This is a genomic window from Halomonas sp. JB37, assembly GCF_002332255.1.
Lineage (GTDB): Bacteria > Pseudomonadota > Gammaproteobacteria > Pseudomonadales > Halomonadaceae > Vreelandella > Vreelandella casei.
In genome coordinates, this window is the sequence record NZ_NRGW01000001.1 from 115,344 (window position 1) to 173,014 (window position 57,671).

Here is a 57,671-nt window from a genome sequence, read left to right on the forward strand (position 1 = left end):
CGCTGGTCTACCTACAAGAAGGTAATGACGTTAGCCACACCAGCAACATTATTCCAGTGCAGTTAGCCTAAGTAGAAGGCGCTAGACAGATTAAGCAGCGGGCCCTGACGTGGCCCGCTTTTATTTGCTTATAAATGCGTATTGCCGCAACGCATACCCTTCCTCTATCCTGAAAGGACGGCTGAGAGTGTCGGCTGACAGAGTACGCCTACCGGGCATCTGGCATCAGCCTGTCTGTTATTTACTCCAGGAGTCATTTTATGCAAGACGTAGTCATTGTTGCGGCACGCCGCACCGCCGTGGGCGCATTCGAAGGCTCTCTCGCGGGCATTCCAGCCAGCGACCTTGGTGCGCTGGTGATCAAAGATATCCTTGCATCTACCGGCGTTGCCCCTGATCAAGTTGACGAAGTGCTGCTAGGCCAAGTGCTCACCGCTGGCGTAGGCCAGAATCCGGCTCGCCAAGCGGCGATTAAAGGAGGCCTGCCAGACTCGGTACCGGCCATGACCATCAATAAAGTCTGCGGCTCAGGTCTTAAAGCGCTTCATCTGGCGGCTCAGGCCATTCGCTGTGGCGACGCTGACATCATTCTGGCAGGTGGCCAGGAGAACATGTCCGCATCACCTCACGTGCTACCCAACTCACGCACCGGACAACGCATGGGTGACTGGAAAGCCATTGATTCCATGGTCCACGATGGCCTGTGGGATGCATTCAATGACTATCACATGGGTATTACCGCCGAGAATTTAGCTGAGAAATACAGCATCACCCGCGAAGCGATGGATGAATTCGCGGCGTCTTCCCAGCAGAAAGCCGCAGCAGCGATCAAAGAAGGTAAGTTTAAGGGCCAGATCGTGCCGGTGGAAATTCCCCAGCGTAAAGGCGATCCGCTGGTCTTTGATACCGATGAAAATCCGCGAGAAGTCACGGCCGATAAACTCAGCGGCATGCGCCCTGCGTTTAAGAAAGACGGTACGATCACCGCCGGTAACGCGTCGGGGCTGAACGACGGCGCGGCGGTGGTTATGCTCTGCTCCGCTGAAAAAGCCAAGCAGTTAGGCCTTGAGCCGCTGGCGCGCATTGCAGGCTATGCCAACGCTGGGGTAGACCCTGCGATTATGGGCATCGGCCCGGCACCGGCCACCCGCCGCTGTTTAGAAAAAGCTGGCTGGAGCCTAGATGACCTTGATCTTATCGAGGCCAACGAAGCCTTCGCTGCCCAAGCCCTGTCTGTTAATAAAGAGCTAGGCTGGGATGTCAGCAAGGTAAACGTTAACGGTGGCGCCATTGCTATCGGGCACCCTATCGGTGCCTCAGGCTGTCGCGTATTGGTCACACTGCTACACGAAATGATCGCCCGAGACGCCAAGAAAGGCCTAGCGACGCTATGTATCGGCGGCGGTCAGGGTGTAGCGCTTGCCATTGAGCGTCCTTAACGGCCTCGCCTGCGTTATTTAGCTAGCCTCAAGCCCTCATCAGTAGATGAGGGCTTTTTTAATGCCATGCCTTCAGCGAGTCTTTACACCCACCACCCTAGGTGGCGTCCTCAACACCAGCAACGCGCCCATCAGAAAGAATATCGATGCAGCCCACATGGCAATGGGCAAGCTAGTGCCATCGACGATTCGCCCGCCCAGCATCGCTCCCAGGCCGATCGACATATTAAACGCAAAGGCCATCAACGCCGTGGCGGCTTCCGTATTCGGCGCGGTGCGTAGAATCCAGGTCTGAATACTCACCGATACACTGCCGAAAACCGCCCCCCAAATCATCAGCAAGATAACGCCGCTTTGCGGTTGAATGCCCAGCAATGGGAAGGCCGCGACAACCAGTAGTAGCAAACTAGGAATGGCCAGCACGGCACGGTACGGGTGGCGCCCGGCAAATACGCCTGCCGCTATATTGCCCAAAATACCCGCTGCGCCGTAAAGCAGCAGCAGGCTGCCCACATGGCGCTGAGAAATACCGCTTATTTCCTGCAGAATAGGGCTAATAAAGGTATAGGCCGCGAAGTGCCCCACCACCACAAACCCCGTTGTGAGCACGGCCACCCGCACGCCACGATTACTTAGCTGCTGCGCTAGCACGCGTAAACGCACCGGCTCTCTCGGCGGCAAAGGGGGTAGCCAGCACCATAGCGCGATGGCCGTTAGCAGGCTGAACCCGCCTAGCGCACCAAAGGCGACTCGCCAGTTGCTAAGATCTCCCAGCAGCGTGCCAAGCGGTACACCCAGTACTGACGCTGCCGCTACGCCACCAAAAATAAGCGTCATCGCTTTCGGCACCTTAGCTTCTGGCACTAGGCGTGGCGCAATACTCCCGGCGACTGCCCAGAACCCACCAATACTCAGCCCGACCAGCACGCGCGCGGCAAGCAGCAGTGCAAAGCTGCTTGCCAGCGCCGTCAACACACTGCCTAGCACCATCACCATCATCAGCAGCGTGAGCATAATGCGCCGATCCAAGCGCCCCACGGCTACCGGCAAAAGCGGGGCTGAAAAAGCCGCAATGACGCCGGGCACGGTCACCATTAACCCCGCCATGCCTGGCGTCACGCCCATCGCCGAGGCCACTTGAGACAATAGCCCAATAGGCAACTGCTCAGCGGTCACCAATAAAAATATGCCGATCATCACGGCCACCACCGCTCTCCACCGCGGCGCTTGTTCCTGCTCCATAGCGACTCTCTCTTACGGCTGCTGACAATATAACCATGCCTATCAAACAACACCGCCCTCGTAACCAGAGGCTACGAGGGCGGTATCAGAAACCGAATTACGATTTAACGACCTGCATGTTAAATCGCGGTGTCAGTTTCCGCTTCTTGCGCTGCGAAAGCAGTCTTCTCTTCTTCGGTGATCTCTTTCATCGACAGCTTCACGCGATTGCGGTTGTCAATATCAAGCACTTTCACGATCACATCATCGCCTTCGTTCAAGAAGTCGCGCACGTTATTAACACGCTCGGCAACGATCTGCGAGATGTGCACCAGACCATCGGTACCCGGCATGATGTTAACAAAGGCACCAAAGTCAGCAATACGTACGACCTTACCGTTGTACAGCTTGCCAATTTCCGCTTCAGCGGTAATCGCCAATACGGTATCAATGGCTCGCTTCGCAGCGGCTTTGTCTTCCGCGTAAATACGTACGGTGCCATCATCGTCAAGATCGATCGAGGCGCCGGTGTCTTCGCAAATTTTGCGAATCGTCGCACCGCCTTTACCAATGACATCACGGATTTTGTCAGGATCGATTTTGATCGTCGCCATGGACGGCGCGTTGTCAGAGACATCGGTACGGCTCTGGCTGATCACGACATTCATTTGCTCAAGAATGCTTAAACGAGCGGTCAGAGCTTGCTGAAGCGCAAGCTCCATAATCTCTTCGTTGATGCCTTCGATCTTAATGTCCATCTGCAGGGCAGTAATACCCTCTTCAGAACCAGCGACTTTAAAATCCATGTCGCCGAGGTGATCTTCGTCACCCAGGATATCGGTCAATACCGCAAAGCCGTCAGCATCTTTCACCAGGCCCATGGCGATACCGGCTACCGGCGCTTTCAGCGGTACGCCTGCATCCATCAGAGCCAATGAAGAGCCACAGACTGAAGCCATTGAGCTTGAGCCGTTAGACTCGGTGATTTCAGATACTACGCGAATGGTATACGGGAAAACGTCAGCGGAAGGCAGCATTGCCTGAACGCCGCGGCGCGCTAAGCGGCCGTGACCGATTTCGCGACGCTTCGGACCACCCATGAAGCCAGCTTCACCAACTGAATAAGGAGGGAAGTTGTAGTGCAGCATAAAGCGGTCTTTACGCTCGCCTTCTAAAGACTCAATCAGCTGAGAGTCACGCAGCGTGCCCAGCGTGGCAATGGCAATGGCCTGCGTTTCACCGCGAGTAAACACGGCCGACCCATGAGTCTTCGGCAGCACACCCACTTCAATGGCCAGCGGGCGTACCGTTTGGTTATCACGGCCGTCAATACGCGGCTCGCCCTTGACCACACGTGAACGCACGACGCGTTTTTCAAGACCCGCGAAAGCACCTTTCACTTCATCTTTAGTAAACTTATCGTTAACGGGCTCGCCTTCAACGGCGACTAGTTGCTCAACCGCCTGATCTTTCAGCGCCGCCAGCGCATCCTGACGCTGCATTTTATCGGTAATGCGGTAAGCATCGCCTACCTTGGCTTCAAAAGCATCGCTCATGGCAGCTTTTAATTCCGCATTTTCTTCAGCGGCCTTCCACTCCCAGCGTGGCTTGCCTGCTTCGGCGACCAGTTCATTGATCGCCGTAATCGCGACCTGCATTTCCTGATGGCCAAACAACACCGCGCCGAGCATTTCATCTTCAAGCAGTTCTTTGGCTTCAGACTCAACCATCAATACGGCTTTTTCAGTACCGGCAACGACCATGTCGAGCTCAGAGGTCGCCAGCTCTTCAACCGTCGGGTTGAGGAAGTAGCCCTGCTCTTCATTAAAGCCAACGCGCGCAGCACCTATCGGGCCTTTAAAAGGCACGCCAGAGATGCTCAGCGCCGCAGAGGTACCCAGCAGTGCGGCAATATCCGGATCGTGGTTGCGATCGGTAGAAAGAACGGTACAGACAACCTGCACTTCGTTCATAAAGCCTTTAGGGAACAACGGGCGAATAGGGCGATCAATCAGACGCGAGGTCAACGTCTCTTTTTCAGTGGGGCGCCCTTCACGCTTGAAGAAGCCGCCAGGAATTTTACCCACCGCGTAGGTCTTCTCTTGGTAATGTACCGAGAGGGGGAAAAAGGGCTGGCTCGGGTTAGCTTCTTTTCTGGCGACCACGGTACACAGCACGACAGTGTCGTCCATGGTAACCATGACAGCGCCGCTAGCCTGGCGAGCAATACGCCCGGTTTCGAGCGTGACGGTGCTACGACCGTACTGGAACGTTTTCTTTACCGGATTCACAGCGACTTCCTTCAGCATTATCAATATCTACTTGTCTATTCGTTTAGGTCGTTTTGACTCGATACCATTCTAGGCGCTGGAACGCGATAGGGCTACCAGTTCCCTCTTTGAGCAAGCCAAAACATAAAAAAACGGGCAGCTCGCAAGGAGCTGCCCGTTGCCACACGGATAAAACTGAGTGCCAGACACTGCCCTTTACAACATCTAAAGCGATTTTATTAGAACACTAACTGCAATCGAGCAGAGAGCGTATCACCATCATCTGGCCCCCTGAAGGAGACAGAACGATTATGGGTATCCCAGAGCGTGTAATTCAGCATCACCCGCGCCCAATCGTTCGGATACCAGTTCAGACCAAGTGTCGTTGCGTTCCCCTCACCACCGAGATAATTGGGCTCATCGAAAAAATCCAACTCCTGATAGCGGACGGCAAACTGAAACGCCCCCATTCCCCCCGACTCAACCGGGCTCTTGATATTCGGGCTCTGCCAGAGGCCTGATTTACGAGAGTAGCCATGCTGCTCACCGGTTAAAAAATAGCTGGCCTGAACAGCCCAAGCGTCATAGTTCAGGCTCTGGCCACCTGAAGCGTCACGCTGATCCACGGTACGCTGCCCATATTCTGCGGCCGCCGCAAATGAACCCAGCGATGTGGCCAATTCGAGCCCATAAGCAGTGCTCGACTCAGGATCGGTGACAGCACGACTACGAATAGTAACGTTGTCATTGAAATTATCGGCGGCATTGATGTTGTTGGTCACATTACCTGAACTACTATCAAAATCTTCATAGAATCCCCAGCCGCCTAAGTGGACCATATCACCACCGCTATGCCAGGGATTCCAGTGGGCTCGGCTCATGTAGGTGGTCGTATCAGAGCGATCGGTGTCACCGCCGAGCCTGCCATTGGTCACTGCTAAGGATGCATGCCAGTCACGGTTGTTGCCGAACACTTTGCCTTTCACCCCCAGTCCGTATGAGCCACGGTCTGGAGCAACTGCTTCATTAACGAAGTTTCGCTCCATGAACCAAGTATTGTTGGATGAAGTAGCACCATCCATCGTGCGGTCGTCATATTTATTGCCGACATACAGCTCTGCATCTCTTCCGCCCCAGTTAAATAGGCTAGATATATAAGCATCACGCATGCTGACAGAGTTGTTTGACAGGTCGTAGCCCAGCTTGTAACCAACGCGTTCAGATAGCTGACCAGCAAGATCCAATTGCAGGCGCCTTGCCGTTGAGCCGCTGATATTACGATCTTCAAAATCAGAGCCTCGCGTGGCCGAGGTGTCAAACTGTAGCCGCCCACCTATCTCCAGACGACGACTGCCGTCGGCGCTGATAAATTCTGGCCCACCACCCGACCAGTCAATACGCGACTGGTCAACCTGGGACGCCTCTAGCAATGCGACCTGGCTTTGTAGCTCTGCAATGGCCGCACTATCTCCCGACGCTGTCGCCTCAGCGCTGGATTGTGTAAACGCCGTGGTTGGGTTCTGCGCTGACGGTACGGGAACTGTATCCCGAGAAGACTCCAGCTGTCCTAAACGGGCCTGCATAGCCTCTAATTGCTGCGCCTGACGAGCCAGCAGCTCAGACTGGCGCGCGATCAGTTCAGCAAGTTCGGCAGGTGTCGCCTCACTGGCCAATGCACTACCACTAAAAAAAGGTAAAACAAATAACCCGAGGGTGGCCGCAGATAGCAGGACACTGCTACCTGAATTAGTTTTATTTAGCATAATTGTCCCATGATCCCTGAGGATCGGATTCTGATTGTTGTTGTGCAAACCGCTAGACTAGCGTGCTCGCGATGCAATATAGCGAGCCGCAAAGGGCGTCATCTGACTGGGGCTGTGTGTCACTCCGGGTAAAACCCAATGCCGCCAATTGAATGTGGTGTTCAAAGACCGGGCTTGGCGTTCACCAAATTCAAAATAGTGGCGAGTTCGGTCCACGCGAGTCGCGCCCTGTGCATTGGTTTCAGGCGTTTGGCGCATAACAGTGTGAAGTGTGGCCGTATCCGCTCCACCTGCCAGCAACAGCATCGGCTGAGAAAAAAAAGCTTCTCTCGCGGTGGCATTCAGCATCGGTACACCACCGGTTCCATACGGCCACGCAATCGTCTCATCAGGCATCGTGTACCAGCCTGCTGCACCGACGATAATTTCCTCTACATTAGACTCGGGCATGAACATGGCGAAGCGATGGGCTACCTGTGCACCGGCACCGTGGCCATACAGATAATAGGTTTCACGATTACTATGGCTGCGGTGCGTTCTGAAGTCAGCAAACACTCTCTCAACAAGAGTGAAGACCCACTGATCTGGTGGGTTCATCTCCTCTAGCTGAGTAAAACCACGCGCTTGCTCTGCTGACCCGGCCTTGAATACGTTACCCAAGTTGAAACCATTTCCGCCTGGATAGGCCTGCGCGCTAAACCGAGGCACCAAGACCATCAGCCCCTCACGCTCAGCAAGTTCGGCCCAGTTGTCACGATACTCCTTCGCGTTGCGTCGCAGCCCGTGCAGGATGAGAACTATCGGCGTATCCGACGTATAGTTGCTCGGCTGATAGTAATAGACCCCCACCTCCTGGCGTGTAGCAAGGTCTTCAAATACATAGCGCCCAGCACCAGCCTCCAGACTTGCCACGCGCTCATTAGCGGCGACCGTCGACAATGGCAGGCACAGCACCATTAATGCGAACCATAGGATTCTCATTTTTGCTCTCTTATTTTATTTATTCAGATTTGGATAGCCTTGCTCAGAAGCTTCTACCTGGCGTGTACGTATCACGGTTAAACGCGCGTCTAGCAGCGCAGACCGACCGTCGAACTGCGCTAGCAGTAGACAATTCACTAAACAAGGCTTGGATATTATCTCGTTAGCGGCGGTTGTACTCAGCTACCGTGTCTTCGGCGACCTGCTGCAAAAAGGCCGCCGTATCTTCATCGATACGGCCGTAATAGGTGTACGGATTACCCACGACCGATGTGTCGTAGAGTGTGGCAAACACGGTGGCAGCGGCTAGATAGCTGCCTTCTGGGGAGGGGTGGCTGCCGTCGTAATCAACATGCAAGGCCAATTCAGGACGTTGCTCGTAGGCATTTTGAAAAGCAAGACCGACGGGAATCACCGGGGCGCCGATCTCATTACCCACAGAGGTATACAGCTCTTCGATCTTATCGGTCATGCCGGCATCGTAACTATCATGATCTTCGCTGTAGGCAGGCGTCATGTAGAGCACTGTCTCTGCCCCCGTCGCCTCAATGGCATTATGATGCCGCAGAACAGCATCACGAAACTCCTGCTGCTTCTCGTCACTCAATGCAGCCGCGCTGTGCCCCTGCAGGACAACAACATCAAACGGGTTAGGAAACCCCAAGGCCCCTGGGAACAGATAGTTTTTGACTTCGTGCTGCGATAAATAAGCGCCTGAAATGGTCACAGACTTGCTCTTGAGCTGATCGGCAGTGTCGGGATAGGCAGCTTCCGCCATGCGCTTAACGTAGTTGTGCAGGCTATTGTTGTAGTACTGATAACTATTGCCTACATAGAGGATTTGCTGCGGGTTTGGTGAGCCGAGGGCATTGGACTGAGTTTCGGTTTCGGCTTCGGCCATGACTGAAGCTGGGAATAGCGCGGTTATGGCGAGAATGCCAATGCTGGCGAGGGATGTTTTCATTGGTGTTAGTTCCATCCACGGAGTCGTTTGTAAAATCTAAGGTGTATTACGTCCAGACACCTCAGTACCTCACAAATACTTTTGCAAACTACATTCCGTTCACTTCTTTGCTTCTTTATTTCAAACAGTTGAAAATTTCACACGCGACAAACGTCGAAAGACCCAAACCTAACGATGGATGGAAATCCGCACGATTAAAATCGGCGTTTGTGCAGATTTCCGCGCACTAACACTTGCACTCCCCATGGTCTATCCACCAACGCAAAACGGGCAGCTCACAAGGAGCTGCCCGTTTCTCAATCTTTGCCAGTAATACTTAGCGGCGAAGACCTAAACGCTGAATCAGAGACTGATAGCGTTCGAAATCTTTACGCTTTAGGTAGTCCAGCAGCTTACGACGCTGGTTAACCATGCGGATCAGACCACGACGTGAGTGGTGATCCTGCTTGTTGGTCTTGAAGTGATCCTGCAGGCCATTGATGTTGGCGCTCAGCAGTGCAACCTGCACTTCAGGGGAACCCGTATCGTTATCGCCGCGGCCGTATTCGGTGACGATCTCGGCCTTCTTCTCAGCGGTTAAAGCCATCTGTATCTCCAGTAAGCAATATGCCTAAAAATGAATGGTTGAGACCACGCATATTTGCAGTCTCAGGCTACTATTTTCGCGTAGATGGTCACTTCCTTGCAACGCATCTCACGAGATAGCGACGGTACTTAACAGTCGCTTAGGCGCCACTTCCTGGGCACCTTTCACTACACCAAGACCGATAAACGTCTCGGCATAATAAAGTCTGGCTACGTCGTCCGGCCCTAAGGCGCCGGTTTCGAGCGTAACGGGCTGGCCATAGGCCAAACGCGAATGCGCGATGTCATCTACCGTTAATGACGGTAAGTGATTGACCAACACATCCACCGGCATTAGCTCAGCTTCCAAAGCGGCCTGATCGGCCAATGCTTCTAGCGCCTCTAGTGTCCACATCGCGTCGGCTAAAAAAGGCCCTGTTTTAAGCCTTCTTAACTGGCTGATGTGCGCACCACAGCCCAACGCTTGGCCAATATCTTCAGCTAACGTGCGGATGTAAGTGCCTTTACTGCAGCTTACTTCCAGCTCAAAAGCAGTGCCGTCAAACGATAATAGGCGCGCATCATACACGCTTACACGCCGCGCTGCACGCTCTACGTGCTTGCCTTCGCGGGCCAGCTCATAAAGCTTTTTGCCCTGATGCTTGAGAGCAGAATACATGGGCGGCACTTGGTCAATCTCACCACGAAAGCGTGTCAGCACTGCTTCCACGTCATCAATGGTTAAATTGGGTACGTCATGCTGCGCAATAATCCTGCCTTCTGCATCGCCGGTATCGGTCATCACGCCCAGCTCTACACGCGTGCGATATACCTTATCGGCTTCCAGCAAGTGCGATGAAAACTTGGTGGCTTCGCCTAAGCAAATCGGCAATAAGCCGGTTGCCATCGGATCTAACGTGCCCGTATGACCGGCTTTTTGGGCCTGAAACAAACGGCGAACACGCTGCAGCGCATGATTGCTGGAAAGCCCTTTGGGCTTATCCAGCAGCAGTACGCCGTTAACCGGCAAGCCGCGACGTTGACGTGCCACTAGCGAGTTTCCTCACTTTGCTCGGCGTCTTGGTCACTGTCTTGATAATCGCCATCGCTATCGTCCTGATAGCGCGCGCGGTCAGTCGTCACCGCCTCATCAATTAATGAGGAGAGATGCTGACCACGAACCACGCTTTCATCGAAATGAAAGCGTAACTCCGGTACATGACGCAGCTTGATGCGCTTAGCAATTTGGCTTCTTAGAAAACCAGCGGCACGTTTAAGCACCTGGAGGTTCTCTTTAATACGCTCAGGCTCCTGCTCACCCAACAGGGTGACATACACATCGGAGTAGCCAAGGTCGCGGCTAACGGTGACACCGCTGACCGTGACCATGCCTAAGCGCGGGTCTTTCACTTCTCGTTGGATCAACACCGCCAGCTCCTTTTGGAGCTGGTCGGCTACCCGGTCGGTACGCTTAAATTCGCGCATGGTTAGCTCCTCGTAACCTTACAGGCTACGCTCGACCTTCACTTGGTCGAAGACTTCAATCTTGTCACCGACTTGAACATCGTTGTAGTTCTTCACGCCGATGCCACACTCCATACCGTTGCGCACTTCTTGTACATCATCTTTGAAGCGACGCAGCGATTCGAGTTCACCTTCGTAAATAACGACGTCATCACGCAGTACGCGAATCTTCTTATTACGATGTACGCTGCCTTCAATAACCATACAGCCAGCAATCGCGCCAATCTTCGGTGCACGGAATACATCGCGCACTTCAGCAATACCCACGATTTCTTCTTTCCACTCAGGCGCGAGCATACCGCTCATCGCCTGTTTGACCTCATCGATCAAGTGGTAGATGACGCTGTAGTAGCGTAGATCCAAGCCTTCACGCTCGATAATTTCGCGGGCAGCAGCGTCAGCACGGACGTTAAAGCCAACAACGATGGCTTCAGACGCTAGCGCCAAGTTGGCATCGGTACCGGTGATACCACCAACACCCGAGGACACCACGGCCACTTCAACTTCTTCCGTCGAGAGCTCTTCCAAGGCACCTTTGATCGCTTCCAGTGAACCTTGAACGTCGGCTTTGAGGACGATGTTGACCTTGGCCACTTCGTCTTGGCCCATCTGGCTGAACATGTTCTCCAGCTTGGCCTTCTGCTGACGCGCTAGGCGCACTTCGCGGTATTTGCCTTGACGGAAGTTAGCGACTTCACGCGCTTTCTTCTCGTCCGCGACAACCATAAAGTCGTCACCGGCATCCGGCGTACCGCCCAAGCCCTGAATTTCTACGGGCATGGCCGGGCCAACCGAATCAACTTGCTGGGCAAGTTCGTTAGTCAGCGCACGGACACGACCATAGTGCAGGCCTGCCAGGACGATATCACCCTTCTTGAGCGTTCCGTTTTGAACCAGCACGGTAGCGACCGGACCACGACCTTTATCAAGGCGTGACTCAACTACCACACCTTTACCGGGCGCAGAAGGCACGGCTTTTAACTCAAGCACTTCGGAGGCCAGCTGGATCGCTTCCAGCAGCTCTTCCATGCCTTCGCCTGTCTTAGCAGACACGTGAACAAACTGGGTATCACCGCCCCACTCTTCTGAGATCACGCCGTGCTGGGAAAGCTCGTTCTTGATGCGGTCCAGATCGATGCCTTGCTTATCAATCTTATTGACCGCGACGACCATCGGTACGCCAGCAGCTTTGGAGTGCTCGATAGCCTCAACGGTTTGCGGCATAACGCCGTCATCCGCTGCGACCACGAGAATCACCACGTCTGTCGCCTTGGCACCACGGGCACGCATAGCAGTAAACGCCGCGTGACCAGGAGTATCCAGGAAGGTCACACCACCGTGGTTATCTTCCACGTGGTAGGCACCGATGTGCTGGGTAATACCACCCGCTTCACCGGTTGCTACCTTCGCTTTACGGATGTAATCCAGCAGCGAGGTTTTACCGTGGTCAACGTGACCCATTACGGTAACGACGGGCGAACGCGTAATCTCGTCGCCTTCATAGGAGATGCCTTCCAGCATTTCCGTTTCCAGCGCATCATCTTTGACTAGCTTCGGCGTATGGCCCATCTCTTCTACCACGATCGCTGCTGTATCTTGATCAATGGTTTGGTTGATGGTGACCGCCGCGCCCATGTTAAACATGGCCTTGATGACTTCGTTGGCCTTGATCGACATTTTGTCGGCCAATTCCGCCACGCTGATAGACTCAGGGATCGATACTTCACGCACGATCGGCTGGGTCGGCTTTTGGAAAGCGTGCTTGCCATTGCCGGTCTGGTTGCCACCACGGCGACCACCGCGACGCTGCTCGGCACGTTTTACTTTCTTGCCCGCGCCACCGCGTTTACGCTCTTCTCGATCACCACGATCTTCATCGTCACGACGACCTTTCTTAGCTGCCGCTTTCTTAGGCGGAGCAGTACGACGGTCAGTGCGGCCTTCTTTCGGCGGCGCTGGCGGCATATCTTCACCCGACGGTGCATCGTCGATTTCAAGATTAGGCACTTCGATATCAGGCGTCGCCGGCGCTTTCGCTGCAGCAGGTGCTTTCGGCTTAGCGTCAGCAGCCTTCTTACTAGCAGCTTCTTCAGTGGCTTTAGCTGCCTGGGCTTTCTGCGCAGCGGCTTTCTCTTCAGCTTGGCGAGCGTCCAACACTTTACGCTCAGCTTCGGCTTCAGCCATATCGCCTACCAGCTGGCGCGGGCCCGTGTAGCTTGGCTCGGCAGCTTTCGGCTTTTCATTTTCAGCGCTTTTTACGTAAGTTTTCTTTTTACGTACCTGCACTTCGATGGTTTTACCGCGCTCGCCGGTATTGATGCGGCTGCGTGTTTTACGCGTCAGCGTGATGCGGTTTTTACCTGCCTCGGCCGTATCGCTACCGCCATGGCTTTTCTGCAAAAAACTCAACAGCTTTTGCTTATCTTCTTCAGATACAGCATCGCTTTCAGAAGCGTGCTTCAAACCCGCTTCTTTCATTTGCTCTAATAGGCGGGGCGCATCACGGCCCACCTTTACTGCGAAATCTTTAACTGTCATATCTGACATAGTGACCCTCCTCAGCCCGAGACCTGTTTACTGTGTGTTCGAATCCGATGCGTCATCGACTTCAAACCAGGGCGCACGGGCAGTCATGATCAATGCCGCTGCGCGCGCTTCGTCCAACTCCTCGATATCGACCAGATCGTCGACAGACTGCTCGGCGAGATCTTCCATGGTAACAATGCCGCGACTGGCCAGAATGAAGGCCAGATGGCGCTCCATGCCATCCATTTCCAGCAGATCGGCCGCTGGTTGGGCACCGTCTAGCGCTTCTTCCGAGGCAATCGCCATCGTCAGCAGCTCGTCTTTCGCACGTGCACGAAGTTCCTCGACCAAATCCTCATCAAACTCTTCGATTTCGAGCATTTCTTCCAGCGGCACGTAGGCGACTTCTTCTAGGGTTGTGAACCCTTCTTCCACCAACAGGCGGGCAACGTCTTCATCCACTTCAAGGTGCTGGACAAAAGAGTCGACCAGGCTATCAATTTCTTGATCGCGCTTGGTCTCAGCTTCTTCTTCGGTCATGACATTGATACGCCAGCCGGTTAGCTCTGAGGCCAAACGCACGTTCTGACCACTACGGCCAATGGCCTGGGCAAGATTATCTTGCGCCACCGCCACATCCATCGCGTGGGCGTCTTCATCCACCAGGATCGACCCAACGTCAGCCGGCGCCATGGCGTTGATCACCAATTGAGCGGGGTTGTCGTCCCAAAGCACGATATCGACACGCTCATTTTGCAGTTCAGATGAAACGGCTTGAACGCGTGAACCGCGCATGCCGACACAGGCACCCACGGGATCAATACGGCGATCATTCGTTTTTACCGCAATTTTAGCGCGTGAACCGGGATCGCGCGCAGCCCCTTTGATCTCAATTAGCTGCTCAGCGATCTCAGGCACTTCAATTTTGAACAGTTCAATAATGAACTCAGGACATGTGCGTGACAGCTGAAGCTGTGCACCGCGAGCCTCAGGATCCACTTTAACTAACAGCGCACGCACCCGCTCGTTCATGCGGTAGCGTTCGCCGTGAATCATTTCATTGCGCGGTAAAAATGCTTCAGCATTTTCGCCCAAATCAATGATTAGGCCATCACGAGTGGTCTTTTTAACAATACCGGCAACCAGCTCGCCCTCACGATCAGCGTACTGACGCACCACTTCTGCACGCTCAGCCTCGCGCACTTTTTGCACGATCACTTGCTTGGCGGTTTGCGCAGCAATACGGCCAAAAGACGCGCTTTCAATGCTTTTCTCAACCACGTCGCCTAGCTTAAGCGGCGGGTCACGCTGCTCGGCGATGGTCTCTTTGATTTCGTAATCAGGCGTTTCGAATTCGTCATCTTCCACGACTGTCCAGAAACGGAAGGTTTCGTATTCGCCGGTGCGGCGGTCAATATGCACGCGCACATTGGCTTCTTCTTTATCAAAACGCTTGCGTGACGCGCTCGCAAGAGCGGCTTCTACCGCTGCGAAGATGACATCACGCGGGACGCCCTTCTCATTGGAGATCGCGTCAACGACCATTAAAATTTCTTTACTCATGCGTATGCCTCGCCAGAAAACCTATCCTTATGTGCATCACCCCGGCAGCCTGCCGGCAGCGCCGCCACTCGGTCAATTGTCGAACTGCGGTACAATGTGAGCAGAATCAATACTTTCAATTGGAAAGCAGTACTCTTCGCTATCCAGCTGTAGCAGCACCTCATCTCCCTCAACACCCACCAGCAGCCCTTGATACTTGCGCCGCCCATCAAAGGCAGTGCGCAGTTTCAGCGCGACGTGGTGACCTTGAAAGCGGGTAAACTGATCCAGGGAATACAAGGGACGTGCCATGCCTGGCGAGGAAACTTCCAGCCGATACTCACCGGCAATGGGGTCTTCTACATCCATGACGGCACTGACCTGGCGGCTAATATCTGCGCAATTTTCCACGCTGACGCCATTCTCGCTTTCGATATAAATCACCAGCCGCGAGTTTTTGCCCTGGGAAAGATGGTCAATACCCCATAGCTCAAAGCCCATGGCGGCAACGACAGGTTCGATCAGCGCATGAAGCGCAGCGTGTTTAGTGGCCACAGACAAAGCTCCTATAGCCGTTGAGTCAGACACCTGGCCAGGAGTTATAAGAAAAGCGAGGTGACTGATTGGCGTTACTCGGAAATGTGCCTCCGGCAACCCGGGCGGCATCCGCTTTAAAGCACTCTTGTTCACAAAAGCGCCGGCTAACCAAAAGCTACTAACAAAAAGCCCCTTCACTGGAAGGGGCTTTTTAAAAGAAACCTTGGGTACCATCTTAACAACATGCGGCGGGTTAAACCTGCCAAGTCTGACTGCATTCAAATAACAACATGAGAAAACAATCTATCCTATTTACATGCTACTAGAAAATGGTAGCGGGGACCGGATTTGAACCGATGACCTTCGGGTTATGAGCCCGACGAGCTACCAGACTGCTCCACCCCGCATCAATCTAGGTCGACGATAATAGACACTTAATCTACTTACGTCAAGAACTACTTGTTTCAAGAACTACTTACTTGAAACTGCCTTTTCCGACTCAGGTAACAAACTGGGCACTCTGAGAACAAAACAGACATTCTGGGAAGCTGATAAATCAGCCTAACAGATGGTGCCGAAGGCGGGACTTGAACCCGCACGACCATACGGTCACTACCCCCTCAAGATAGCGTGTCTACCAATTCCACCACTTCGGCATCAGGGGAGGCTAAAGAAACGTTTGCTGCTAAGTCATCAACCACTTAGTCGCTGCTTTCCTCTAGCACTGGCGCGGTATTATCCACACCTGCAGGCCTATCGTCAAGCGTTGGCACGCTTTGCTGCTGCTCGATCAAACGCGAGTCTGGGATGCCTGCTTCCGGTGCTTGGCCAGCCTGGGTAGCAAAGTAAGCTAACGCCATTGAGGTGACGAAAAACCCGGCAGCAAGCAGCCCCGTCGTACGCGACAAAAAGTTGCCGCTACCGCGCGAGCCGAAGACCGTTTGCGACGCACCGCCTCCGAAGGCAGCACCGGCTTCGGCACCTTTACCCTGCTGAAGCAGAATGAGTACCACTAGGGCGATAGCAATCACCACATGGATCATAAGTATTGCAACTTGCATGGCGTTATCCTGCTGACTGACAAATGGCATAAAAATCATCGATCTTAAGTGAGGCTCCGCCCACTAGACCGCCGTCTATATCCGGCTGAGCAAGCAGCTCCGCCGCATTACTTGCATTCATACTGCCGCCGTATAACAGCCGCAGCTGCTCGGCGAGCGCTTTATCAAAACCGGCCTGGTAGGCGCGAATGCCCGCCATCACCTCTTGTGCCTGCTCAGGCGACGCCGTGCGCCCCGTACCAATTGCCCAAACGGGTTCGTAGGCAATGACTACCTGCTGGCGCTGATCGGGCTCTAAACGCGACATCACATGCCCGACCTGACGAAGCACGACATCCATCGTACGCCCTGCATCGCGCTCTTCAAGAGACTCACCCACGCAGAGAATCGGCGTAAGCTCGACACTTAAGGCTGCCAGCAGGCGGGCAAAAATCTGCTCGTCGCTTTCTTTATAGAGCTGGCGGCGCTCCGAATGTCCTACCAACACATAGGACACCGCAAACTCTTTGAGCATACGACCACTGACTTCACCGGTATGTGCCCCTGAGTGAAGAGGGTTCAATGTTTGCGCGCCCAGTGCCAGCACTGTCCCTTCGAACGCATGACGCGCCGCATCCAAATAAGGAAACGGCGGAATAATAACGACATCTACATTCGCTGGCGACACGGCGGCGGAGAAGGCTTGACCGAACTCATTGATCAACGCCACGGAACCGTTCATTTTCCAGTTACCGGCAATTAAAGGCGTACGCATCGACTGTCCTCACTCAAGGTGGAGCGAAATGGTATAGGAGCGGCCTTATCAAGACAACCGCTGTTACAAGCACAGACTCAGTTTACGGCATCATTAATCCAGCAAAGCCTTCACCTGAGCGGCCAGGTCGTTCGCCAATCGATCCACATCCAGATGGGCACGACCCTCTACCATCACGCGAATTAAAGGCTCTGTACCGGAAGGCCGGAGCAATACGCGACCCTCATCACCCAACGCCTGCTCCAATGCAGCAACCGCTTGCTGAAGCGGCGCCGATGCCATCACTTCTTTGGCATTGGTATCAGCGGGCAGGCGCACGTTGACGAGCGCTTGCGGGACTTTTTCTAGCTCTCTTAACAGCGTTGGCAGGCTCTTTTGCTCTCGCATCATCAGCGCCAACACTTGCAGCGCCGATACGATACCGTCGCCGGTCGTTTGCACATGGCCGCAGACAATATGCCCCGAAGACTCGCCGCCCAGCTCCCAGCCGTTCGTGGCCATGCGCTCCATCACAAAGCGATCACCGACGTTAGCACGCTCAAAGGGTATGCCTAGCTTATCTAGCGCCATGGCTAATCCAAAATTGGACATCAGAGTGCCAACAACACCCCCTTCGAGCAAACCGCGCTCGTGGCGGTCTCGGGCAATAAGATAAAGAATATCATCGCCATCAATTTCACGACCGTCAGCGTCGACCAACAGCAAGCGGTCGCCGTCGCCATCAAACGCAATGCCCAAATCAGCACTCTGCTGAATGACCGCCGCACGCAGCGCAGCAGGATGCGTTGAACCCACCAGCTGATTAATGTTTAGCCCGTTAGGCGAGGCGCCAATTGTCGAGACGTCAGCTCCTAACTCACGGAAAACATTGGGTGCGATATGATAAGTAGCGCCGTGAGCACAGTCCAACACGACTTTCAGGCCATGCAGGCTCAGCCGGTCGGGAAGCGTCGATTTGCAAAATTCAATATAGCGGCCCGCCGCGTCATCAATACGCGTTGCCTTACCCAGCTGAGCGGCCTCCGCAGTGGTTAATGGCGCCTCTAGCATCGCCTCAATACGATCTTCCGTTTCATCAGGCAGCTTTTTGCCTTCTGCTGAGAAGAACTTGATGCCGTTGTCATCAAAAGGATTATGCGATGCTGAAATAACAATTCCCGCATCCGCACGAAACGTGCGGGTTAGGTAGGCAATACCCGGCGTTGGCATGGGCCCCAGCAGAGACACATCGACTCCCGCGGCAGAAAGCCCTGCCTCAAGCGCGGACTCAAACATATAGCCAGAGATGCGCGTATCTTTACCGATGAGCACGCGCGTTCGGCCCTTATCACGACGCAGCACCTGACCGGCGGCCCACCCCAGCTTGAGCATAAAATCAGCGGTAATGGGGGCTTTTCCCACGGTGCCGCGAATACCATCCGTACCAAAATAGCGCCTTGTCATGCACCAAACTCCTTAATCATCGACAGCTCAAACGGCGGCTCGCAGCCTTCTTGCAGTACCGCCCAGGTCATATTGACCGCATCAACCGTTGCAGCGACATCATGCACGCGAAGAATATTCGCACCCCGCTCCACCGCCATCGCCGCCAGCGCCACGCCACCAAACAGGCGCTCTTCTACCGGGCGGCCCAATACCTTGCCAATCATGCTTTTGCGTGACATACCCACCAACAGCGGAAGCCCCAGTGCCTGAAGAGACGCCATGCACTTCAGCAAGCGCAAGTTGTGCTCAACGGTCTTTCCAAAACCAAAGCCCGGGTCGATTAACAGCCTATTCCGACGCAGACCGGCCGCTTCACACTCGGCCACTCGCCGCGCCAAATACTCGGCCACTTCGACCTCAACAGGCTGCTGATAATTCGGCGCCTGCTGCATATCCTGAGGCTCGCCCTGGCGATGCATCAAACACACCGGCAAGCCACTGCCCACCGCCGCCAACAGCGCTCCTTCGCGCTCTAACGCACGTACGTCGTTAATCATTCCGGCGCCCAGCCCACTTGCCTCCCGCATCACGGCCGGGCAGCTGGTATCCACAGAGACCAGCGCATCCAGCTCGCGCACCAAGCGCTCTACCACTGGAGCCACTCGATCCAACTCCTCTTGGGAGCCAATCGCTAGAGCGCCGGGGCGTGTCGATTCGCCACCGACATCAATGATCGCCGCCCCTTCTGCCAGCATCTGCTCGGCATGCCGTAACGCGTCATCTAGCGCCACGTGCTGCCCGCCATCGGAAAAAGAGTCCGGCGTCACATTTAGTATACCCATCACACGCGGGAAGGATAAATCCAGCAGATGACGCCCACAGCGCAGCTGTAAATCACTGCCAGCGACGCGCTGAGGATATGTGTCCAAAGTTGATTTCATGCTGCAGCCTAGTCAAGAAGAAAAACGTGGCAGTCGTATGTGAAAAGCATAACAAAAAAGGCGCCCCTTGACGGGGCGCCTTTTGGCTCATTCAACGCTGTCACTATGGCCCTGCCGGACCGCCCAGCGGGTCTGAGGGGCGACGGCGCGGCGTATCGTCGTCATCCTCTTCAGCATCGCTGTCAGGCGGGCCAGAAGCAACGTTATCTCCGGCCTGAACGTTAGACTTTTCACCACCGGCAGGCGTGCCGCCGCCCGGCGAGTCGCCATCATTCCAACCTTCCGGCGGACGCGGATCGCGGCCTTCCATGATGTCCTTCAACTGAGAGGCATCAATAGTTTCATACTTCATCAGCGCCTCAGCCATCGCATCAAGCTTATCGCGATTATCGGCCAAGATTTGACGTGCCTGCTCATAGCAGTCATCAATAATTTTACGCACTTCTTTATCAAGACGCGTGGTGGTATCGCCAGACTTCATCTTGCCACCACCCTGACCTGGGCCACCAAGGAACTGATGCGACTCGTCCTCGTCATACATGATCGGCCCCATGGCGTCCGACAAACCCCACTTAGCGACCATATTATGCGCCAGCTCGGTAGCACGCTTGATGTCGTTAGAGGCACCGGTAGTCACACCGTTCGGGCCTAGCGTCATCTCTTCAGCAATACGACCACCAAACAGCGAGCAAATCTGGCCCAAAATTTGTTGGCGTGAAAGGCTATAGCGATCTTCCTCAGGCAAGAACATCGTCACGCCCAGCGCTCGGCCACGGGGGATAATCGTCACCTTGTAAACCGGGTCATGAGACGGCACGACCAAACCAATAATGGCGTGACCGGCTTCATGGTAAGCCGTATTGAGCTTTTCTTTATCGGTCATAACCATCGATTTGCGCTCAGCGCCCATCATGATCTTGTCCTTGGCCAGCTCAAGCTCTTCCATGCTGACAACACGCTTGTTACGGCGCGCAGCAAACAGTGCAGACTCGTTGACTAGGTTAGCTAAATCGGCCCCGGAGAAACCCGGCGTACCGCGAGCAATCAGCTGTGGCTTAACATCATCGGCAAGCGGCACTTTGCGCAGGTGAACACCCAAAATATGCTCACGACCACGAATATCTGGCAAGCCCACGGTTACCTGACGGTCAAAGCGGCCTGGACGCATCAGTGCGGGGTCAAGCACGTCTGGACGGTTGGTGGCCGCAATCACGATGATGCCTTCGTTAGCTTCAAAGCCATCCATCTCGACCAGCAGCTGGTTCAACGTCTGCTCACGCTCGTCGTTACCACCGCCCATACCGGTACCACGCGAGCGGCCCACGGCATCGATTTCATCGATAAAGATAATGCACGGCGCCTGCTTCTTAGCCTGCTCGAACATGTCGCGTACTCGAGACGCACCCACGCCGACGAACATTTCAACAAAGTCAGAGCCTGAGATAGAGAAGAAAGGCACTTTGGCTTCGCCTGCAATCGACTTTGCCAGCAGCGTTTTACCGGTACCCGGCGGCCCCACCATCAGCACGCCGCGCGGAATCATACCGCCTAGGCGCTGAAACTTAGTCGGATCACGCAGAAAGTCGACCAGCTCTTCCACTTCTTCTTTGGCTTCATCACAACCCGCCACATCGGCAAAGGTCGTTTTAATCTGATCCTGAGAGAGCAGCTTAGCCTTTGATTTACCAAAGCTCATTGGGCCGCCTTTACCACCGCCGGCCCCACCCTGCATTTGGCGCATAAAGAACATGAAGATGCCCAAAATCAGCAGAATCGGGAAGCTAGCGATCAGCAGGCGCGTCCAGATGCTTTGCTGCTCTGGCGCCTTACCCACAACCGTGACGTTATTGCTTAGCAGGTCGTCCATCAGCTTAGGGTCTTCCGCCGAAGGGCGAATCGTCTGAAACTCAGAGCCGTCCGTACGCTCACCGCTGATGGTGTAACCATCAATCGTCACGCTACGCACCTGCTGGTTTTGCACCTGCTGCACAAATTGGGAATAATTTGTGCTTTGCGGTGCGCTTTCCGTACTGAAATTATTGAACACTGTCAGTAAGACGGCCGCGATGACCAACCACAGAATCAGGTTCTTCGCCATATCATTCAAGGGGCTACCCTCATTACAAGAATCCGTCAGTTAAACCCTGATGCCAAATAAACGCTGCCGTTAAGACCGCACATCAGCATCAAGTACTCAACCATTGCCAAAGCGTGTTCTGCCTCGGGCCATCTGTGTCACGCGCATTGGCTGCGTCTAATGTGACACGCATTGCATTTGCCTGTCTGGCAATTGCGCTAATAAATCTTGGCTATGAACCACGCGGTTATTTGCCCCTGTCATAAGAACGCTCACAAGGTCAGCTACCCGCGAAAACCTTCTGCCAGGAAATACACCTCACGAGAGCGCGCCCGCGACGCATCTGGCTTTCTAGTCACCACTTTGCTGAAGCTACCGCGCAGCTCCTTCAAGTAGGCGTCAAACCCCTCACCTTGGAATACCTTCGCTAAAAACCGACCACCGGGTGACAGCGTTTCGCGCGCCAGCTCTAATGCCAGCTCCACTAAATATATCCCCTGGGGCTGATCTATCGCAGCCATCCCACTCATATTGGGGGCCATGTCTGACATCACAAGGTCTACACGACGATTATCGAGGCGTTTTAGTATCGCTTCAAGCACCGCCTCTTCTGTGAAATCGCCCTGGATAAAGTCTACACCGGCCAAGGCGTCCATCTCCAGAATATCGGAGGCGATAACAATACCCTCAGGCCCTACTTTCTCCGCAGCAATCTGGCTCCAGCCTCCGGGCGCAGCGCCCAGATCGATCACCGTCATACCGGGACGCAGTAGCTTATCCTTTTCATCCAACTCAAGCAGCTTGTAGCTAGCGCGAGAACGATACCCATCCTGCCAGCTCTGCTTGACGTACTGGTCGTCAAAATGCTCCTTCTTCCAGTTATTACTAGTCTTGCTTACTGAATGCTTACGACTTGGGGGCTTTTGCTGCATGTGAAAATCTAACACTAGAATAAGAGAGGGGCGCGTTTACGCGATCGCTTTCACTCGATGGCGTTTCACCGTAAGATGGTGCGTTAAGCGCTAACCGGGATACCGCAAGATACCATGAGCTTGTCACAGGCACAAAAGAAAGCATTTCGTAGCATTGGCCACCACCTTAACCCTGTGGTCACCGTTTCTGAGAACGGCGTCTCCGAAAATTTGCTAGCAGAACTTAACCGCGCGCTCACCGATCACGAACTGATCAAAGTGAAGCTCGCCCTTCCTGAACGTGATGAACGTGCTGCCATGGTAGCCGAACTGATCACCAACAGCCGTGCTGACCTTGTGCAAACCATTGGTAAAATGGCCCTGCTTTATCGCAGGAATCCACAGGTAAATCCGAAGCTGTCTAATGTCACCCGCTTTGAGAACCACCACGGTCGCTATTAATCACGAAACGGGCAGCGCGTTAAATTGACGCGCCGCTGGCTATGTTTGAAAAAATATAGTTCGTAAAGACACATCAAACGCCCCTCAGCGCACTCGTTCGCTGAGGGGCGTTTTTTTATTAAATATATACGACGCTACCTATTTCGTACTCGACATCGCCGCCCGGTGTTTTCACCACCACAATATCACCCTCTTCCTTGCCGATCAGGGCGCGAGCAATAGGGGATGTCACCGAAATGCGCCCAGACTTAATGTCGGCCTCGTCTTCGCCAACGATCCGGTAAGTGACTTCGGCATCGGTGTCTAGATTCTGCATCGACACGGTGACGCCAAAAATCACTTTGCCCGTGTTTGGCAATTTAGCGACATCAATCACTTGGGCGACGGAGAGCTTGCCCTCAATCTCTTGGATTCGCCCTTCGATAAATCCTTGCTGCTCGCGAGCGGCATGGTACTCGGCGTTCTCTTTCAGATCACCGTGTTCACGCGCTTCAGCGATGGCCGCGATCACCTGAGGGCGAGCTTCGCTTTTCAGATGATCAAGCTCTTCACGAAGGCTTCTTTCCCCCGCAACTGTCATCGGGACCTTGTTCATTTATTTGCTCCTGCATGCAGATCCTGAAGGCGCCGCACCGTAATTTCCCTACCGTACTCAAGCGCCATGCAAACAGCATTAGCGCCCGCCAAGGTGGTCGCATAAGGCACCTTGCGCGAGAGAGCAGTACGGCGAATGACCGAAGAGTCGTTAATCGCCTGACGACCTTCAGTAGTGTTCACAATGTAGGCAATTTCGTCGTTCTTGAGCAGATCGACGATATGGGGACGACCTTCGTAGACTTTGTTGACGTGCTCCACGGCAAGCCCAGCAGCTTCCAAAGCAGCCGCTGTTCCTCGTGTTGCGCATAGCGTAAAACCTAATGCTAACAGAGAACGCCCTACTTCGATAATCCCCGCCTTGTCCGGTTCACGCACGGAAAGGAATGCTTTACGCGAACCATCAAGCGTAGGAATCGCCTCACCCGCCCCTAACTGCGCTTTAAAGAAAGCCTCAGCAAAGGTATCGCCAGAGCCCATGACCTCACCGGTTGATTTCATTTCCGGCGATAAAATCGGATCCACGCCCTGAAACTTATTGAACGGGAAGACGGCCTCTTTCACGCTATGAAAATGCGGGATAATTTCGTGTTCAAAGCCCTGCTCCGCTAGCGTTTTACCCGCCATACAACGAGCGGCAATTTGGGCCAGCGAAATACCGATGCACTTAGACACAAAAGGCACGGTACGTGAGGCGCGCGGATTCACTTCAATTACATAAATCTCGCCATCCTGCCAAGCCAGCTGCACGTTCATTAAGCCCTTAACGCCCAGCTCGACGGCCATTTGCTTCACCTGCTCGCGCATTTTGTCCTGCACATCGGCAGGTAGCGAGTAAGGCGGCAGAGCACAGGCCGAATCGCCGGAGTGAACGCCCGCTTGCTCGACGTGCTGCATAATGCCGCCAATCACAACCTGCTGGCCATCTGACACCGCATCGATATCGATCTCGATCGCCGCGCTCAGAAAGTGATCCAGCAATACCGGAGAGTCGTTGGAGACTTTCACCGCGTGAGTCATGTAGTTTTCAAGCTCAGAGGCGTCGTAAACGATTTCCATAGCGCGGCCGCCAAGTACGTAGCTTGGGCGCACCACTAGCGGATAACCAATCACCTCGGCTTTATCAAACGCTTCTGCAAAGCTACGCGCTGTCGCATTAGGCGGCTGCTTCAGGCCAAGCTTATCGATCATCACCTGGAAGCGCTCGCGGTCTTCTGCACGGTCAATAGCATCCGGCGTGGTACCGATGATCGGTACGCCAGCGGCTTCCAGCTCACGCGCGAGCTTCAGCGGCGTCTGGCCGCCAAACTGCACGATAACGCCGACTGGCTTCTCTTTATCAGCAATTTCGAGCACGTCTTCCAGCGTCACCGGCTCAAAATAGAGACGATCAGAGGTGTCGTAATCGGTAGACACTGTTTCTGGGTTGCAGTTGACCATGATGGTTTCATAACCGTCGTCACGCATCGCGATAGCGGCATGTACACAGCAGTAATCAAACTCAATGCCTTGGCCGATACGGTTGGGGCCACCGCCCAGCACCATAATTTTCTGACGATCAGATACATCTGCCTCGCACTCCTCTTCGTACGTGGAGTACATATAGGCGGTGTCCGACGCGAACTCAGCGGCACAGGTGTCAACGCGCTTGTAGACAGGGCGAATACCGGCGGCCTGACGCGTTTGACGGAAGTCTTTTTCGCTCACGCTCAGCAGCGTTGCCAGACGCGCATCGCCAAAGCCTTTGCGCTTAAGCTGGTAAAGCTCACGGGCAGAAAGATCGGGCAGCGAGCGCTTCGCAACAGCGGCCTCGGTCAGCACCAAATCTTCAAGTTGAACCAAGAACCAAGGGTCGATATTGGTCAATGCAAAGACCTCATCAACGCTCATGCCAGCGCGCATAGCGTCTGCCACGTAGAAAATACGCTCGGCGCCGGCGGCCTGAAGCTCGCCCTGAATAATCGCCATGTTTTCCGGCGTGAAATCGGTGATGATCGGGTCTAGGCCATCGTTACCGGTTTCCAGGCCGCGCAATGCTTTTTGCAGCGACTCCTGGAAGGTGCGGCCAATCGCCATTACCTCACCCACTGACTTCATCTGCGTGGTTAAACGGTCATTGGCCTGTGGGAATTTTTCAAAGGTGAAGCGCGGAATTTTAGTAACCACGTAGTCGATCGACGGCTCAAACGACGCCGGCGTACGACCACCGGTAATATCGTTTTGCAGCTCGTCCAGCGTGTAGCCAATCGCCAACTTAGCGGCGATTTTCGCGATCGGGAATCCGGTCGCCTTAGAGGCCAACGCCGAGGAACGCGAGACCCGTGGGTTCATCTCGATAACGACCAGGCGACCAGTCTTCGGGTCCATGCCGAACTGCACGTTGGAGCCACCGGTTTCCACACCAATCTCGCGCAGTACGGCCAGGCTGGCGTCACGCATGATCTGATATTCTTTATCGGTCAGCGTTTGCGCTGGTGCTACAGTGATGGAATCTCCGGTGTGCACGCCCATCGGGTCGAAGTTTTCAATCGCGCAGACGATGATGCAGTTGTCGTTTTTATCGCGCACCACTTCCATTTCATACTCTTTCCAACCCAGCAGCGACTCATCAATGAGCAGCTCATGGTTGTTAGAAAGCTCAAAGCCGCGCGTACAAATCTCTTCAAACTCTTCTTTATTGTACGCCACACCGCCGCCGGAGCCACCCATGGTATAGGAGGGGCGAATAATACTTGGAAAGCCCAGCTCAGCCTGAATCTCCCAGGCCTCACTCATGCTGTGCGCGACTTTGGCCTTGGGGCACTCTAGACCGATGCGCTTCATGGCCTGATCAAACAGATCGCGATCCTCGGCCATATTGATCGCATCGGCGTTGGCACCGATCATCTCAACGCCGTATTTTGCGAGCACGCCATGGTGGTCCAATTCCAGCGCGCAGTTAAGCGCCGTTTGACCACCCATGGTGGGCAAAATAGCCTGCGGACGCTCGGCTTCGATGATTTTTTCCACCGCCTGCCAGGTAATCGGCTCAATGTAGGTGGCGTCGGCCATCGCCGGGTCGGTCATGATGGTCGCGGGATTGGAGTTAACCAAAATAACGCGGTAACCCTCCTCGCGCAGCGCTTTACACGCCTGAGCGCCGGAGTAGTCAAATTCGCAGGCCTGGCCGATCACAATCGGTCCAGCGCCAATGATTAAAATACTGCTGATATCGGTACGCTTAGGCATAACGGTTCCCACAAAAAATAATGACGATGAGCGACAAAAGACGGCGATAAAGTGATGCAGCGGTGCTAGACGAAAGCTTTCAGCAGCAACCCGCTGCCTTAGCGACGCGCCTGCATCAGGGCCACAAAGCGATCAAACAGCGGTGCTACGTCTCGCGGACCGGGGCTCGCCTCTGGGTGACCTTGAAAGCTGAACGCTGAGCGGTCAGTGCGCTCAATACCTTGCAAGGTGCCGTCGAACAGCGAACGATGCGTTGCCCGCAGATTGGCAGGTAGGCTCGCTTCATCTGCCGCAAAACCGTGGTTTTGGCTGGTAATCATCACCTTGCCAGTGTCTAGATCTTGCACCGGATGGTTAGCGCCGTGATGGCCATGGCTCATCTTGAGCGTTTTCGCACCAGAGGCGAGCGCCAGCAACTGATGGCCCAGGCAAATTCCAAACAGCGGAATATCGGCTTCCAACACGTTCTGAATGGCTTTAATGGCGTAATCACAGGGCTCTGGGTCGCCCGGGCCATTGGCCAAAAAGACCCCATCAGGGTTCATGGCCAGCACGTCAGCAGCGGGCGTTTGCGCCGGCACCACGGTAAGCCGGCAGCCGCGTGCAGCCAGCATGCGCAGGATGTTGAATTTAACGCCGTAATCAAACGCCACCACGTGGTAAGGGCGCTCGCTTTGCGTGGTATCCGCGTAGCCTTGGCCCAGCGTCCACTCGCCTTCTGTCCATTCGTAAGGGGCCTTGCACGACACTTCTTTAGCCAGATCCATTCCCTTCAGGCCAGGAAATGCCTTGGCGGCGTCTAGCGCCCGCGCTACCGCGTCATCGCCTTCGGCATCAGCACCCGCCAAAATCGCCCCGTTCTGGGCACCTTTATCGCGCAGAATGCGCGTTAGGCGGCGAGTATCAATATCGGCAATGCCCAGCACGTTCTGACTTTTCAGATAATCCGATAGCGATTGCTCAGAGCGAAAGCTGCTGGCCATTAACGGCAAATCGCGAATCACCAAGCCCGCCGCTGCAATCGACCCAGACTCGATGTCTTCGGCATTAATGCCGGTATTGCCGATATGAGGATAGGTGAGCGTAACGATTTGGCGAGTGTAGGAAGGGTCAGTGAGGATTTCTTGGTAGCCGGTCATGGCCGTATTGAACACCACCTCACCGCTTGTTAGTCCATCCGCGCCAATGGCGATTCCATGGAAAACGCTACCATCTTCCAGAGCCAATATTGCGGGTTTGCTCAATGCGGTGTTATTCAAAACAAGATCCTCCCATGCTGGTGGGAGCCTGTTGGGCGCAGGCTCAGCAATTTCTGCATTAAAACTTCTTTGAAATAAGGGCCGTAAAAAAGCGGGACGAAGCCGATAAAAAGAATCGGTTTCATCCCGCTTGTTGTTCGATGCCCTTTCAGAGCCGCTCACTTAACATCAATATGAAAGCGGACTCGGGCAGGCTTTGGGCTGGCCAACGCAACAAGCGCGCCGTTTGAGTCTTCTTAGCCACCCGGCCAAAATTTTTGAAATGTTACAGGAATTTTAGACCTAAGACTACCCCTTAATCATAGAGCGATCCTACATAGAACCATTCTACATAGAACTATCCTAGCGAAGGGTCTCTACTAAAATAGCGGCAACGCCTTAAGCCAGCCCCAGCACATCCTGCATATCGTAATGGCCGCTCTCTTTATCCGCGACCCAGCGAGCGGCGCGTACCGCGCCTTTGGCAAAGGTCATGCGGCTGGAGGCCTTGTGGGTAATTTCAATACGCTCGCCTTCGGTGGCGAACATCACCGTGTGCTCGCCGACAATATCGCCTGCGCGCACGGTGGCAAAGCCGATCTCTTTATCGGTGCGCGGGCCGCACTGGCCGACTCGCTCGAACACGCCGTGTTCTTTCAAGCTACGCCCCAGGCTTGCGGCGATGACTTCGCCCATTTTGATCGCAGTGCCTGATGGGGCATCGACCTTATGGCGATGATGCGACTCAATCACTTCAATATCATAGCCTTCATCGCCCAGCGCCCTAGCAGCGGTCTCCAGCAGCTTCAGGGTAAGATTGACGCCAACGCTCATATTAGGCGCAAACACCATGGGCACGCGATCGCGGTAGCTATCCAGCGTTGCTAGCTGGTCATCGCTCATCCCCGTGGTGCCAATCACAATGCGCTTGCCGTGCTCGGCGCAGAATGCCAGGTTGGCCAGCGTGACCTGAGGAGTCGTGAAATCAATTAGCACATCAAAGTCATCGACAATCGACTCAAGCGAATCTACCGCGACAACGCCGCGCTTACCCACACCGGCAAGCTCACCAACATCAGCGCCCGCCAAGGAACTGCCTTGCGCTACAACGCCGCCGGCCAACGTCGCCTCAGCCTCTAGCTCTATCGCATTTACCAACGTGCGGCCCATTCGGCCAGCCACACCTACAATAGCAATTCGGGTCATGCGAACTCCTGTGCTACGACTTGATAGATAAAAGAAAGTGCTCACTATTGGCCGCGATTATAGCAGACGCACAAAAGCTCTCTTTATTCGCTCAGTTCTCCCACACCACGACTATCTCTTCATCGCCTGCCATACGGATTAGATGGCGCTCAACCACACCTTCAAGCTCATCCAGGTGCTCCTCTTCCAGCGCTTCAATGGCGATCAATAATGTACCGGACTCAGCGCGCATTAAGCAGGCGCCCATCGCAAACGTGATCTTGCCTTGCTGGTCGTCTTGTTCAACGTCCAGCTTATGCGCCCAGTGTTTGCATAAACGGTTGATCAATCGCTGGGCCGACGCGGTTTCAATCTTTGCACGAGATAAAGGCATAGCACTGCTCCATTTTGTAAGTACTCACACGCTTCAAGCCGCTCTAACATTAGCATTATGGATGGAGAAACGCCGTGCCTTCACGGCAATTTATGCGGCGAAACCATCACAGATCGACAAAAAATCACACCCCACAAAAAACAATGAGAATCAGTTATAATATAATTTGCATCTCTAATGCGATCAGATCACGATAACGCGCCAGAAAAGCCTCTTCACTGTTTATCTGTCGCGTGACTTACCAACATCGATTCGTTAATTAACCTCATTTTTTATCAATACCGACCATCGAGAAAAAAATGCTCAGCTTTCAGCGCTTAAAATTCCTGCTTGGCACTATCATTGCGTCTGGTTTCTGCGCCACGGCAATGGCTGATGACATCACCATTACCGATATCGCCGGCCGCCAAGTCACCCTAGACGCCCCTGCAGAGCGCGTTATTTTAGGCGAGGGGCGGCAAATTTATCTGCTGGGACTGCTCGAGCCAGAAGCCCCCTTTGCCCATGTCGTCGGTTGGCGCGAGGATTTCTCTCAGGCAGACCCGGACAACTACGCCCGCTATCTCGAGCGCTTCCCGGAAATTGAAGCGATCCCCACCTTTGGCGGCTTTAAAGACGGCACCTTTGATGTGGAGCAGGCAGCCTCGCTTAACCCCGACGTAGTGCTGATGAATATCGAAGCAAAAGCGGCCACAGAAGACGCCGCCTATGATGAAAAACTGGCACAGCTGGGCATTCCTATTATCTATGTAGACTTTCGAGAAGACCCGCTGGCAAACACTATTGCGTCCATGCGGATCATCGGCCAAATTATGAACGATGAAGCTGCCGCCGAAGAATTCATCGAGTTTGCCGAGACCCAGCTGGCACGCGTCACTGATGTGATTGCCGAGGCAAACCCCGATCGCCCAAGCGTCTTTATTGACCGCGCCGGCGGCTACTCAGATGAGTGCTGCATGAGCTTCGGCCCAGCCAACTTTGGCGAATATGTCACCCTCGCTGGCGGCACCAATATTGCCGAGGGCATTATTCCTAATAGCTTCGGCAACCTCAACCCTGAACAGATTATTGCCGCTAACCCCGACCATGTAGTTGTTACCGGCGGCAACTGGGATGCCTACGTACCTGGCGGCGACTGGGTGGGCGTAGGGCCTGGCTCAGATATGCAACAGGCTCACGCCAAGCTGGAAGCGCTGACCGAGCGCACCGCGATGACCGGCATTAAGGCCGTTGAATCTGGCAACTTCCACGCTATTTGGCATCAGTTTTACAACAGCCCTTACTACTTCGTGGCGATACAGCAATTAGCCAAGTGGCTACACCCCGAGCTATTTGAAGACCTGGACCCGGAAGCCACCATGGAAGAACTGCACGAGCGCTTCCTGCCCATCGACTATGAGCCCGGCTACTGGATATCGCTCCATGACGACTGATACGAGGATAACGGAAACGGAGGTAACAGAGCGCCTTTCACAGGGGCGCGCCTTTTACCATAGCCAGGTGTTCCGCCGCCAACTGATCTTGGCTGCACTGGTGTTAGCGCTGTTTTTTAGCCTCTGCGTTGACCTGGCCCTCGGCCCCGCCCGCTACAGTCTGGGCGAAGTCATCGCGGCACTATTCACACCGGGCAGCGTTAGCCAGCAGGCGCGGGTGATTGTCTGGGAAATCCGCATGCCGGTGGCACTGATGGCACTGGTGGTGGGCGCCAGCCTGTCAGCTGCCGGGGCGCAGATGCAGACCATTCTGAGCAACCCGCTCGCTAGCCCGTTTACCCTGGGAATTTCTGCTGGGGCTAGTTTTGGCGCCGCGCTGGGCCTTGCTTTTGGGGTGGCTATTGTGCCCGCCGCCATTGAGTTTGTGGTGCCTATCAACGCCTTCGTGATGGCCATGTTTACCGCGTTTTTAATTCATGCCTTAAGCCTAAAGCGCGGCGTGACGGTAGAGACGATTGTGCTGCTTGGCATCGCCATGGTGTTTATCTTTAACTCTTTGATGGCACTAATTCAGTTCTTTGCCAGCCAGGAGGCGGTATCCGCGGTGGTATTCTGGACCATGGGCAGCTTGACCAAAGCCACCTGGCCCAAGTTCTGGATCGCCCTCAGCATTCTCGCTTTGTCGATGCCGCTGCTTGCCCGGCACGGCTGGGCACTGACCGCTATGCGCCTGGGCGATGCCAAAGCCGAGAGCATGGGCGTCAACCCCCGTGCACTGCGCTTGGAAGTGCTGGTACTGGTGTCGCTGCTCGCTGCTATCGCGGTAGCATTTGTCGGCACTATCGGGTTTATTGGCTTGGTGGGCCCGCATATTGCGCGCATTTTGCTGGGTGAAGATCAGCGCTTCTTCCTGCCCGGTTCGGCGCTGTGCGGCGCGCTCATCCTTTCGGTGGGCTCGGTTATCTCCAAGATCATTATACCCGGCACCATCATCCCCATTGGAATTATCACTTCGCTGGTGGGCATTCCCTTCTTTCTGTTTCTAGTGCTTAACCACAAGAAGGCCTCATGGTAACGCTACAACTGAGCCACGTATCCGCCCGCTATGGGCGACGCCCCATTCTGCAAGAGATCACCACGCCCTGCTTTCAAGGCGGGCAAGTCGTCGCGCTGCTGGGCCCCAATGCGGCGGGTAAATCGACGCTTTTTAGGCGCATTTTAGGGCTCTTGAAAGGCGAAGGCGAGGTGACAATTAGCGGCACCAGCGCCGAGCGGCCGGTGGGTTATATGCCCCAAGACACGGGCGCTAAAGCGGTACTCACAGTATACGAATCTGTGCTTTTGGCGCGTATGCAGGGGCGTGGATTAAAAGTGCAGCCTGAGGATTTAGCCCAGGTGGATCGCGCACTGGACGAGCTGGCGATTACGGCCCTTGGCGAGCGCGATATTGGCGACCTCAGCGGCGGCCAGCGCCAGTTGGTCAGCGCCGCCCAAGCGCTGGTGCAAGAGCCGGAGATTCTGATGCTGGATGAGCCCACTTCGGCACTCGACCTTAACCGGCAAATTAGCCTGTTGACGGTGTTGCGCCGGCTGGCCGACGAGCGCCAGATGCTGATTCTGGTGGCACTCCACGACTTAGGGCATGCGCTACGCTTCGCCGACGCCGCTATGCTACTGGAAAATGGTCGGCTGATTGCCTGCGGCCCTACCGCTGAAGTGATTACGCCAGTGCTGTTGCAGCAAGTATATAAAGTCACGGCCCGAATTGAACCGTGCTCGAAAGGCCAGCCGCAGCTTATCGTCGAAGCAGCCATTTAGCCGTTAACCTAAGCCGCCGCCCTTCCATCGCCGCTAGCGCTACCCCGCTTAACATCAGCGGTAGCGCTAGTAGGAAGCCGCTGGAGACCGGTATGCCAAACAGCACCCAATCGGCAAGCACAGGCCACACTAGTGCAATATATTCAAAAGGCGCCAACCGCGACGCCTCGGCATAGCGCAGCGCTAATGTCATCGCGATATGGGCAGCGCCGCCAAACAGGCCCGACAGCACTAACAGCACAAATTCCACCCGCGTCAATGCGGCCCACCCCAGCGGAAGCGTGGCAAGCCCGGCCAGCGTCGCGACCACAATAAAGTAGAACGCAATCGAAGCCGCACTTTCGGTTCGCGAAATTCGCCGGACGGTGAGTAGCGCTCCCGCTGTTAACAGCGCACCGAGCGCGCCTAGCGCATACCCGGTCGCTTGCCCACTGACCGCACTAGCATTCAACCCAGGTAGGATAAGCACCGCCACCCCGGCAAGCGCTAGCGCCACGCCTCCCATACGATAGCGCGAGAACCGTTCACCCAGTAGCAGCACGCCACCCAACGCCATAAAGACCGGCGTAAGCTGAGCCAGTAGCGTCGCCTCAGCCACCGACAGAAACGCAACGGCGGCGAAAGAGGCAAACATTGCCGCCGCTCCCAACCCTGAACGCAGCGCATGCCCTAGCGGACGTCGCGTGGCCAGTCCGCGCGGGAATTCTCGCCGCAGCATGAGAAAAATCACCACGGGGAGTAATGCAAACAGCGAGCGAAAAAAGACCGACTGCCCGACCGGCACGTCATCACTCACGGCCTTAATACACACCAGCATGCCCGTGAACAGCATGCCTGAGAGAATCCTCAGCCAGATGCCAAGAGACACTTTTTCTTGAAGATTATCCATGGCGCGTAGCCTTTCCTAAACAGCAAAAACCCCCGGACGAACCGAGGGTTTTTGAACCAGATACCTAGCGTAGGCCCATCATCTCAGATTAGGGCTTCATATCTTCGAAAAAGCTTTTAACGCTATCGAAGAAGCCGCTTTTCTTAGGCGAATGGCTGTGGCTGTTACTGCCGTCAAAACTCTCCTGAAGCTGGCGCAGTAAATCGCGCTGCTCGTCGTTGAGTTTCACCGGTGTTTCCACGACCACTTTGCACAACAGGTCGCCAGCGACGCCGCCACGTACCGGCTTAACGCCTTTACCACGTAAGCGGAAAAGCTTTCCGGTTTGAGTTTCCGGCGGAATCTTTAGCTTCACACGGCCATTGAGCGTCGGCACTTCAAGCTCACCGCCTAACGCAGCATCAACAAAGTTGATCGGCACTTCACACTGCAGGTGCTTACCGTCACGCTGGAAGATGTGGTGTGGCTTGATCGATACCTGAACGTAAAGATCGCCTGCCGGACCACCGTTGACCCCGCTTTCGCCTTCGCTGTTTAAACGAATGCGGTCGCCGGTATCCACGCCGGGCGGAATCTTAACGGAGAGTGTCCGCGTTTCGCGCACACGCCCTTCGCTATTACACTTATGGCAAGGCACCTTGATGTGCTGACCAGAGCCGTGACACGTCGGGCACGTTTGCTGCACGGCAAAGAAGCCCTGCTGCATGCGCACCTGGCCGTGGCCATGGCAGGTAGGGCACGTATCTTTAGAGGAACCCGGTTCAGCACCACCGCCATCACAGCGATCGCATTCAATATGGCGTGGCACGCGAATATCAACCGTGGTGCCAGCTACCGCGCTTTCCAGGTCCAGCTCTAGGTTGTAGCGTAGGTCTGAACCACGAGCGGGTGCGTTAGGGCCACGACGACGACCACCGCCGCCACCAAAGATATCGCCAAACACATCGCCAAAGATATCGCTGAAATCGCCGGCACCCGCACCCGCGCCGCCGAAACCGCCGCCCTGACCGTCAACGCCCGCATGGCCAAACTGGTCATAAGCAGCGCGCTTTTCGCCATCGCTAAGCACTTCATAGGCTTCAGACACCTCGCGGAATTTCTCTGCTGAGGTGTTATCGTCCGGATTTCTATCAGGGTGGAATTTTTGCGCCAGACGGCGATAGGCCTGCTTGATCTGTTTCTGATCGGCCCCTTTTTCAACACCCAGGACTTCGTAATAATCGCGTTTGGACATAGGCCCTACGCCTCCTGGTTAGCTGCGCATTTCACTGCGCCTTTTAACACACATTTAACGACGCGCGTCTTGGCTGCGGAAACAGCAACGCGGGAGTAGGCTCCCGCGTCACCGCACTGCTTGTCAGAAAGACGTTACTTACGGCTTTTTCTGATCGTCGTTCACTTCTTCATACTCAGCATCAACGACATCATCTTCCGGCTTGGTGCTGGCATCTTCAGCGCCTTCACCGCCCTCTTGCTGAGCCGCTTCTGCCTGCTCGGCGTACATCTTCTGAGCTAGCTGGCCAGAGGCTTCGGTCAGCGCATCCAGTTTCTTCTGGATGTTATCGACATCGTCGCCTTTCACAGCTTCTTCCAGCTCAGTGATAGCGGTCTCGATAGCCTGTTTCTCGTCATCAGTCGCTTTATCGCCAGCTTCTTCCAACGTTTTGCGCGTGGCGTGAATCATGCCATCAGCTTGGTTGCGCAGCTGCACTAGCGTTTCGAACTTTTTGTCCTCTTCCGCGTGTGCTTCAGCGTCGCGCACCATTTGCTCGACTTCTTCATCTGACAAGCCGCTAGAGGCCTTGATGATGATGGACTGCTCTTTACCTGTCGCCTTATCTTTCGCCGACACGTTAAGGATACCGTTAGCATCCAAGTCAAAAGCGACTTCGATCTGCGGCACGCCGCGCGGTGCAGGCGGAATGTCGGCAAGGTCAAAACGACCCAGCGATTTGTTCTGCGAGACCTGTTTACGCTCACCCTGCACGGCGTGAATGGTCACCGCCGTTTGGTTGTCGTCCGCGGTCGAGAAGGTTTGCGTCTTCTTGGTCGGGATAGTGGTGTTCTTATCGATTAGCGGCGTCATTACGCCACCCAGGGTTTCAATACCCAGGGTCAGCGGCGTCACGTCAAGCAGCAGCACGTCTTTAACGTCACCGCCCAATACGCCGCCCTGAATCGCTGCACCTACGGCAACCGCTTCGTCAGGGTTAACGTCTTTGCGGGCTTCTTTACCAAAGAAGTCAGCGGCTTTCTTCTGCACCATCGGCATACGCGTCTGACCACCGACCAAGATGACTTCGTCGATTTCAGAAGCGGACAAACCAGCGTCTTTCAGCGCCATTTTGCACGGCTCAAGCGAACGCTGAACCAGATCTTCTACCAGTGATTCAAGCTTAGCGCGTGTCACTTTAACGTTAAGGTGTTTCGGACCGGTGTTATCAGCCGTGATGTACGGCAGGTTGACGTCGGTATGTTGCGCGCTAGACAGCTCAATTTTAGCTTTCTCAGCCGCTTCTTTCAGGCGCTGCATAGCTAAGTTGTCGCCGGAAAGATTAATACCGCTATCCGCTTTGAACTGGTCAACTAAGTAGTTAATCAGCGCCAAGTCGAAATCTTCGCCGCCCAGGAAGGTGTCGCCATTGGTGGCCAACACTTCAAACTGAGTTTCGCCGTCAACGTCAGCAATTTCGATGATAGAAATATCGAAAGTACCGCCACCCAGGTCATAAACCGCGATGGTTTTGTCGCCGCGCGACTTGTCCATACCGTAGGCCAGTGCGGCTGCGGTCGGCTCGTTGATAATGCGCTTAACGTCTAGACCCGCGATGCGGCCGGCATCTTTAGTCGCCTGACGCTGGCTGTCGTTAAAGTAGGCCGGTACGGTAATAACCGCTTCGGTGACCGCTTCGCCCAAGTAGTCTTCGGCGGTCTTTTTCATTTTCTTCAGCACTTCCGCACTAACCTGCGGGGGTGCCATTTTTTTGCCTTTTACTTCAACCCACGCATCACCGTTGTCTGCTTCGGCGATTTTGTAAGGCACCATCTTGATGTCTTTTTGGACAACGTCGTCTTTAAAACGACGGCCAATTAGGCGCTTGATGGCATACAGCGTATTTTCTGGGTTGGTGACCGCTTGACGCTTGGCGGCCTGGCCAACCAGCGTTTCACCATCGTCGGTATAGGCGATGATAGAAGGCGTAGTACGACCACCTTCAGCATTTTCAATAACTTTAGCACTGTCACCATCAAGCACGGCCACACAAGAGTTGGTGGTGCCCAGGTCGATACCAATAATACGTCCCATAGCAATAACCTCGAATTTGGTAGTTATAAACAAAAAATTTAAAACATAACTGCGGGTTTCCCCGCGGGGTTGCCCTATATCTGGGGGCCGCCGCTAGCTTTTCAAGGGTTTTTTCACACCTTGTGTCACCAATTGCTTAATTGGCTTTCTGGCTCACGATAACCATCGCCGGGCGCACAAGGCGTCCGTTAAGCAAATAACCTTTCTGCATGACATCCATCACGGTATTAGGATCAAGCTCCGGATTGGGCACCATGGCCATCGCCTCATGCACCTGAGGGTCGAAAGGCTCGCCATGGGGCTCGATGCTCTCAACGCCAAATTTATTGAGCGCATCCAGCTGCATTCTTAACGTCATGGAGACACCTTCACGGTGCACATCAGAAGCATCTTCTTCCATGTTTTCCAGCGCTTTCTCAAGGCTGTCCACCACTGGCAACAGCTCTTTGACAAACTTTTCGAGCGCGAACTTGCGGGCTTTGTCGGCTTCTTGCTCGGCTCGACGGCGCACGTTTTGCGCTTCGGCAGCGGCGCGCAGCGCTTGGTCTTTTGCTTCGGCTAAGCTTTGCTCTAGCTCATCGACCTTGGCAGCCAGCATTTCAGCTTCAGGGTTATCAAGACTGCCGTCTAACGGCTCGTCGTCGTTAATTAACCCTTCCAGCTCGCCTTCCAGCAAGCGCTCTTCGGCGGCTTTTTCAGCCGCCTGTTCAGCGCCGTCTGCTTCATGCTCGTGGCGGCTCAATTCGTCATCTAACGGAGTTTGCGGTTCTTTCGCCATGTTGTGCTCCTAAAAAGTAAGGCGCTTCTACACCAAGTTGCGCGCAAAGAGACAAGTTCATAATTAGCTATGCACGCTATATGGGGGCCATAAACGCCATCTCAAGAGGTGCATTGAAGTGAGTTATTAACTACTGTATAAATCAACAACTATTGGATAAGTATCCAGCTTCTGCGCCATACCGCCTCAGGAGGCGTCATGCTCACTCAGCTAGCTATTCAAGATTTCGCCATTGTCGATCACTTAGAGCTCGATTTAACCGGTGGCATGACCGCCATTACCGGGGAAACCGGGGCGGGTAAATCGATTCTCTTAGGCGCCCTCGGGCTATGCCTGGGCGAACGTGCCGATGCCGGCAGCGTGCGCCACGGACGCGAACGCACCGACCTCTCTGCGCGCTTTGATATTCAGCACCTGCCCGCCGCCATTGAGTGGCTCACGTCTCGTGACCTGCCTTCTGAAGAATGCTTGCTACGGCGCATTGTGACCGCCAGCGGCCGCTCTAAAGCATGGATTAATGGTCATCCCGCCACTATCTCGGATCTAAAATCGCTCGGCGAACAGCTTATTCAGATCCACGGGCAGCACGCTCACCATGCGCTAATGCGCGAAGAGACGCACCTTGCCTTACTGGATGATTATGCCGGTCTCAATAGCGCAACCTCTCAATTAGCGGAGACGTTTCGTGAATGGCGCAACGCGCGCCGCCAGCTTAAAAAACTCAGCGAAGAAGGCAGTGAGGTAGAAGCCAAACGGCAGTTGCTGCGTTATCAGGTGGAAGAACTGGATCAGCTCGGCTTGGCGGAGGGCGAGCTAGCAACACTGGAGGAAGAGCAACATACGCTCGCCCATGCCGAAGAAACCCTGCGCGAAACCCAATTTGCCGCCGACTGCTGCGCCGGTGATGAAAGCGGCGCGCTGTCGTTATTAAATCAAGCCTTCGCACACTTAAGCGCGCTGCCAGGCAGCGACAAAGGCACCTTGGCCAATACGCTCGCCATGCTAGGCGATGCACGTATTCAGGTAGAAGAAGCGTCTAGCGAGCTAAATCGCCTCGCAAGCACCACCGAGCTAGATCCTGAACGCCTCGCCTGGGTTGAGGAGAGAATGACCGATGTCCATCGGATTGCCCGTAAACATCATGTTGCCCCTGAAGAGCTCTGCGCCCTGCATGCCGATTTACAGCGAGAAGTTGCGCAGCTCAATGAAGGAGGCAATGATCTTGAAGCCTTAAGCGCTCAAGTCGTCGAATATCGTGAGCACTATCGTCAAGAAGCCAAAAAAATTAGCGATAATCGTCAAAAAGCCGCGCTTCGCCTGGGCAAAGAAGTGCAGCAGCAGCTGGGCTACTTAGCCATGGGCAAAGCACGCTTTGAAGTAGACGTCATCGCGAAAGATGCGCCTAGTCCAGAAGGACTAGACCGGGTGCAGTTTTTGATCAGCGCCAACCCTGGGCAGCCCGCCAGACCGCTTACCAAAGTAGCCTCCGGCGGCGAGCTATCGCGGATCAGCTTGGCGATTCAAGTGGTTGCCGCAACGCACTCAACCGTTCCCAGCCTAGTGTTTGATGAGGTAGACGTAGGTATTTCGGGCGCCACCGCAGAAATTGTTGGCCAACTGCTGCGCAAGTTAGGCCAAAACGGCCAGGTAATGACCGTTACTCACCTGCCCCAGGTGGCGGCACAGGCGCACCAACACTTACATATCGAAAAGCAGGCAAAACGCGACACTACGCTCACCCAAATGGCACTGCTCGATGAACGCGGCCGTATCAGCGAGCTTGCGCGCATGCTTGGCGGTGTCACACTCTCTGATCAAACGCTCGCACACGCCCGCGAGATGCTTCACGCCAGCCAGCGTCCGCCGCACTAATTTTTTAAACGCACGCATTTTTCAACATTAACGCGGCGCTTTACACAAACAATCTACACAGACAATCTACACAAACAAGAAAGCGCCCTGCCTACTTGGCGAATTCCATGCTTAAGGAATTCGACCAAATAGGTAGGGCGCTTGTGCTTTCTCTTCACAAACAGATCCGACCTACGAATATTATTTTCTATTCGTCGGGCCACTGTCCTGGCGCGTTACGTCAGACCCGCGCGGGCGAACATAAAGCACCAGCGCATGATCTACTAACTCGTAGCCATGCTCTTCGGCAATCTCTTGCTGACGACGTTCAATGATTTCATCTACAAATTCAATGATTTCGCCGCTTTCAAGGCACACCATATGATCATGGTGGTCCTCTTGAGTCATCTCAAATACCGCGTGGCCTCCGTCAAAATTATGACGAATAACCAGTCCCGCCGACTCAAATTGAGTCAATACGCGGTACACGGTTGCCAAGCCAACGTCTTCGCCCGCATCAATCAGTGTTTTGTACACTTCTTCAGCGCTGAGGTGGTGTTGGCCCGAAACATTTTCGAGAATTTGAAGTATCTTGACGCGCGGCAGGGTCACTTTTAGACCGGCTTTGCGCAATTCATGGTTCTGATCGGCCATGGTCGCTCTTCGCAGTAACAGGTTAGGTCGGGTATGATCAACCGAAACCACGATAGTGAAGAACAGGCCCAAATGCAAAAATTGACTCGAATCATCACACTTTCCGTCGCCCTTACCGTTGTGAGTGGCTGCAGCTACGTCGGCGTATACAAACGCGACATCCCTCAAGGTAATCTGGTAACCCAAGAGATGGTGAGCCAGCTTCAGCCGGGCATGACCCAAGAACAGGTGGTTTATGTGATGGGCAGACCTTTGCTGGAAGCGCCCTTCGACGCTAGCCAGTGGGACTATGTGTTCCGCGTAGACAAAGCCTATGGCGGTGTCGAGCAGCGCCGCGTCACCCTGGCTTTCGATCCACAGGGCCGTTTAGCCAACATTGAACAAGAAGGCGATTTATCCCAAGCGCTGCCCATAGATGTAGACAGTAATATGGGGCCTGCAACCGAAGGGTCTAACCCCATGCTTATGCAGCCTGATGAAAGCACGCAAAACGTAGCGCCCATCAGCACACAGCCCGCCTCACAGCTTTGATGCGGGGCTAGCGCCCCTGGTCGCTCGCTTGGCGCTTTGCGCGCTCTAGGCGAGCCGCCTTGGGGTCGATGGCCAGCGGCCGATATACCTCGACCCGATCGCCCTCACGCAGGGCCTGGGTGTCGGGGCTGCGTAGCGCTTTACCGAAAATACCCAGCGGCGCTTGTTCGAACGTGCCGCTGGGTAGTTCGGGAAACAGCGCGGGCAAATCGGCACGCTCAACGGCTTGGCGGGCTGTGGTTCCTTCAGGCACGCGCAGAGCCACCAGGCGCTGTTTGTGCGGCAAGGCATAGGCCACTTCAACCGTGAGCGTTTCAGCGGCCATATAGCTCGTTAGCGCGCTTGGTGAAGGCATCAACGAGCTGCCCCGCTATTTGTTGAAAGATCTTTCCAAAGGCCATACCTAAAAACCGGTTAGCAAATTCGAATTCCATTTCCAGGCTGACTTTACAGGCGCCCTCCCCCATAGGAGTAAACATCCAGCGACCTTTGAGCTGCTTAAACGGTCCTTTTACTAGCGACATTTCTATCCGTTCAGGCTCGAAAAGATCATTACGGGTAGTAATCGTTTGTTCAACACCGGCGCGACCAAGGGTCATTTCACCGATGAGATGCACATCATCATGCTCTATCAGACGCGCTTGACGACACCCAGGCAAAAACTCAGGGTAACGCTCAAAGTCGTTGACCAGATCGAACATTTTCTGGGGGGTGTGCCGCACTAAGGCGGAACGATTGACGGTTGGCATTGACCTCTCCGCTGACTTCACAGTGCCCAAAGCGTATCATGGGAAATATTTTTCAGATCTTAAATGGTATCACGCCTCCCCCAATAACGAAGGGGATGCCACTGACAGATTAAATATGAGGTTCCATGGCCACTAAGAAAGGTAAAAGCAAAGTATCTGGCAGCGGCGTTATCGCCCAGAACAAGAAGGCGCGGTTTGAATACCATATCGACGAGACCTTCGAGGCAGGATTAGTGCTGGCTGGTTGGGAAGTCAAAAGCCTGCGCGCAGGAAAAGCCCAGCTCACCGACACCTATATCTTGGTGCGTAACGGCGAAGCGTTTCTACTGGGTAGCCATTTCATGCCGCTCAATACCACCAGCACTCACGAAATTGCTGACCCAACGCGTACCCGCAAACTACTGCTGCATCGTAAAGAGATTGCCAAAATCTTTTCGATCACCCAGGACAAAGGCCACACCTGCGTGCCCTTAAAGCTTTACTGGACACGTAACAAAGTGAAGTGCGAACTGGCGCTAGTGACCGGCAAACAGCTGCACGACAAACGTGCCACGGAAAAAGATCGCGACTGGAATCGTCAAAAAGGACGAATCATGCGGGAACATAGCAAGGCATAACTGGTCAATTGGAAGTGAGCACGTTAGAATGCTCACCTGTAATAAGGGGGCGACATGGTTTCGACGCCGGTGACAACCCTTGCGGTGCATGCCGAGAGCGTGATGTATCTCGTAAATCCCACATCACGAAAAAATAGTCGCAAATGACGAAAACTACGCTCAAGGCGCGCTAGCAGCTTAAACTGTTAGCTTCTTGCCTGGCCCCAAGGTGATGTGCCTATTCATCTCTGCGGGGATATGAGCCAAAGCTGATAGGACCGCGGCTGGTGGTGTCTTCTCGCCAACCGTTAAACTTTAGAAGGCTCGCGTTGCTGAATCCTGACCGTCGGAGTCAGTCGCGCTAAACTAAATGACGGAATCTAAGCATGTAGAGCCAATAGGCGCGTGCTGGCGGACGCGGGTTCAATTCCCGCCGCCTCCACCAGACACCCCTACAAATCAAGCACCTACGGGTGCTTTTTTTGTTTTCCCATCCAAAATACCAACCAAAGCAAAACGCTACTTTTCACCCTTTTGGGCGGTGGCTGGCTGGCGCTTGCCTATCCAAAATCAAAACCGATTTATCCACCATGCTGGCGCTTTTTCAATTCCTTGCATGGGACGCTGGTTCAAATCCGTGTTTGGGAATTGAACAGGGAAACCAAAGTTACCGCATCAGCCGCCTATTCCCAGCACATCAGCCGCCTATTAGCGCCAGTCAGACAAACGAAAACAGCGCCATCACGGGCGCTGTAAATCCTTGGGGTAATCTTAGGGTAGGGGTGAGGCTTAGGCGCGTTCAATATGCCATGGTGTACAATGCTGGCATGAAGGTTTTTCCAGCATCAGTACGCACAACGTGACCTCAGAAAAATCATCGAAGTGCCTGTTATTCACCTGCTTAACAGGCCACGCGCGCGTAAACATGTCTGAAAATCATCAGACCCTTTTTAAGGGGTATGAAAATCATCACAGTGGCTGAGCAAGCAACGTAGTGCTAAATTGCTGCTTTAATTTATCTTTGGCTGGGGTGGCATATGAAAAAAAGCACATTAGCAAAATCAGTAGCGGCTTTATCCTTCCTATTTTTATACGGGTGTTCTTCCTCTTCTCTCACTGCACCCAGCGTCAGGTGGGTAGCGGATTTTCAAACCGATGAATTTACTGACGAATCAACGTGCCGCGTTACTGTCGGGTCAAAATATACATCTTCAAGCGTGTATACCTATACCGGTTCCTTATATCCGTTTGTTGAGAAAAAGGAAGGGGAAATAAGAATAGGTGTTATGAGTGGCGGCGGTGTAAAAATACCTGTCGGTGAAGTTCAGCTACGTATTGACCAAAATCCGGCCTGGACGATTTCGGTAGATGAAACACCAGCGGATCTTGTACCAAATGCTTCTGCCCAAGGATCTCTAGCTAGCATGTCTCAGCACCTTACACCGGAACAGCAGCAAGCTTTAGAGCAAACTTACAGTGCCACAATGGCGTATACGTCTAAATCGCTATCGCCCTATACCGCCACCACAGGGCAAAAGGCTGACGAAATTCTCAACCAAATGGTTGCGGGCCAAAAGTTAATCTATCGTTCAGTTGGTTTTAACCAACAAGGCTCCAACGTGGGCGAATACCTCTTAGATGAATCGTTTACAGAATCTCTAAGGCAATGCGGCATACATATTTAATGCTATGGCTGTTTTAGGCAGCGGGCTAGCTCCCTTTCAATCGCGCGTCTAACGAACTCAGCCCGGTTCCGGTGGCCATGCTGGCGCCCTTGCTTCATCAGGCTGTCTATACTGGTCACGGTGTCAGCTTCTACCGAAACGATAAGACGAACGGGCTGGGTGAAGCGGCGAGGATTGTGGCTCATGTTTCGGCCTCCTTTGCTGGCAGTGGCTCCACGTCAAACGGTGGCACGGTATCTAGGTCTATAGCCGGTGGTGTGAAGTCCAGCGGCGGCAAGGTTATGTCTAGCGGCTCGGGTGTGAAGTCCATGACGTTGGCTCCTTTTTTATAGTCGGGAAATTCAGCTTTTGATAACTCTGGATAGTCTGATTACCTAGATTCACCCTGTTTCGCTATAGGTATCTTTAACGAATCTTGGATGCCTATTTCATGGCGGTAGAAACCATACCCATCAGACTACCCAAAGCGATAATTTTAGATAACAGATGCTAGACGTTCTCAATTACCCAAGCGGCAACGTTGCTCCGGGCATTGCGCTTGCGTAAGCGCCTACCGTTGACCACACGGTCAGCCCGGAACTTGAGCACGTTACCCACGGCGCGGGTGGTTAGCTGCTTTGCTGTCTTGAACTCCGTTATGGTTTCCGCCAATGCCTGCTCAACGTCAGGCAAGGCAAAGTCTCTTAGCTGGGGGTCGTGGTAGTTGTCGTGGATTTTCTTCACCTCCTTAGCAGTGAAAGGGTCACTACCAAAGACATCAGCCAGCGAGCACAGCAGCGCGTCTAACTGTTCCTGCTCAGGGTCAGCCGCTTGGGCAGCGTCTACCGCTTCCATCGGGTCGGTATACTCCCCCAGCAAGTCAAAATGACGGGCTACCCATGCCACCGGCTGTCTTACCATCAAGTCCCATTCTTCAAAGCTCGCCATCTTCCCCGGTGCTGGCGCATCACCAGACGCCAGCCAGCCACGAATGACGGTCAGGGCATCGGCTACCATCCGTTGGCGGTGCTGTTGGCAATACGCCTCGGGATCCAGGTCGAATTGACGGGCAAAAGGTCTATCTGTTTCCGGGTCTATCCGGCACTTGAGAACGCGGCGCGGTAAATCCCCGGCCAACGTCAGGTTATTCCCGGTCAATAGCCACAGCGATTTATTAGGCACGTTGGCATGGCCGGTTCTGCCTAGTATGCGGTCGCTGTAATGCTGGGAAGTCAAAGCGCCAGCCAGCGCCGCGCTATCGAATACGCCAATAACGTTATCCCAGATAACCGCACGGGTGCCAGTCATCAGTATGGTCATAATACGCTTACGGATTTCTTCATCATCGCGGGCATGGGTATGCGGCCATATCGTGGGCACCTCCCCCAGCGCCAGCACAGCCACGCACTTGGCCAGCAGGGTTTTACCGCTGCCTTGGGTGGGCGCATCAAAGCCAACGGCGGGCGCGGTGGGCAGAACAGGGCGTATAGCGGCTGTCAGCAACGCAGCAAGCAAAACGCCCTTATCCACGGGGCCTACTAGCGGGAAGTCAGCAAACGGCAGCATCAGGCGTTCTAGCGCTGTTTCGACCTCCTCCCCGGATGGGTACATGGGCACCGGGTGGATTTCGTCGCCTTCTACCTCTAACAGCAGGCCGGTAGCTTCATCATAGCCGGGACGGTTCAGCAGCGAGCCATCAAGGCGCAAAGTAGGCGCGGTGATAATGGCATTCAGCGGCTTCAGCGCGCGGCGCTCACCAAGGGATAGCAGGGCCTTGGCTACGCTTACCGGGGGATCTTCCAGAACTTCTACATGCCCATCATTTTTCAGCTTTTGCCAGCGCCAGAACTGGGTAGCACCACCAAGCCAGTGCTTCAGGGCGTGTTCATCCAGCGGGTAAACGCGGCCATCCGTTGCAGTCACCAGCGGCCCGCCAAAATCAAACACATCAGGGGCGCGTCGCATAATACCAAGCACCTGTTCCACCGCTTCCACGGTACGCCCTTTGACCAGCTCCACGCGCGCGGGCGGCCTACTTAGCTTGTACGTTTTACCACCATGGGCAAACGAATACAGACGCGGGCGGGCACCCATCAAGTACAGCTTGCCCACCGTCTTACCGCCTTGGTAGTCCGGTTCGATGGGGTCAAGCGTCAGGCTGTTGTGATAGCGCTCAGGGTTATCCAGCACATCCCCAACGGTTAGCGCTTGCTGGCTGCCATTATCAGCCACCAGCATGATGGGGAAGTCCCCAGCCAATACCGCATGGCTCAGGGCACGGTTAACGGTTTCCCGGCTCTGCTCTAGGGTTTCGGCGCTGGCCTCGCTGCCTGCCATTTCGCTGGCGCGGGTTTCGATATAGTCAGCCTGCACCATATCGGCTTCAGGCTTGGCAGCAAGCATGGCAGCCACGCGGTTCTTTTCAGCAGCGGCCAAGGTGGTGGGATCCGGGTCGGGGATTGCCACTTGGGTATCCAGTACAGCCACCGCACCACCAACGGGCACCGGCTCGCCTCGCTGTTGCTCTAGCGGCGGGATACACTCAGCACCGGCGGCAAAGTCCAGCCGGTTGGCTTGGTAAACGCTGGCATCCAGCAGGGTGCGCTTCAACCGTTGGCCAGCAGCGCCCACCTCTACCCAAGCATGGCCAGCAGCCCAAAGGTAGGTTTGCAGCGCCTTACCGGCCCGTTCAATATCTCGGGCATCCAGCGCCAGCCAGTACAGCCTTTGACCACGCAGCCCGGTTAAATCATCGCCGGTTTCCGTGTTCATAATATGGCTAGACGATGAAGGCCACCACAGCGCGCCAACGTCAGCCAAAGCGGGCACGGCTTCATGAAGGCAAGCCAGCAGGTCATCACGGGTAAGCGTTTTTTCACCATCGCCGGGGTCATAATCGGCCATCATGACACCAGCGCCAGCAGGCCATGAAAAATGCTCCTTACTGCGGGGGATAGGATCATCAGGGCGGCCCGCTTCCAGCCAGCGGCGTTTAGATACCAGCCCGGTATTCATACGCTCAGGGCGGCCATAGGCCAGCGCTTGGTTGGTCTTGAGCGATTGCAGCAAACGGGCAAAGGTCGCCAGACTATCCACGCTTTTAACGGCGGCGCTGCCTTGTGACATATCCCCGCCGGGATCCTTCACCAGCTCGCCATCAGCCAGCCGGTAGCACTTGGCCAGCCGTGCCGGTTTCGTTGACGTGATAATGGTCAGGGCGGCGGTAACGGTGCTATTCTTTTCGGGTGAAGTAATACCTTGAGCCTCGTCAGTGGTTGCAGCCACAGCGGGGCTATTTTCTGCGCTAGTCATCAAGGCACCCTCCCTGTTCAATCACAAACGCCATCAGCTTGGCGCGTTCCTCTCGGGTGGGCGTATAGCGGCCATACCATGACGGTTCCCCGTCTTTTGTCGTGAACGGTACGCGGTCACAATCAAGGTCAATTTCCAGCTTGCGGCGCAACACTCCAATAAAGTGGGGGCCATTGCTGGCTGGCGCTATCCGGTCAACCTGTTCACGGGTAACGGGGCCTTTAGCCAAGGCGGCGGCTAGTCGAATTAAGCGGCGGCTCATGACACCACCTCCCCGCGCTGGGCTTCCCATGCTTCAAGGTCAGATAAGCGCCAGCGAGTACAGTTGGGGCCAAGGCGGTGGGGTTTCGGGAAGTCAGGACGTTCACGCGCCCAACGCCATACGGTAGGCACCGATACCGCTAGACGAGCGGCGGCTTGGCGAACGGTCAGGTAAGTGTAAGGGGTCATGGCATCAAACCTCTGAAGTTGACGCGGCTGCTACACCATCAGGCGGGCCGGTATTACCTGATGACGTGCGAACCGCGTTGAACCGGCTTAATGCAAAAGATACGGTGGCAAAGTGCGCCTAAAAATACGCACCTTTTGGCGCACTATTTAGAAGGGGGGTTCTTGGCTATTTTTTCCATTTCCTCGATATTAAATAGAGCCTGCTCTCGCGCCTCTTCTTCAACGTCTTGGCGGCCTGTGGTTAGCAAGCGCCTCACCGTGGTTTCAGACACATCAAATTTCTTGGCGGCTGCAATGATCCGCTGGCGTTCACTTTTCCCATTGTTCTTATTGTCAACAAACAGCGCCACATCAAACGGGATAGTATGGCTCGGGCGGCGGTTTTCAGCCTTCATGCCTAGCTCACGCAGCAGCACAGCACCTTGATTGTCCAGCGGCTTGGCGGCGGCCGTCTCGAAAGCATCAGCCAAGTAGTCGCCCAATATTGGCGGTAGTGGCTCGCGACGTCTTAAATACTCTGCAGCAATTTGCAGCGCATCTGCAGCCGTGCGGGCGGTTGTATGCGCCTTGCTTGTCGCCTCAAACGCGGCAACATCAAACGGGAAAATATCACTGTGGTTCCTCATGCCCCAGCCTCCCTACAAATAGCAGTAACGCTGGCGCTGGCCTTGGCCGGTTCTGCGCAGTAGTCAGCCCATGCAGTCATCAGCTTGGTACGCTGGGGCAGCAATTCATCACGGGCATAGGCGGCGCGGGTGGCGTCGCTGTTGACGTGGGCAAGCGCCAACTCGCTCACTTCATCGGGATAGCTTGAACGGTTGCGCGCCCAATCCTTGAACGCACTGCGGAAACCATGGGGCACCACCGGGCGGCCATCGGTGGGATCCGTGTATTGTTCGCCGCCTTCCTTCTCTTTGGTGGCGTTCATCCGCTTCACGGTGGCCAATATGGTCACATCGCTAATTTTGCCACCACGCACCGCCGGGAATACCAACGGCTGCCCTTGCATACGGGGCAGCGCTTCCAGCAGGGTAACGGCGGCGGGTGATAGCGGTATCCGGTGGGGCTTGCCTGCCTTCATGCGGTCAGCCGGGATAGTCCATACCTTGGCGCTCAGGTCGATTTCATCCCAAGTGGCACCGCGTATCTCACCAGACCGGGCGGCGGTCAGAATGGCGAACTCCAGCGCCCTAGCGCCCATGCCTTCACGGGCGCGCAAGTCTTGCAGGAACTCGGGGACGCGCTGCCATGGCAACGCTGGGAAGTGTCGTTTGCCCTTGCCTGCCTTAGCAGGCTTCATCAGCACGGCATCAAGGTTGCCTTGCCACCGGGCGGGATTATTGCCATCGCGGTAGCCACGCACGGCAGCCCATGCCAATACGCCCTCAATACGCTGGCGAACGCGGGTTGCTGTTTCCATTTTGGTTTCCCATATAGGTTCCAGTGCTTTCAGGACGTGGGGCAATTCCACATCCCCCACCGGCACTTCCCCGATATGAATAAAGGCGTAGCGCTTTAGCGAGCCAATCCAGTCTTTCCGGTGCTTGGCGTTTCGGAACTCTTTTTCTTTGGTGGCGTGATACTGTTCAGCCGCTTCACGAAAGGTCAACCGTTTGGCTTGGGCGGCAATATGGGCGGCGCGGGCGGCTTGGCGCTCTACTACCGGGTCGATACCTTGCGCCAGCTTGTCACGTAGCTCTCGGGCTTTATGGCGGGCATCACCAAGGGGGACGGTTGGGAAACCTCCCAGACCAAAATCACGGCGGCGGTTCCCTACTCGGGCGCGCAAGATCCACGAACGCCCACCACCGCTAGACACTTTCAGCAGTAAACCGGCACAGCCACCCACCGCATGGGTTCCCGGCTCATCAATGCGTCGTACCTCAGACGCGCTTAACTCTTTGGCTACTTTTGGCACGTTTCAGCCTCCCAACATCCATACCATCCACTATCCCCACCAAAAGAATAGCATAGGGTGATATTAGGCGATACAGGATAAGATAGGTAAAGCCAGTAAATACAAGGCTTTCAGTAGGTTATGGCTTCAGCATGGCATGGCGTGATACCGCTCACAGGGGGACGCCGCCTCCACCAGACACTCCTTCGACAAAAGCACCCTCGGGTGCTTTTGTCGTTTCTGGGAATCATCGTGCGCGATACTGATCAATCGCTTCTCAACGCGAGCAGCTTAGATCTCCTTCCTCGCAATTAGCGTATTCCTGCAGCCTCTCTGTACGCGCCGCGGTCACCTTTTCAAGGCATCCATTGCGCACCATAGGCTGGGCGCTACCGCCCTCAACGGCGCTGCTTTCAAATGTACACTCAGCGTCGCGGAACCCAATCCATGCCCGCTGCGCGGACCTCAGCTTTTCTAACGCGGGCGCATTACCTTTCATCTGGCTAACAAGCACCTGATAGGACTCATTCAGCTCCGTATCGGCTGCTTCATAGGCCTGAGCCGAGCACTCGGTCATTTCCAGCTGAGTGGTAGGGCTCTCGCACCCTTCACTGGCCATCGTGAAACCGCTTGCGATCAATAAGCCCATACCAAGAAAGAGTGGCGATAGACGCATAGTGATACCCCATATGTCTGATCAAAATAAAATGGATACTAGCCACGCCAAGGCATCGACCTCAGCACTTTATCAATTCTAATCTTAGAGGAGCAGCCTTGCAGAATGGGAAAGAAATTATTGTTAGATACACACAAACGCATCGGGCCCCACCGAAGTGGGGCCCGATTATCGAATCTAGAAGATTCGAACACTTACATAATCACTAGCTAGCTAGGATTAAGAAAGCAGCTTGATGTTTGAAGCTTGAAGGCCTTTCTGACCCTGGGTAACGTCAAAAGAAACGTTAGCACCTTCTGGAAGGGTTTTGAAGCCATCAGACTGAATTTCAGAAAAATGAGCAAAAACGTCGTCACTGCCGTCAGACGGAGCAATGAAACCAAAACCTTTAGAATCGTTGAACCACTTAACTGTGCCAGTTGCCATGTTATAAATCCTTTTCGCAATTTGCGAATTGTAAAAATCCTGGTATTACCCAGATAAATAGTGAGTAGAACAAGGAATACAATTACAGACTACCGAAAGAATTCGAATGTTTCTGGAACCATGCTGCTTGCTAACTTACTGCACATACCATGCCACGGATATCCAACTAGGTCAAAGCCTTTCACCTTTTTCTTTCTTACAAGAGCAGCAAAAAAGAGCAAAGACATAAAAATAGCCGTAATCTTGCCAGTGAGCTGGGCACTATTAATCCGATCGCCTAGCGCGCTTTACTGACCCGACAAACCCCGCGTCATTCGCGGTCGGGGAGGTACTCAGGAAGAGGTCTTGAACATGCTATATGGACTTAGTTTGTTAGCAGGCATTGTGCTACTCACCCTCGGAGGAGAATCGCTTATTCGCGGAGCGGTAGCGGGCGCTAAAAGAGTGGGTGTCTCACCCTTGCTGACAGGGCTTGTCGTGGTGGGCTTTGGCACCTCGGCGCCCGAGCTGGTCGTTTCTATTCATGCCGCTATGAACCAGCAGCCGGACATTGCTATTGGCAACATAGTGGGCAGCAACATTGGCAATATTTTATTGATCCTGGGAATGTGCGCGGTTATCTGCCCGATGGTCGTGCAGCCTTTAGCACTGCGCCGTGATGGACTGGTCGTTGTTTTGGCCAGCCTGCTGTTTATAGCACTGTCGTTTAGCGGAGCATTAGGCCGCGTTGATGCCGGGATTTTTCTTGCCGGCCTCGTCTGCTATCTCGTTTGGGCCTACGTAAGCGAAAGCCGCCAGCATGTGCCGGCGACCGATATGCATACCTCAGAAGCGGAGGAAATGACCAAGCTACCCACGACAGGCTGGATGATGGGCCTAGCGCTGATTGCCGGCTTAGGCATGCTGGTTGGTGGCTCGCAGTTGCTCCTTTATGGCGCCATTGGTCTGGCCCAGACCATGGGAATTTCTGAGGCGGTTATCGGCCTAACCATCGTTGCCGTGGGTACTTCGCTGCCTGAGATGGCGGTCTCAGTGATTGCAGCGCTACGGCGTCATGCCGACGTTGCCGTCGGGAACATTCTTGGCAGTAATATTTTCAACCTGCTTGGCATCTTAGGTATCTCAGCGTTTTTACAGCCGCTTCCGCTGGCACCGCGCGTGGCGATGTTTGATCAATGGGTCATGCTGGGCGCTGCTGGCCTGCTGGTACTGTTTTTGTATACTGGCATGCGCCTATCACGCTGGGAAGGTGCTGCGCTGCTGGCAGGCTATGCCGCTTACTTAGCGCTAAGCTTTACTATCTTCTAAGCCCATCTGCTCGCTGATTGCATGGAGCCAAAAGCACCCTGTGCTTTTGGCTTATTCATTTAAGCAACTTTTCACAGAGAAGAATTATCGTGCGAATCGCGACACTAGGGCCGAGTGGTAACAATCACGAACTGATTGCCAAACGCTATCTTAAAATGCGCTGTTCAGACGTGGGAAGTGTGGTGCTTTTCACGCAGTTTGAAGATGCATTCCAAGCGCTTATGACGGGGCAGGCCAGCCACGTCCTGCAGTGCACCGCCCATGCCGCGCACAGCGACTGCGTCGGCCGCTATATGCACCGAGCCTATCCCGTGGACACCTTTATTGCCGGCAGCAAACCCCTGGCGCTGCTAGCACAGCGCGCTATTGCTCAGCCCGCCCACGTAGCGCTGCAGCCAGCAACACGCTATTACGCAGATTTAAGCCGCTATCCAGCCATCATTGAGGCTCCGACTACCGTCGCGGTAGCAGAAGGTTTGCTGGACGGTCGCTTTGAAGCAGGTATCTGTGCCGAAGAAGTACTAGCGCTGGCACCTGAGCAACTGCGTATGGTGCAGTCGCTTGGGCCTGCGCTAGATACCTGGGTGATGTTTGCTAATAGCCCTCTGCTCGCATCCTCACCGCTGAGGCTAGACCACAAAGATAATGATGATGCCCGCTGCGACTAACGCCACGCGATGCCACAGCGCTTTGCGTGCAATAACGCCAAATGAAATGGCCGTTAACCCGATCGCCACTTTCAGTGCGTAAAGCAGGGCGCCGGAGGGATTAAAGGCTAGCTGGATCATTTCTGGATTGGCGACCATCGCCAACGGAATGATGTATAGCCCAATGCCAAGCGCCATCGCCTTAAACGCCACTTTGAGCCAGTTCTCGCCCACCATGCCCGCGGCAATAAACACGCCCCCGCACACCGGCGGCGTAATGGTTGAGAGCAGCGCATACCAAAACACAAAAAGATGCGCCAAGAGCGGCTCTAAACCTAAAGAGGTTAGCGCAGGCCCGGCAACCGAAACACAAATCACGTAGGCCGCCGTGGTCGGCACCTCCATGCCGAGAATCAAACACGCCAACGCCGTCAATAGCAACGCAGGCCACAGGGCGTCGTTGGAAAGCGACAAAATACCCGAAGTGATTTTAACGCCTAACCCGGTCAGCGACAGCACCCCAACCACCAGAGAGGCGCACAGAATAATGGCGCCAATCACCGCGATCTGGCGCCCGGCGGTCACCGCCGCTTCCGCTAAGCGGTGCGCAAAACCAGGCAGTGAAAAGCACAGTTTGACATTGAATAACAGCAGCGCTATGCCTGCAAAAATCGCAATACTGGCCGCGTACTGGGGAGTATAACCACCGTGAAAAATGCGCTCTAACAACAGTACAAACGGTATCGCGAAAAACAGTGAGGTAATCAACACCTCTTTAGCATGGGGCCGCTCACTCTCAGCAACTGGCTGTAAATCATGCCGAGTCGCATACGCATTAATGCCTACCCAAACGGTCAGAAAATACAGCACCGCCGGCAGCATAGCGGCAGCCATAATCTGCGTGTAGGGCGTCCCCGTAAGCTCTACCATCACGAACGCACCCGCCCCCATCAGCGGCGGCATAATCTGCCCACCGGAAGAAGCCACCGCCTCCACCGCACCGGCCAACGAACGCGGATAACGCAAACGCACCATCGAAGGAATGGTGATCGCACCGGTCGAGGCCACGTTGGCCGAGGCTGAACCAGAGATGGACCCCATCAATGCCGATGAAATCACCGCCACTTTGGCAGCACCGCCCGTTAGGCGGCCCGCTACGGCGCTGGCTAAATTCATAAAGCCCTGTCCAGCCTCACCGGCATTGAGCACAGCGCCAAAAATCACAAAAATGGCGACAACGCTGACGCTCACGCCGGTTAATGACCCCCACAGGCCGCCTTCGGCAATGGTCAGCGTACCGACCATACTCTGCAGCGGCAGACCTGGGTGCCCAAAGGCACCGGGCACATACTGGCCAAAAGCACCGTACATCAGCGCCAATAAGGCGACTAGCGGCAGCGGCCAGCCAATCGCTCTGCGGGCAGCCTCAAGCGCCAGCGCAATTAAAAACACGCCAATCGCCATCTGTAGATGCGTATCGATAAAGCCATACTGATTAGCCAACGCCGCTTCGTTAAAGGCAATATAGCTGCACGCCGCAATGCCCAGCAGCGTTAAAAGCCAACCGCTTATGCGCTGAGCCGGCGTTTTCGCCATAAAGATCAATACCCACGGCAACAGCAGCGCCATGTGCAGCGGCCGGCTCACCAGCGCAGGCGTTAAGCCGTAAAAAATCAGCCCAAGGTGGAATACAACGCTGACCGCACCAAGCGCTATCCAGCCAGGCGCTATCGCGTTGTCCGCTGCGGAGGACGTCGCTGCTTGCGACGAAAAGGAAAAACGCATGCCAAGTTGCCTATTGATACGGCACTGCCACGGCACAAGCGCCGTGGCAGTGGGAAAAGGAACGAAAGAGTCTATCGAACAGAACTATCGAAAAGGGCTATCGCACAGGACTATCAAACAGCGTTAGCGCAGGGCATCCGGTATGTCGATACCCGCTTCATCGTAGTAACGTAGTGCACCGGGGTGAAGCTTACCCAGCATATTTTCAAGCATTTCCGGCGTAATGCTGCTCCACCAGGCGGCCTCTTCGGCCATGGCATCGCGACGCTCCCAGAACGTCTTCGTCAGCAGGTACGCGGTATCGTCATCCATCTGCGTAGTGGTGTAGGCAATGACCGGCAGTGACGTCGTTTCAACATCTTGCTCTACGCCGGGGTAAGTGCCGCCAGGAATGGTTTGGCGCGGCGCGCCGGTCTGTTCGATTTGCTCATCGGTCAGGCTTACCATAGAGACAGGCATGCTGGCAGCCGTCTCAATCACGTTGGGGGACGGGAATGAGCTGGCGGTCACAAAACCGTCAATCTGGCCATTTTTAAGCGCATCAGGGCCACTACCAATAGCAGCATCGGCAATTTGAACGTCGTCTTCCAGGCCGAACAGCTCAAGATAACGAGCCGCTTCACGGGCACCAAACGTGCCTTTACCAATCAACAGGTGCTTACCTTCCAGGGCGGAAATATCGGTCACGCCTTCATCGCCCGCCAGTACAAAGTGCATGGTAATAGAAGGGATCGGGAATAAGCCGCGTATCTCTTGAAAGCGAGGGCTCTGCCGCTCAGCAAAGGGGCCTTCGCCCGCCATCGCCTGTTCGACTAGCGCGGGAGGTGTCGTGAAAACGTAGTTACCCTGACGGGCCATGACTTCCATTACATTTTGTACGGAGCCTTGGCTTTCTTCCAGCGTAAGAATAATGTCGTCGTCCGTGCCCTGGCGAATCGCCTCAGAAAGCTCTACGCCCATCTGGTAATAAGCGGTTCCTGCAGAAGCCGATTTATAGGTCACACGCGTTTCGGCATGGGCGGAAAACGCGGCACTGGCTAAGGCTAACGTCGCTACTGACATGCCAAGCGTGCGGTTTAGGGAGCGAAATGGGTTGCGCATTCTTTTATTCCTCAACGTGTCCAGTAGCCGCTTGCTAGCCGGCCTCATTTTTATCTTACCAAGCCGTGAGCGTGGCGCGCCTCAAAATAGCACGACTGCGCTTAATCGGGCACTCCCCTGTTGCATCTCCTCTAACGCCACCGGTCATCAAACCACTTCATCAATTTCTGCACGCTGCATTTTAAAAGCGACACTAGTGACATTAACAAAAGCCTCTAAAAAATAAAATTTAGCTAGCCTCACTATTAACACTTAGTATCATATTAATAAGATAATGAATTAATTTACAAAACCATTGCTTCTAAAGTTTCCATTACCTAAAAGATTAATTTACTAAAAAAAGATCCGATTCTTTTAATAACGACGACCTTCATTCGTTTTTATAACGTATTGCGCCGCAACACAGGCTGATAACATGGAATCCCTTTTAAACAATTTCTAATAACTTAACCATGGGACAGACCTCACATGCCTACGTTGAGCAAACACTCTTGCCAGCCACGATTACATCGTCGCTGGCTTTTTTTATTAGCAGCCTTATTGTTATGCATCAGTCCTAGCGCTTTTGCCGTCACCGGCGAATTAAATTTAACCACTTCACTCGTGGGCTTTTTTGCCGTCGCGATTTTTGTCTTGGCATATGCGTTAGTCATGGCAGAAGAAAAGATTCATATGCGCAAATCAAAACCCGTACTAGTAGCCGCCGGCATTATTTGGGGGCTTATCGGCTGGGTGTATGTCCAAAATGGCATGTCTGAGGCATCAGAATACGCGTTTAGAATGACGTTGTTAGAGTTCACCGAGCTGATGCTGTTCTTACTGGTGGCCATGACTTATATCAATGCGATGGAAGAGCGCCTCGTGTTCGACGCACTGCGGTCATGGATGCTGCGCAAAGGCTTCAACTACCGCACTCTTTTTTGGCTGACCGGCGGCCTTGCCTTCGTGCTGTCACCCGTTGCCGATAACCTTACCACCGCTTTGCTCATGTGCGCCGTAGTAACGAAAGTCGCCGAAGGTGATCAGCGCTTTATTAACATGGCATGCATCAATATTGTGGTTGCCGCCAACGCAGGCGGCGCTTTTAGTCCTTTCGGCGATATAACCACGCTAATGGTGTGGCAAGCAGGCATGGTCGCGTTTCAAGATTTCTTCATTCTATTTATTCCGGCGCTGGTCAACTTCTTGATTCCCGCCACCATCATGAGTCTATTTATTAAGGATGAGAAGCCCGCCAGCGTTCATGAAGACGTATGGATGAAGCGCGGTGCGCGACGCATCGTGGCGCTGTTTTTATTGACCATTATCACCGCGGTACTCTGCCATGTAGTGCTTCACCTGCCGCCCGTACTGGGCATGATGACCGGCCTGGGCTATTTGCAATTCTTTGGCTATTACCTGCGCCGTAGCTTGCCTCGTTCACTCAAGCGCAAACGTGAGATTTACAGCCGGGAAGGTGATAATCGTAAGTTGGCACAGCTAGGTAGCGTGGTTCCCTTCGATGTTTTTAATCGCGTGGCGCGCGCCGAGTGGGACACGCTACTGTTCTTCTATGGGGTCGTCATGTGTGTGGGCGGGCTAGGTTTTATGGGCTATCTCAGCCTGCTATCAGATGCCCTGTATACAGGCTGGAACCCTACCGCGGCCAACATTACGCTAGGCGTTGTCTCCGCGGTGATCGACAACATTCCGGTAATGTTTGCCGTGCTCACCATGGATCCCGACATGTCGCACGGCCAATGGCTGCTCATCACCTTAACCGCGGGGGTTGGCGGCAGCCTGCTATCGATTGGCTCAGCGGCCGGCGTGGCAGTGATGGGGCAAGCACGAGGGTCATATACGTTTATGGGGCATTTACGCTGGTCGCCAGTGATTCTGCTCGGCTATATCGCTAGCATCCTGGTCCACATGTGGATCAATGCTGATAGCTTTGCGCTTTTCAATTAACTCAGGCTAGCGGCCTAAGCGACATTAAGCCCATGACGGCAAATCACTGGCCCGGCATCGTGAGCGGGCCGGCTCGCGCTACCACCCGCTGCCACGCAGTGTCTTGTTCAATACGCGACACAAAGGCGGCAATAGCCGGATATTTCTCCAGCGACTGAGTGGCAGCAACGGCCTGCAGCGGGAAGCTCATTTGAATATCGGCACCGCTCGGCCATGGCCCGCCAAAATTACCGTGCGCCGATAAATGTTGG

General features: G+C 54.4%; 55 protein-coding genes, 2 tRNA genes and 1 other RNA gene (2 of these 58 cut by a window edge). 15 read left to right on the forward strand and 43 right to left on the reverse strand.

Features of this window, described 5'->3' with window-relative positions:
* Nucleotides 1-71, forward strand: partial view of an aspartate 1-decarboxylase gene (gene panD / locus CIK78_RS00545; RefSeq protein WP_096276210.1) — the end only. 310 nt of this gene lie to the left of the window's left edge; the window shows 71 of its 381 coding nt (coding positions 311-381); the start codon falls outside the window, past its left edge; the stop codon is at nt 69-71.
* A 189-nt stretch (nt 72-260) separates the two neighbouring features.
* Nucleotides 261-1,439 (forward strand): acetyl-CoA C-acetyltransferase, encoded by a 1,179-nt coding sequence (locus CIK78_RS00550; RefSeq protein ID WP_096276212.1) that lies wholly within the window; start codon nt 261-263, stop codon nt 1,437-1,439.
* A gap of 72 nt (nt 1,440-1,511) precedes the next feature.
* Here the strand turns inward: CIK78_RS00550 and CIK78_RS00555 are convergent, their stop codons facing one another.
* The 19 genes from CIK78_RS00555 to rlmE all read right to left on the reverse strand — a co-directional run bounded on the left by CIK78_RS00555 (nt 1,512) and on the right by rlmE (nt 22,521).
* Nucleotides 1,512-2,681 carry an MFS transporter gene (locus CIK78_RS00555; RefSeq protein WP_096276214.1) on the reverse strand — a complete coding sequence of 390 codons (1,170 nt, stop codon included), beginning with the start codon at nt 2,679-2,681 and terminating at the stop codon, nt 1,512-1,514.
* Between the two features lie 119 nt (nt 2,682-2,800).
* A complete protein-coding gene (pnp, locus tag CIK78_RS00560; RefSeq protein ID WP_096276216.1) occupies nt 2,801-4,969 on the reverse strand; it encodes a polyribonucleotide nucleotidyltransferase in 2,169 nt (722 codons plus the stop codon).
* Between the two features lie 200 nt (nt 4,970-5,169).
* Nucleotides 5,170-6,693: a porin gene (locus CIK78_RS00565; protein ID WP_096276218.1), complete on the reverse strand. Its 1,524-nt coding sequence runs from the start codon at nt 6,691-6,693 to the stop codon at nt 5,170-5,172.
* Between the two features lie 57 nt (nt 6,694-6,750).
* On the reverse strand, nt 6,751-7,674 hold the full coding sequence (locus CIK78_RS00570) for a hypothetical protein (protein ID WP_096276221.1): 924 nt from the start codon (nt 7,672-7,674) through the stop codon (nt 6,751-6,753).
* A 163-nt stretch (nt 7,675-7,837) separates the two neighbouring features.
* Nucleotides 7,838-8,638 (reverse strand): DUF4886 domain-containing protein, encoded by an 801-nt coding sequence (locus CIK78_RS00575; RefSeq protein ID WP_096276223.1) that lies wholly within the window; start codon nt 8,636-8,638, stop codon nt 7,838-7,840.
* A 316-nt stretch (nt 8,639-8,954) separates the two neighbouring features.
* Entirely contained in the window at nt 8,955-9,224 is a 270-nt protein-coding gene (gene rpsO, locus CIK78_RS00580; protein ID WP_007111823.1) for a 30S ribosomal protein S15, read from the reverse strand.
* 108 nt (nt 9,225-9,332) lie between these two features.
* Complete coding sequence (truB, locus tag CIK78_RS00585) at nt 9,333-10,253, reverse strand: tRNA pseudouridine(55) synthase TruB (protein WP_096276225.1); 921 nt, start codon at nt 10,251-10,253, stop codon at nt 9,333-9,335.
* Nucleotides 10,253-10,687: a 30S ribosome-binding factor RbfA gene (rbfA, locus tag CIK78_RS00590; RefSeq protein ID WP_096276227.1), complete on the reverse strand. Its 435-nt coding sequence runs from the start codon at nt 10,685-10,687 to the stop codon at nt 10,253-10,255. Before rbfA ends, truB begins: the two co-directional genes overlap by 1 nt.
* A gap of 18 nt (nt 10,688-10,705) precedes the next feature.
* Nucleotides 10,706-13,273: a translation initiation factor IF-2 gene (infB, locus tag CIK78_RS00595; RefSeq protein WP_096276229.1), complete on the reverse strand. Its 2,568-nt coding sequence runs from the start codon at nt 13,271-13,273 to the stop codon at nt 10,706-10,708.
* A gap of 27 nt (nt 13,274-13,300) precedes the next feature.
* Nucleotides 13,301-14,815 carry a transcription termination factor NusA gene (gene nusA / locus CIK78_RS00600; RefSeq protein WP_096276231.1) on the reverse strand — a complete coding sequence of 505 codons (1,515 nt, stop codon included), beginning with the start codon at nt 14,813-14,815 and terminating at the stop codon, nt 13,301-13,303.
* Between the two features lie 72 nt (nt 14,816-14,887).
* Entirely contained in the window at nt 14,888-15,349 is a 462-nt protein-coding gene (gene rimP / locus CIK78_RS00605; protein ID WP_096276233.1) for a ribosome maturation factor RimP, read from the reverse strand.
* A 312-nt stretch (nt 15,350-15,661) separates the two neighbouring features.
* Nucleotides 15,662-15,738 (reverse strand) — tRNA-Met (locus CIK78_RS00610).
* Nucleotides 15,739-15,900: 162 nt separating this feature from the next.
* Nucleotides 15,901-15,987, reverse strand: a tRNA-Leu gene (locus CIK78_RS00615).
* A gap of 45 nt (nt 15,988-16,032) precedes the next feature.
* Nucleotides 16,033-16,392, reverse strand: a complete 360-nt coding sequence (gene secG / locus CIK78_RS00620; protein WP_096276235.1) for a preprotein translocase subunit SecG — start codon at nt 16,390-16,392, stop codon at nt 16,033-16,035.
* A 4-nt stretch (nt 16,393-16,396) separates the two neighbouring features.
* Entirely contained in the window at nt 16,397-17,146 is a 750-nt protein-coding gene (gene tpiA, locus CIK78_RS00625) for a triose-phosphate isomerase (RefSeq protein WP_096276237.1), read from the reverse strand.
* A 93-nt stretch (nt 17,147-17,239) separates the two neighbouring features.
* Entirely contained in the window at nt 17,240-18,589 is a 1,350-nt protein-coding gene (gene glmM / locus CIK78_RS00630; protein ID WP_096276239.1) for a phosphoglucosamine mutase, read from the reverse strand.
* A complete protein-coding gene (gene folP, locus CIK78_RS00635) occupies nt 18,586-19,512 on the reverse strand; it encodes a dihydropteroate synthase (protein ID WP_096276241.1) in 927 nt (308 codons plus the stop codon). Before folP ends, glmM begins: the two co-directional genes overlap by 4 nt.
* A gap of 103 nt (nt 19,513-19,615) precedes the next feature.
* Nucleotides 19,616-21,619: an ATP-dependent zinc metalloprotease FtsH gene (gene ftsH / locus CIK78_RS00640; protein ID WP_096276243.1), complete on the reverse strand. Its 2,004-nt coding sequence runs from the start codon at nt 21,617-21,619 to the stop codon at nt 19,616-19,618.
* Between the two features lie 254 nt (nt 21,620-21,873).
* The gene (gene rlmE, locus CIK78_RS00645) at nt 21,874-22,521 is read right to left on the reverse strand and encodes a 23S rRNA (uridine(2552)-2'-O)-methyltransferase RlmE (protein WP_096276245.1); all 648 of its coding nucleotides are present in this window, start codon (nt 22,519-22,521) and stop codon (nt 21,874-21,876) included.
* Between the two features lie 114 nt (nt 22,522-22,635).
* Here rlmE and yhbY point away from each other — a divergent pair, with 114 nt between their 5' ends.
* Nucleotides 22,636-22,962: a ribosome assembly RNA-binding protein YhbY gene (gene yhbY, locus CIK78_RS00650; RefSeq protein WP_096276247.1), complete on the forward strand. Its 327-nt coding sequence runs from the start codon at nt 22,636-22,638 to the stop codon at nt 22,960-22,962.
* 118 nt (nt 22,963-23,080) lie between these two features.
* Here yhbY and greA read toward each other — a convergent pair whose 3' ends face one another.
* From greA to CIK78_RS00675, 5 genes are all read right to left on the reverse strand, one after another.
* Nucleotides 23,081-23,557 (reverse strand): transcription elongation factor GreA, encoded by a 477-nt coding sequence (gene greA / locus CIK78_RS00655; RefSeq protein ID WP_096276249.1) that lies wholly within the window; start codon nt 23,555-23,557, stop codon nt 23,081-23,083.
* Nucleotides 23,554-26,784, reverse strand: coding sequence for a carbamoyl-phosphate synthase large subunit (carB, locus tag CIK78_RS00660; RefSeq protein ID WP_096276251.1), 3,231 nt, complete (start codon nt 26,782-26,784; stop codon nt 23,554-23,556). The genes greA and carB overlap by 4 nt, the downstream gene beginning before the upstream one ends.
* A 98-nt stretch (nt 26,785-26,882) precedes the next feature.
* Complete coding sequence (gene carA / locus CIK78_RS00665) at nt 26,883-28,028, reverse strand: glutamine-hydrolyzing carbamoyl-phosphate synthase small subunit (protein ID WP_176483421.1); 1,146 nt, start codon at nt 28,026-28,028, stop codon at nt 26,883-26,885.
* Between the two features lie 393 nt (nt 28,029-28,421).
* A complete protein-coding gene (gene dapB, locus CIK78_RS00670; RefSeq protein ID WP_096276255.1) occupies nt 28,422-29,228 on the reverse strand; it encodes a 4-hydroxy-tetrahydrodipicolinate reductase in 807 nt (268 codons plus the stop codon).
* Nucleotides 29,229-29,319: 91 nt separating this feature from the next.
* Entirely contained in the window at nt 29,320-29,601 is a 282-nt protein-coding gene (locus CIK78_RS00675; RefSeq protein WP_096276257.1) for a DUF2218 domain-containing protein, read from the reverse strand.
* 368 nt (nt 29,602-29,969) lie between these two features.
* On the opposite strand from CIK78_RS00675, the gene CIK78_RS00680 reads away from it, so the two are divergent.
* Genes CIK78_RS00680 through CIK78_RS00690 form a run of 3 tightly spaced genes read left to right on the forward strand, consistent with a single transcriptional unit; the run spans nt 29,970 to nt 32,852 of the window.
* Nucleotides 29,970-31,034: an ABC transporter substrate-binding protein gene (locus CIK78_RS00680; protein ID WP_225734368.1), complete on the forward strand. Its 1,065-nt coding sequence runs from the start codon at nt 29,970-29,972 to the stop codon at nt 31,032-31,034.
* The gene (locus tag CIK78_RS00685; protein WP_176483341.1) at nt 31,024-32,109 is read left to right on the forward strand and encodes an iron ABC transporter permease; all 1,086 of its coding nucleotides are present in this window, start codon (nt 31,024-31,026) and stop codon (nt 32,107-32,109) included. The genes CIK78_RS00680 and CIK78_RS00685 overlap by 11 nt, the downstream gene beginning before the upstream one ends.
* Nucleotides 32,103-32,852: an ABC transporter ATP-binding protein gene (locus CIK78_RS00690; protein ID WP_096276262.1), complete on the forward strand. Its 750-nt coding sequence runs from the start codon at nt 32,103-32,105 to the stop codon at nt 32,850-32,852. The genes CIK78_RS00685 and CIK78_RS00690 overlap by 7 nt, the downstream gene beginning before the upstream one ends.
* Here the strand turns inward: CIK78_RS00690 and CIK78_RS00695 are convergent.
* The 4 genes from CIK78_RS00695 to grpE form a co-directional block, all read right to left on the reverse strand.
* Nucleotides 32,830-33,741 (reverse strand): DMT family transporter, encoded by a 912-nt coding sequence (locus CIK78_RS00695; RefSeq protein ID WP_096276264.1) that lies wholly within the window; start codon nt 33,739-33,741, stop codon nt 32,830-32,832. The genes CIK78_RS00690 and CIK78_RS00695 overlap by 23 nt on opposite strands.
* Nucleotides 33,742-33,829: 88 nt before the next feature.
* Nucleotides 33,830-34,975, reverse strand: a complete 1,146-nt coding sequence (dnaJ, locus tag CIK78_RS00700) for a molecular chaperone DnaJ (protein WP_096276265.1) — start codon at nt 34,973-34,975, stop codon at nt 33,830-33,832.
* Nucleotides 34,976-35,113: 138 nt separating this feature from the next.
* Nucleotides 35,114-37,048 (reverse strand): molecular chaperone DnaK, encoded by a 1,935-nt coding sequence (dnaK, locus tag CIK78_RS00705; protein WP_096276267.1) that lies wholly within the window; start codon nt 37,046-37,048, stop codon nt 35,114-35,116.
* Nucleotides 37,049-37,184: 136 nt separating this feature from the next.
* On the reverse strand, nt 37,185-37,826 hold the full coding sequence (grpE, locus tag CIK78_RS00710) for a nucleotide exchange factor GrpE (protein WP_096276269.1): 642 nt from the start codon (nt 37,824-37,826) through the stop codon (nt 37,185-37,187).
* 198 nt (nt 37,827-38,024) lie between these two features.
* On the opposite strand from grpE, the gene recN reads away from it, so the two are divergent.
* The gene (recN, locus tag CIK78_RS00715; protein WP_096276271.1) at nt 38,025-39,698 is read left to right on the forward strand and encodes a DNA repair protein RecN; all 1,674 of its coding nucleotides are present in this window, start codon (nt 38,025-38,027) and stop codon (nt 39,696-39,698) included.
* 180 nt (nt 39,699-39,878) lie between these two features.
* On the opposite strand, the gene fur is transcribed toward recN, so the two are convergent.
* On the reverse strand, nt 39,879-40,331 hold the full coding sequence (gene fur / locus CIK78_RS00720; RefSeq protein WP_096276274.1) for a ferric iron uptake transcriptional regulator: 453 nt from the start codon (nt 40,329-40,331) through the stop codon (nt 39,879-39,881).
* Between the two features lie 72 nt (nt 40,332-40,403).
* Between fur and CIK78_RS00725 the strand changes: the two genes are divergently transcribed.
* Nucleotides 40,404-40,862 (forward strand): outer membrane protein assembly factor BamE, encoded by a 459-nt coding sequence (locus tag CIK78_RS00725; protein WP_096282210.1) that lies wholly within the window; start codon nt 40,404-40,406, stop codon nt 40,860-40,862.
* 7 nt (nt 40,863-40,869) lie between these two features.
* Here CIK78_RS00725 and CIK78_RS00730 read toward each other — a convergent pair whose 3' ends face one another.
* On the reverse strand, nt 40,870-41,187 hold the full coding sequence (locus tag CIK78_RS00730; RefSeq protein ID WP_096276276.1) for an RnfH family protein: 318 nt from the start codon (nt 41,185-41,187) through the stop codon (nt 40,870-40,872).
* Complete coding sequence (locus CIK78_RS00735) at nt 41,177-41,611, reverse strand: type II toxin-antitoxin system RatA family toxin (protein WP_096276278.1); 435 nt, start codon at nt 41,609-41,611, stop codon at nt 41,177-41,179. Before CIK78_RS00735 ends, CIK78_RS00730 begins: the two co-directional genes overlap by 11 nt.
* Nucleotides 41,612-41,736: 125 nt before the next feature.
* Between CIK78_RS00735 and smpB the strand changes: the two genes are divergently transcribed.
* From smpB to CIK78_RS00750, 4 genes are all read left to right on the forward strand, one after another.
* Nucleotides 41,737-42,228, forward strand: a complete 492-nt coding sequence (smpB, locus tag CIK78_RS00740) for an SsrA-binding protein SmpB (RefSeq protein WP_096276280.1) — start codon at nt 41,737-41,739, stop codon at nt 42,226-42,228.
* A gap of 45 nt (nt 42,229-42,273) precedes the next feature.
* Nucleotides 42,274-42,652, forward strand: a transfer-messenger RNA (tmRNA) gene (gene ssrA / locus CIK78_RS00745).
* Nucleotides 42,613-42,963: a hypothetical protein gene (locus CIK78_RS17835; RefSeq protein ID WP_176483342.1), complete on the forward strand. Its 351-nt coding sequence runs from the start codon at nt 42,613-42,615 to the stop codon at nt 42,961-42,963. Before ssrA ends, CIK78_RS17835 begins: the two co-directional genes overlap by 40 nt.
* A gap of 281 nt (nt 42,964-43,244) precedes the next feature.
* Nucleotides 43,245-43,892: a hypothetical protein gene (locus CIK78_RS00750; protein ID WP_096276282.1), complete on the forward strand. Its 648-nt coding sequence runs from the start codon at nt 43,245-43,247 to the stop codon at nt 43,890-43,892.
* Nucleotides 43,893-43,894: 2 nt separating this feature from the next.
* On the opposite strand, the gene CIK78_RS00755 is transcribed toward CIK78_RS00750, so the two are convergent.
* From CIK78_RS00755 to CIK78_RS00790, 9 genes are all read right to left on the reverse strand, one after another.
* The gene (locus CIK78_RS00755) at nt 43,895-44,077 is read right to left on the reverse strand and encodes a hypothetical protein (RefSeq protein WP_096276284.1); all 183 of its coding nucleotides are present in this window, start codon (nt 44,075-44,077) and stop codon (nt 43,895-43,897) included.
* The gene (locus CIK78_RS17965; RefSeq protein ID WP_255249072.1) at nt 44,074-44,202 is read right to left on the reverse strand and encodes a hypothetical protein; all 129 of its coding nucleotides are present in this window, start codon (nt 44,200-44,202) and stop codon (nt 44,074-44,076) included. The genes CIK78_RS00755 and CIK78_RS17965 overlap by 4 nt, the downstream gene beginning before the upstream one ends.
* A 179-nt stretch (nt 44,203-44,381) precedes the next feature.
* Nucleotides 44,382-47,183, reverse strand: coding sequence for a hypothetical protein (locus CIK78_RS00760; protein ID WP_096276286.1), 2,802 nt, complete (start codon nt 47,181-47,183; stop codon nt 44,382-44,384).
* Entirely contained in the window at nt 47,176-47,445 is a 270-nt protein-coding gene (locus CIK78_RS00765; RefSeq protein WP_096276288.1) for a hypothetical protein, read from the reverse strand. The genes CIK78_RS00760 and CIK78_RS00765 overlap by 8 nt, the downstream gene beginning before the upstream one ends.
* Entirely contained in the window at nt 47,442-47,633 is a 192-nt protein-coding gene (locus tag CIK78_RS00770) for a helix-turn-helix domain-containing protein (RefSeq protein WP_096276291.1), read from the reverse strand. The genes CIK78_RS00765 and CIK78_RS00770 overlap by 4 nt, the downstream gene beginning before the upstream one ends.
* A 143-nt stretch (nt 47,634-47,776) precedes the next feature.
* A complete protein-coding gene (locus tag CIK78_RS00775) occupies nt 47,777-48,259 on the reverse strand; it encodes a hypothetical protein (protein ID WP_096276293.1) in 483 nt (160 codons plus the stop codon).
* A complete protein-coding gene (locus CIK78_RS00780) occupies nt 48,256-49,551 on the reverse strand; it encodes a site-specific integrase (RefSeq protein WP_096276295.1) in 1,296 nt (431 codons plus the stop codon). Before CIK78_RS00780 ends, CIK78_RS00775 begins: the two co-directional genes overlap by 4 nt.
* A gap of 256 nt (nt 49,552-49,807) precedes the next feature.
* Complete coding sequence (locus CIK78_RS00785; protein WP_096276297.1) at nt 49,808-50,206, reverse strand: lysozyme inhibitor LprI family protein; 399 nt, start codon at nt 50,204-50,206, stop codon at nt 49,808-49,810.
* 219 nt (nt 50,207-50,425) lie between these two features.
* Entirely contained in the window at nt 50,426-50,632 is a 207-nt protein-coding gene (locus CIK78_RS00790) for a cold-shock protein (protein WP_007111857.1), read from the reverse strand.
* A 351-nt stretch (nt 50,633-50,983) separates the two neighbouring features.
* Here CIK78_RS00790 and CIK78_RS00795 point away from each other — a divergent pair, with 351 nt between their 5' ends.
* Both CIK78_RS00795 and CIK78_RS00800 read left to right on the forward strand, forming a co-directional pair.
* On the forward strand, nt 50,984-51,940 hold the full coding sequence (locus CIK78_RS00795; protein ID WP_096276299.1) for a calcium/sodium antiporter: 957 nt from the start codon (nt 50,984-50,986) through the stop codon (nt 51,938-51,940).
* Nucleotides 51,941-52,029: 89 nt separating this feature from the next.
* Nucleotides 52,030-52,608 (forward strand): hypothetical protein, encoded by a 579-nt coding sequence (locus CIK78_RS00800; RefSeq protein WP_096276301.1) that lies wholly within the window; start codon nt 52,030-52,032, stop codon nt 52,606-52,608.
* On the opposite strand, the gene CIK78_RS00805 is transcribed toward CIK78_RS00800, so the two are convergent.
* Both CIK78_RS00805 and CIK78_RS00810 read right to left on the reverse strand, forming a co-directional pair.
* Nucleotides 52,570-54,372 (reverse strand): TRAP transporter fused permease subunit, encoded by a 1,803-nt coding sequence (locus tag CIK78_RS00805; protein ID WP_096276303.1) that lies wholly within the window; start codon nt 54,370-54,372, stop codon nt 52,570-52,572. The genes CIK78_RS00800 and CIK78_RS00805 overlap by 39 nt on opposite strands.
* A gap of 123 nt (nt 54,373-54,495) precedes the next feature.
* Nucleotides 54,496-55,473, reverse strand: coding sequence for a TAXI family TRAP transporter solute-binding subunit (locus CIK78_RS00810; protein WP_096276305.1), 978 nt, complete (start codon nt 55,471-55,473; stop codon nt 54,496-54,498).
* Between the two features lie 468 nt (nt 55,474-55,941).
* On the opposite strand from CIK78_RS00810, the gene nhaD reads away from it, so the two are divergent.
* Nucleotides 55,942-57,420, forward strand: a complete 1,479-nt coding sequence (gene nhaD, locus CIK78_RS00815) for a sodium:proton antiporter NhaD (protein ID WP_096276307.1) — start codon at nt 55,942-55,944, stop codon at nt 57,418-57,420.
* 43 nt (nt 57,421-57,463) lie between these two features.
* Here the strand turns inward: nhaD and CIK78_RS00820 are convergent, their stop codons facing one another.
* Nucleotides 57,464-57,671, reverse strand: partial view of a glutathione S-transferase gene (locus CIK78_RS00820; RefSeq protein WP_096276309.1) — the final stretch only. The gene runs 464 nt beyond the window's last position; the window shows 208 of its 672 coding nt (coding positions 465-672); the start codon falls outside the window, past its right edge; its stop codon occupies nt 57,464-57,466.

Bases quoted from the DNA above. Each gene is read 5' to 3' on its own strand.
- CIK78_RS00755 (WP_096276284.1), bottom strand. From the start codon at position 44,077: ATGAGCCACAATCCTCGCCGCTTCACCCAGCCCGTTCGTCTTATCGTT.
- yhbY (WP_096276247.1), top strand. From the start codon at position 22,636: ATGAGCTTGTCACAGGCACAAAAGAAAGCATTTCGTAGCATTGGCCAC.
- CIK78_RS00770 (WP_096276291.1), bottom strand. From the start codon at position 47,633: ATGACCCCTTACACTTACCTGACCGTTCGCCAAGCCGCCGCTCGTCTA.
- CIK78_RS00565 (WP_096276218.1), bottom strand. From the start codon at position 6,693: ATGCTAAATAAAACTAATTCAGGTAGCAGTGTCCTGCTATCTGCGGCC.
- dapB (WP_096276255.1), bottom strand. From the start codon at position 29,228: ATGACCCGAATTGCTATTGTAGGTGTGGCTGGCCGAATGGGCCGCACG.
- carB (WP_096276251.1), bottom strand. From the start codon at position 26,784: ATGCCTAAGCGTACCGATATCAGCAGTATTTTAATCATTGGCGCTGGA.
- infB (WP_096276229.1), bottom strand. From the start codon at position 13,273: ATGTCAGATATGACAGTTAAAGATTTCGCAGTAAAGGTGGGCCGTGAT.
- CIK78_RS00725 (WP_096282210.1), top strand. From the start codon at position 40,404: ATGCAAAAATTGACTCGAATCATCACACTTTCCGTCGCCCTTACCGTT.
- folP (WP_096276241.1), bottom strand. From the start codon at position 19,512: ATGAAATCAACTTTGGACACATATCCTCAGCGCGTCGCTGGCAGTGAT.
- nhaD (WP_096276307.1), top strand. From the start codon at position 55,942: ATGCCTACGTTGAGCAAACACTCTTGCCAGCCACGATTACATCGTCGC.
- fur (WP_096276274.1), bottom strand. From the start codon at position 40,331: ATGGCCGATCAGAACCATGAATTGCGCAAAGCCGGTCTAAAAGTGACC.
- CIK78_RS00810 (WP_096276305.1), bottom strand. From the start codon at position 55,473: ATGCGCAACCCATTTCGCTCCCTAAACCGCACGCTTGGCATGTCAGTA.
- CIK78_RS00575 (WP_096276223.1), bottom strand. From the start codon at position 8,638: ATGAAAACATCCCTCGCCAGCATTGGCATTCTCGCCATAACCGCGCTA.
- CIK78_RS00790 (WP_007111857.1), bottom strand. From the start codon at position 50,632: ATGGCAACTGGCACAGTTAAGTGGTTCAACGATTCTAAAGGTTTTGGT.
- rlmE (WP_096276245.1), bottom strand. From the start codon at position 22,521: ATGCAGCAAAAGCCCCCAAGTCGTAAGCATTCAGTAAGCAAGACTAGT.
- secG (WP_096276235.1), bottom strand. From the start codon at position 16,392: ATGCAAGTTGCAATACTTATGATCCATGTGGTGATTGCTATCGCCCTA.
- tpiA (WP_096276237.1), bottom strand. From the start codon at position 17,146: ATGCGTACGCCTTTAATTGCCGGTAACTGGAAAATGAACGGTTCCGTG.
- pnp (WP_096276216.1), bottom strand. From the start codon at position 4,969: ATGCTGAAGGAAGTCGCTGTGAATCCGGTAAAGAAAACGTTCCAGTAC.
- CIK78_RS00690 (WP_096276262.1), top strand. From the start codon at position 32,103: ATGGTAACGCTACAACTGAGCCACGTATCCGCCCGCTATGGGCGACGC.
- CIK78_RS17965 (WP_255249072.1), bottom strand. From the start codon at position 44,202: ATGGACTTCACACCCGAGCCGCTAGACATAACCTTGCCGCCGCTGGAC.
- CIK78_RS00775 (WP_096276293.1), bottom strand. From the start codon at position 48,259: ATGAGGAACCACAGTGATATTTTCCCGTTTGATGTTGCCGCGTTTGAG.
- CIK78_RS00805 (WP_096276303.1), bottom strand. From the start codon at position 54,372: ATGCGTTTTTCCTTTTCGTCGCAAGCAGCGACGTCCTCCGCAGCGGAC.
- CIK78_RS00550 (WP_096276212.1), top strand. From the start codon at position 261: ATGCAAGACGTAGTCATTGTTGCGGCACGCCGCACCGCCGTGGGCGCA.
- CIK78_RS00695 (WP_096276264.1), bottom strand. From the start codon at position 33,741: ATGGATAATCTTCAAGAAAAAGTGTCTCTTGGCATCTGGCTGAGGATT.
- CIK78_RS00730 (WP_096276276.1), bottom strand. From the start codon at position 41,187: ATGGCCGCTGAAACGCTCACGGTTGAAGTGGCCTATGCCTTGCCGCAC.
- CIK78_RS00675 (WP_096276257.1), bottom strand. From the start codon at position 29,601: ATGCCTTTATCTCGTGCAAAGATTGAAACCGCGTCGGCCCAGCGATTG.
- CIK78_RS00685 (WP_176483341.1), top strand. From the start codon at position 31,024: ATGACGACTGATACGAGGATAACGGAAACGGAGGTAACAGAGCGCCTT.
- CIK78_RS00570 (WP_096276221.1), bottom strand. From the start codon at position 7,674: ATGAGAATCCTATGGTTCGCATTAATGGTGCTGTGCCTGCCATTGTCG.
- CIK78_RS00680 (WP_225734368.1), top strand. From the start codon at position 29,970: ATGGCTGATGACATCACCATTACCGATATCGCCGGCCGCCAAGTCACC.
- greA (WP_096276249.1), bottom strand. From the start codon at position 23,557: ATGAACAAGGTCCCGATGACAGTTGCGGGGGAAAGAAGCCTTCGTGAA.
- nusA (WP_096276231.1), bottom strand. From the start codon at position 14,815: ATGAGTAAAGAAATTTTAATGGTCGTTGACGCGATCTCCAATGAGAAG.
- rbfA (WP_096276227.1), bottom strand. From the start codon at position 10,687: ATGCGCGAATTTAAGCGTACCGACCGGGTAGCCGACCAGCTCCAAAAG.
- glmM (WP_096276239.1), bottom strand. From the start codon at position 18,589: ATGACAAGGCGCTATTTTGGTACGGATGGTATTCGCGGCACCGTGGGA.
- dnaJ (WP_096276265.1), bottom strand. From the start codon at position 34,975: ATGTCCAAACGCGATTATTACGAAGTCCTGGGTGTTGAAAAAGGGGCC.
- CIK78_RS00735 (WP_096276278.1), bottom strand. From the start codon at position 41,611: ATGCCAACCGTCAATCGTTCCGCCTTAGTGCGGCACACCCCCCAGAAA.
- CIK78_RS00785 (WP_096276297.1), bottom strand. From the start codon at position 50,206: ATGCGTCTATCGCCACTCTTTCTTGGTATGGGCTTATTGATCGCAAGC.
- CIK78_RS00760 (WP_096276286.1), bottom strand. From the start codon at position 47,183: ATGACTAGCGCAGAAAATAGCCCCGCTGTGGCTGCAACCACTGACGAG.
- grpE (WP_096276269.1), bottom strand. From the start codon at position 37,826: ATGGCGAAAGAACCGCAAACTCCGTTAGATGACGAATTGAGCCGCCAC.
- recN (WP_096276271.1), top strand. From the start codon at position 38,025: ATGCTCACTCAGCTAGCTATTCAAGATTTCGCCATTGTCGATCACTTA.
- CIK78_RS00750 (WP_096276282.1), top strand. From the start codon at position 43,245: ATGAAAAAAAGCACATTAGCAAAATCAGTAGCGGCTTTATCCTTCCTA.
- dnaK (WP_096276267.1), bottom strand. From the start codon at position 37,048: ATGGGACGTATTATTGGTATCGACCTGGGCACCACCAACTCTTGTGTG.
- smpB (WP_096276280.1), top strand. From the start codon at position 41,737: ATGGCCACTAAGAAAGGTAAAAGCAAAGTATCTGGCAGCGGCGTTATC.
- CIK78_RS00795 (WP_096276299.1), top strand. From the start codon at position 50,984: ATGCTATATGGACTTAGTTTGTTAGCAGGCATTGTGCTACTCACCCTC.
- CIK78_RS00765 (WP_096276288.1), bottom strand. From the start codon at position 47,445: ATGAGCCGCCGCTTAATTCGACTAGCCGCCGCCTTGGCTAAAGGCCCC.
- CIK78_RS00555 (WP_096276214.1), bottom strand. From the start codon at position 2,681: ATGGAGCAGGAACAAGCGCCGCGGTGGAGAGCGGTGGTGGCCGTGATG.
- rpsO (WP_007111823.1), bottom strand. From the start codon at position 9,224: ATGGCTTTAACCGCTGAGAAGAAGGCCGAGATCGTCACCGAATACGGC.